This is a genomic window from Arcicella aquatica (assembly GCF_034928825.1).
Classification (GTDB): domain Bacteria; phylum Bacteroidota; class Bacteroidia; order Cytophagales; family Spirosomataceae; genus Arcicella; species Arcicella aquatica.
The window spans coordinates 57,672-115,342 of the sequence record NZ_JAYFUL010000017.1; the positions used below are offsets into that span (position 1 = coordinate 57,672).

The 57,671-nt window shown below is 35.2% G+C and carries 48 protein-coding genes (2 of these 48 cut by a window edge); 21 read left to right on the forward strand and 27 right to left on the reverse strand.

Annotation, left to right across the window (positions count from 1 at the left end; genetic code table 11):
- From VB264_RS11875 to moaA, 4 genes are all read right to left on the reverse strand, one after another.
- Positions 1–312 carry the 5' portion of a DNA-binding transcriptional response regulator gene (locus VB264_RS11875; protein ID WP_323249611.1) on the reverse strand. The gene continues 288 nt to the left of window position 1, outside the view, so 312 of the gene's 600 nt are visible here — the first part of the coding sequence; the start codon lies at positions 310–312; its stop codon lies off the left edge, out of view.
- 4 nt (positions 313–316) lie between these two features.
- The gene (locus VB264_RS11880) at positions 317–2,455 is read right to left on the reverse strand and encodes an ATP-binding protein (RefSeq protein WP_323249612.1); all 2,139 of its coding nucleotides are present in this window, start codon (positions 2,453–2,455) and stop codon (positions 317–319) included.
- Positions 2,403–3,515: a DNA cytosine methyltransferase gene (locus tag VB264_RS11885; RefSeq protein WP_323249614.1), complete on the reverse strand. Its 1,113-nt coding sequence runs from the start codon at positions 3,513–3,515 to the stop codon at positions 2,403–2,405. Before VB264_RS11885 ends, VB264_RS11880 begins: the two co-directional genes overlap by 53 nt.
- A gap of 126 nt (positions 3,516–3,641) precedes the next feature.
- Positions 3,642–4,625: a GTP 3',8-cyclase MoaA gene (gene moaA, locus VB264_RS11890; protein ID WP_323249698.1), complete on the reverse strand. Its 984-nt coding sequence runs from the start codon at positions 4,623–4,625 to the stop codon at positions 3,642–3,644.
- 139 nt (positions 4,626–4,764) lie between these two features.
- Here moaA and VB264_RS11895 point away from each other — a divergent pair, with 139 nt between their 5' ends.
- Positions 4,765–5,007 carry a MoaD/ThiS family protein gene (locus VB264_RS11895; RefSeq protein WP_323249616.1) on the forward strand — a complete coding sequence of 81 codons (243 nt, stop codon included), beginning with the start codon at positions 4,765–4,767 and terminating at the stop codon, positions 5,005–5,007.
- A 52-nt stretch (positions 5,008–5,059) separates the two neighbouring features.
- On the opposite strand, the gene VB264_RS11900 is transcribed toward VB264_RS11895, so the two are convergent.
- Positions 5,060–5,599 (reverse strand): hypothetical protein, encoded by a 540-nt coding sequence (locus VB264_RS11900; protein WP_323249617.1) that lies wholly within the window; start codon positions 5,597–5,599, stop codon positions 5,060–5,062.
- Positions 5,600–6,353: 754 nt separating this feature from the next.
- Between VB264_RS11900 and VB264_RS11905 the strand changes: the two genes are divergently transcribed.
- Positions 6,354–8,738, forward strand: coding sequence for a S9 family peptidase (locus VB264_RS11905; RefSeq protein WP_323249619.1), 2,385 nt, complete (start codon positions 6,354–6,356; stop codon positions 8,736–8,738).
- A gap of 168 nt (positions 8,739–8,906) precedes the next feature.
- Here the strand turns inward: VB264_RS11905 and VB264_RS11910 are convergent, their stop codons facing one another.
- Positions 8,907–9,641 (reverse strand): NUDIX hydrolase, encoded by a 735-nt coding sequence (locus tag VB264_RS11910; protein ID WP_323249621.1) that lies wholly within the window; start codon positions 9,639–9,641, stop codon positions 8,907–8,909.
- Between the two features lie 103 nt (positions 9,642–9,744).
- On the opposite strand from VB264_RS11910, the gene VB264_RS11915 reads away from it, so the two are divergent.
- Both VB264_RS11915 and VB264_RS11920 read left to right on the forward strand, forming a co-directional pair.
- Positions 9,745–11,388, forward strand: coding sequence for a carboxylesterase/lipase family protein (locus tag VB264_RS11915; RefSeq protein WP_323249623.1), 1,644 nt, complete (start codon positions 9,745–9,747; stop codon positions 11,386–11,388).
- 517 nt (positions 11,389–11,905) lie between these two features.
- Positions 11,906–13,798: an amidophosphoribosyltransferase gene (locus VB264_RS11920; RefSeq protein WP_323249625.1), complete on the forward strand. Its 1,893-nt coding sequence runs from the start codon at positions 11,906–11,908 to the stop codon at positions 13,796–13,798.
- A 271-nt stretch (positions 13,799–14,069) separates the two neighbouring features.
- On the opposite strand, the gene recG is transcribed toward VB264_RS11920, so the two are convergent.
- On the reverse strand, positions 14,070–16,166 hold the full coding sequence (gene recG, locus VB264_RS11925) for an ATP-dependent DNA helicase RecG (RefSeq protein WP_323249626.1): 2,097 nt from the start codon (positions 16,164–16,166) through the stop codon (positions 14,070–14,072).
- Positions 16,167–16,549: 383 nt separating this feature from the next.
- Between recG and VB264_RS11930 the strand changes: the two genes are divergently transcribed.
- From VB264_RS11930 to VB264_RS11945, 4 genes are all read left to right on the forward strand, one after another.
- Entirely contained in the window at positions 16,550–18,844 is a 2,295-nt protein-coding gene (locus tag VB264_RS11930; RefSeq protein ID WP_323249628.1) for a gliding motility-associated C-terminal domain-containing protein, read from the forward strand.
- 87 nt (positions 18,845–18,931) lie between these two features.
- Positions 18,932–19,486 carry an NADH-quinone oxidoreductase subunit NuoB gene (gene nuoB, locus VB264_RS11935; RefSeq protein ID WP_323249629.1) on the forward strand — a complete coding sequence of 185 codons (555 nt, stop codon included), beginning with the start codon at positions 18,932–18,934 and terminating at the stop codon, positions 19,484–19,486.
- Positions 19,487–19,491: 5 nt separating this feature from the next.
- The gene (locus tag VB264_RS11940) at positions 19,492–19,980 is read left to right on the forward strand and encodes an NADH-quinone oxidoreductase subunit C (protein ID WP_323249631.1); all 489 of its coding nucleotides are present in this window, start codon (positions 19,492–19,494) and stop codon (positions 19,978–19,980) included.
- A gap of 16 nt (positions 19,981–19,996) precedes the next feature.
- Positions 19,997–20,740 carry a glycosyltransferase family 2 protein gene (locus VB264_RS11945; RefSeq protein WP_323249633.1) on the forward strand — a complete coding sequence of 248 codons (744 nt, stop codon included), beginning with the start codon at positions 19,997–19,999 and terminating at the stop codon, positions 20,738–20,740.
- Here VB264_RS11945 and VB264_RS11950 read toward each other — a convergent pair.
- The 4 genes from VB264_RS11950 to VB264_RS11965 form a co-directional block, all read right to left on the reverse strand.
- Entirely contained in the window at positions 20,712–21,494 is a 783-nt protein-coding gene (locus VB264_RS11950) for a polysaccharide deacetylase family protein (RefSeq protein WP_323249635.1), read from the reverse strand. The two genes, VB264_RS11945 and VB264_RS11950, sit on opposite strands and share 29 nt — an antisense overlap.
- A complete protein-coding gene (locus VB264_RS11955) occupies positions 21,469–22,428 on the reverse strand; it encodes a glycosyltransferase family 2 protein (RefSeq protein WP_323249637.1) in 960 nt (319 codons plus the stop codon). The genes VB264_RS11950 and VB264_RS11955 overlap by 26 nt, the downstream gene beginning before the upstream one ends.
- Positions 22,410–23,594 (reverse strand): glycosyltransferase family 87 protein, encoded by a 1,185-nt coding sequence (locus tag VB264_RS11960; protein WP_323249639.1) that lies wholly within the window; start codon positions 23,592–23,594, stop codon positions 22,410–22,412. Before VB264_RS11960 ends, VB264_RS11955 begins: the two co-directional genes overlap by 19 nt.
- Before the next feature lie 417 nt (positions 23,595–24,011).
- Complete coding sequence (locus tag VB264_RS11965) at positions 24,012–24,173, reverse strand: hypothetical protein (RefSeq protein WP_323249700.1); 162 nt, start codon at positions 24,171–24,173, stop codon at positions 24,012–24,014.
- Between VB264_RS11965 and VB264_RS11970 the strand changes: the two genes are divergently transcribed.
- The 3 genes from VB264_RS11970 to VB264_RS11980 all read left to right on the forward strand — a co-directional run bounded on the left by VB264_RS11970 (position 24,119) and on the right by VB264_RS11980 (position 27,331).
- Positions 24,119–25,954 (forward strand): ABC transporter ATP-binding protein, encoded by a 1,836-nt coding sequence (locus tag VB264_RS11970; protein ID WP_323249641.1) that lies wholly within the window; start codon positions 24,119–24,121, stop codon positions 25,952–25,954. The genes VB264_RS11965 and VB264_RS11970 overlap by 55 nt on opposite strands.
- Before the next feature lie 57 nt (positions 25,955–26,011).
- On the forward strand, positions 26,012–26,215 hold the full coding sequence (locus tag VB264_RS11975; RefSeq protein ID WP_309915465.1) for a cysteine-rich CWC family protein: 204 nt from the start codon (positions 26,012–26,014) through the stop codon (positions 26,213–26,215).
- A 273-nt stretch (positions 26,216–26,488) separates the two neighbouring features.
- Positions 26,489–27,331 carry an endonuclease/exonuclease/phosphatase family protein gene (locus VB264_RS11980; RefSeq protein ID WP_323249643.1) on the forward strand — a complete coding sequence of 281 codons (843 nt, stop codon included), beginning with the start codon at positions 26,489–26,491 and terminating at the stop codon, positions 27,329–27,331.
- 68 nt (positions 27,332–27,399) lie between these two features.
- Here VB264_RS11980 and prmC read toward each other — a convergent pair whose 3' ends face one another.
- Entirely contained in the window at positions 27,400–28,260 is an 861-nt protein-coding gene (prmC, locus tag VB264_RS11985) for a peptide chain release factor N(5)-glutamine methyltransferase (protein WP_323249645.1), read from the reverse strand.
- A gap of 19 nt (positions 28,261–28,279) precedes the next feature.
- Here prmC and ribD point away from each other — a divergent pair, with 19 nt between their 5' ends.
- A complete protein-coding gene (gene ribD / locus VB264_RS11990; protein ID WP_323249647.1) occupies positions 28,280–29,347 on the forward strand; it encodes a bifunctional diaminohydroxyphosphoribosylaminopyrimidine deaminase/5-amino-6-(5-phosphoribosylamino)uracil reductase RibD in 1,068 nt (355 codons plus the stop codon).
- Here ribD and VB264_RS11995 read toward each other — a convergent pair.
- The 11 genes from VB264_RS11995 to VB264_RS12045 all read right to left on the reverse strand — a co-directional run bounded on the left by VB264_RS11995 (position 29,313) and on the right by VB264_RS12045 (position 41,564).
- A complete protein-coding gene (locus VB264_RS11995; RefSeq protein ID WP_323249649.1) occupies positions 29,313–29,684 on the reverse strand; it encodes a DMT family transporter in 372 nt (123 codons plus the stop codon). The two genes, ribD and VB264_RS11995, sit on opposite strands and share 35 nt — an antisense overlap.
- A complete protein-coding gene (locus VB264_RS12000; protein WP_323249651.1) occupies positions 29,685–30,599 on the reverse strand; it encodes a sterol desaturase family protein in 915 nt (304 codons plus the stop codon).
- Between the two features lie 253 nt (positions 30,600–30,852).
- A complete protein-coding gene (locus VB264_RS12005) occupies positions 30,853–31,758 on the reverse strand; it encodes an N-acetylneuraminate synthase family protein (RefSeq protein ID WP_323249653.1) in 906 nt (301 codons plus the stop codon).
- A gap of 140 nt (positions 31,759–31,898) precedes the next feature.
- The gene (locus VB264_RS12010; protein ID WP_323249655.1) at positions 31,899–32,390 is read right to left on the reverse strand and encodes a KdsC family phosphatase; all 492 of its coding nucleotides are present in this window, start codon (positions 32,388–32,390) and stop codon (positions 31,899–31,901) included.
- 123 nt (positions 32,391–32,513) lie between these two features.
- Positions 32,514–33,353 carry an SDR family oxidoreductase gene (locus tag VB264_RS12015; protein WP_323249658.1) on the reverse strand — a complete coding sequence of 280 codons (840 nt, stop codon included), beginning with the start codon at positions 33,351–33,353 and terminating at the stop codon, positions 32,514–32,516.
- 141 nt (positions 33,354–33,494) lie between these two features.
- Complete coding sequence (locus tag VB264_RS12020) at positions 33,495–34,838, reverse strand: aminotransferase class III-fold pyridoxal phosphate-dependent enzyme (protein ID WP_323249660.1); 1,344 nt, start codon at positions 34,836–34,838, stop codon at positions 33,495–33,497.
- Between the two features lie 111 nt (positions 34,839–34,949).
- Positions 34,950–35,864, reverse strand: a complete 915-nt coding sequence (locus VB264_RS12025) for a transketolase family protein (RefSeq protein WP_323249662.1) — start codon at positions 35,862–35,864, stop codon at positions 34,950–34,952.
- Positions 35,865–35,970: 106 nt separating this feature from the next.
- Positions 35,971–36,828, reverse strand: coding sequence for a transketolase (locus tag VB264_RS12030; protein WP_323249665.1), 858 nt, complete (start codon positions 36,826–36,828; stop codon positions 35,971–35,973).
- 21 nt (positions 36,829–36,849) lie between these two features.
- Positions 36,850–37,653: a glycosyltransferase family protein gene (locus tag VB264_RS12035; protein WP_323249667.1), complete on the reverse strand. Its 804-nt coding sequence runs from the start codon at positions 37,651–37,653 to the stop codon at positions 36,850–36,852.
- A 131-nt stretch (positions 37,654–37,784) separates the two neighbouring features.
- Positions 37,785–38,819 carry a hypothetical protein gene (locus VB264_RS12040; protein ID WP_323249669.1) on the reverse strand — a complete coding sequence of 345 codons (1,035 nt, stop codon included), beginning with the start codon at positions 38,817–38,819 and terminating at the stop codon, positions 37,785–37,787.
- A 183-nt stretch (positions 38,820–39,002) separates the two neighbouring features.
- Complete coding sequence (locus VB264_RS12045; RefSeq protein WP_323249671.1) at positions 39,003–41,564, reverse strand: DUF5686 and carboxypeptidase-like regulatory domain-containing protein; 2,562 nt, start codon at positions 41,562–41,564, stop codon at positions 39,003–39,005.
- A 668-nt stretch (positions 41,565–42,232) separates the two neighbouring features.
- Between VB264_RS12045 and VB264_RS12050 the strand changes: the two genes are divergently transcribed.
- Positions 42,233–43,411, forward strand: a complete 1,179-nt coding sequence (locus VB264_RS12050) for an alkaline phosphatase family protein (RefSeq protein ID WP_323249674.1) — start codon at positions 42,233–42,235, stop codon at positions 43,409–43,411.
- Between the two features lie 118 nt (positions 43,412–43,529).
- On the opposite strand, the gene VB264_RS12055 is transcribed toward VB264_RS12050, so the two are convergent.
- The 3 genes from VB264_RS12055 to VB264_RS12065 form a co-directional block, all read right to left on the reverse strand.
- Entirely contained in the window at positions 43,530–43,976 is a 447-nt protein-coding gene (locus VB264_RS12055; RefSeq protein WP_323249675.1) for a hypothetical protein, read from the reverse strand.
- 202 nt (positions 43,977–44,178) lie between these two features.
- Positions 44,179–45,330 carry a TIGR03364 family FAD-dependent oxidoreductase gene (locus VB264_RS12060; RefSeq protein WP_323249676.1) on the reverse strand — a complete coding sequence of 384 codons (1,152 nt, stop codon included), beginning with the start codon at positions 45,328–45,330 and terminating at the stop codon, positions 44,179–44,181.
- An 84-nt stretch (positions 45,331–45,414) separates the two neighbouring features.
- Positions 45,415–46,197 carry an HAD hydrolase-like protein gene (locus VB264_RS12065; protein WP_323249678.1) on the reverse strand — a complete coding sequence of 261 codons (783 nt, stop codon included), beginning with the start codon at positions 46,195–46,197 and terminating at the stop codon, positions 45,415–45,417.
- Between the two features lie 227 nt (positions 46,198–46,424).
- Here VB264_RS12065 and VB264_RS12070 point away from each other — a divergent pair, with 227 nt between their 5' ends.
- From VB264_RS12070 to VB264_RS12100, 7 genes are all read left to right on the forward strand, one after another.
- Positions 46,425–47,711 (forward strand): DUF5690 family protein, encoded by a 1,287-nt coding sequence (locus tag VB264_RS12070; RefSeq protein WP_323249680.1) that lies wholly within the window; start codon positions 46,425–46,427, stop codon positions 47,709–47,711.
- Positions 47,712–47,939: 228 nt separating this feature from the next.
- Positions 47,940–48,437, forward strand: a complete 498-nt coding sequence (locus VB264_RS12075; protein ID WP_323249681.1) for a hypothetical protein — start codon at positions 47,940–47,942, stop codon at positions 48,435–48,437.
- A gap of 102 nt (positions 48,438–48,539) precedes the next feature.
- Positions 48,540–49,082 carry a carboxymuconolactone decarboxylase family protein gene (locus tag VB264_RS12080; protein ID WP_309915534.1) on the forward strand — a complete coding sequence of 181 codons (543 nt, stop codon included), beginning with the start codon at positions 48,540–48,542 and terminating at the stop codon, positions 49,080–49,082.
- Between the two features lie 298 nt (positions 49,083–49,380).
- The gene (locus VB264_RS12085; protein WP_323249685.1) at positions 49,381–52,674 is read left to right on the forward strand and encodes a SusC/RagA family TonB-linked outer membrane protein; all 3,294 of its coding nucleotides are present in this window, start codon (positions 49,381–49,383) and stop codon (positions 52,672–52,674) included.
- A 73-nt stretch (positions 52,675–52,747) separates the two neighbouring features.
- Complete coding sequence (locus VB264_RS12090) at positions 52,748–54,226, forward strand: SusD/RagB family nutrient-binding outer membrane lipoprotein (protein ID WP_323249687.1); 1,479 nt, start codon at positions 52,748–52,750, stop codon at positions 54,224–54,226.
- Positions 54,227–54,462: 236 nt separating this feature from the next.
- Positions 54,463–55,665 carry a hypothetical protein gene (locus VB264_RS12095; RefSeq protein ID WP_323249688.1) on the forward strand — a complete coding sequence of 401 codons (1,203 nt, stop codon included), beginning with the start codon at positions 54,463–54,465 and terminating at the stop codon, positions 55,663–55,665.
- Between the two features lie 48 nt (positions 55,666–55,713).
- On the forward strand, positions 55,714–56,289 hold the full coding sequence (locus tag VB264_RS12100; protein ID WP_323249690.1) for an HD domain-containing protein: 576 nt from the start codon (positions 55,714–55,716) through the stop codon (positions 56,287–56,289).
- Between the two features lie 81 nt (positions 56,290–56,370).
- Here the strand turns inward: VB264_RS12100 and VB264_RS12105 are convergent, their stop codons facing one another.
- The gene (locus VB264_RS12105; protein ID WP_323249693.1) at positions 56,371–56,769 is read right to left on the reverse strand and encodes a DUF3244 domain-containing protein; all 399 of its coding nucleotides are present in this window, start codon (positions 56,767–56,769) and stop codon (positions 56,371–56,373) included.
- Positions 56,770–57,142: 373 nt separating this feature from the next.
- On the opposite strand from VB264_RS12105, the gene VB264_RS12110 reads away from it, so the two are divergent.
- Positions 57,143–57,671: the start of a GH1 family beta-glucosidase gene (locus VB264_RS12110; RefSeq protein WP_323249695.1), read on the forward strand. 863 nt of this gene lie beyond the right edge of the window; the window shows 529 of its 1,392 coding nt (coding positions 1–529); its start codon is at positions 57,143–57,145; its stop codon lies off the right edge, out of view.

A 57,671-nucleotide genomic window follows, 5' to 3' on the forward strand; every position in this document is an offset into this window, starting at 1 on the left:
ATTATTTATGATTTCGACATACTCATTAATTTTATCTGCATTAGCTGTCCATAGAATTACAGGTATTGATTTACTAACTTTTCTTATTTCATCTAAAACGAAACTTCCATTGTGAGTATCGGCAGTAAAACGATAGTCTAATAAAACTATATTCTTTTGATTGAGGTTGTTTTTGACAAATTCGATTCCCTCATCAGGAGTATGAAGTATGTTTACACTGTTATGTATCTGATTTAGTTCAAAAACGAGTGGGTCGTCTTCTAAGTCTAATTCATCATCTATAATGATAATATTAACATTCGATTTATTCATATCTTTAACTGTTTATAAAAGGTAATTCTATGCGTAGTGTCGTACCAGTCGGTTTAAACTCATTTTCTACAACCTCTATGGTCCCTTTCATTGATGTAATCCTTGTTTTTACAATATATAATCCAATTCCCGCTCCTCCTTGTTCTGCTGTTCTTGTAAAATAGATATTAAAAACTCTATGTTTATCAGCCTCAGATATTCCAACCCCATTGTCTGAAAATAAAATTATAAATTTATCATCTTCTATTTTTCCTGTACACTTAATGATTTTATTATTTACACCCTTTAAAGCTTTAATTGAGTTTGAAATAAGATTTTCAAAAATATCTTCAAAAAACTTTTGATTATGTATTATTTTAAATGTTTGGTTTATTTCTAATAATACCTTTATCTGATTATCCTCAAAAATATGTCTGTAAGAGTTTAGGAATAAATTTTCAATTAATTCACGGATATTTATTTCAACAAAATTGGTATTCGACCGAGAGTAACTTAGTAAAAATTCTACAACATTGTCCAATCGAATCATTTCATTGTAAAGTCTTTTTGCACTTTTTACAAATTGTGCATCAAAATTGGGATTAGGAAAGTTTCTTTTAAAAAATTCTGCAGCACGAATTTCTTTACCTAAAGATGTACGAATAACATGAGCTATCTCTAAAGCATATTCTTGTAGTGACATAAGACTTAGATAGAGATTCTTATCTTCGTTTTTCTCTTTTTCTAACTCATTAAAAGCCTTAATTCCTTTGTTAACATCAATAGTTAGTTTTCTTGCTTGGGTCTCTAATAAGGCTAACTGTGGTTTTAAATCTTTAGGAGCTTGTTTCTTTATTTCTCGTACAATGCTTGAGATATTCTTCAAATCACTAAAACTTTCTTTTAATTCTGATTTAGTATTTTCTCTAGCCTCATTTCGTTGACTCTTTAAATACTCTTCCAATTGAATTATTTGGTCAATAACAAACTGCTTTAATTCCTTGTAAGCATTATTATCAACAAAATCTTGACGATTTGTGGCATCTTTTATCTCTGGGTTATCTGAGTCAGTTATTTCCAAAATTCCAACTAAATCGCTTGAACTAACCTTGTCAAAAAAACCTGAATATCTACGTTTGTCTATTCCTAAGATATCTCTCTTCTTGTTATCATTTTTTTCATATTCTGCAAATGGGGTCGTTATAATTCCGTCTCTGTAAATTTTTATTCCATCAATATTTGCTCCTTGATAACTGGAGTTAAAGAGTCCTTTTGCCTTCTGATTAAAGTAATAGAGTTTAAACTTTACAAAACCAAATAAAGGTTTTCCAATCTTTATTTTTTTTAAAATAGAATTCTCATGTTTCAATATTTCTTGTGTTTGATTTTCACTATCAAATACAAGAGTAATTTCCTCGGTTGCAAACTTAATTGCATTATTTACAACAGGTTTTTTATAAAAACCTTCTTCTGGTGCATCAATGTAAATATCAAATGGATATTTAGGTTTGTGCAATGGTGATACTAATTTTGAAAGTTCTTCATATCCTCTGGTTATATCATCCTTTGTCCAAACATCTCTAATATCGGTTATTTCTAATCTTGTGCCTTGTAATTCTTTCTTTTCTGTAGGTTCTGTCCAGAATTTATTAGGAATATCAGTAAATAACTTTTTTTTACTCATTTCATTTTGTCTATCAGCATTCACAGACAAATCCTCGTAGCTTTTCCAATTAAGTTCTAAATATGTATTTATATCAGAGTCTTTTTGCTTGGTTCGCATAATTAATTTAGACCCTAATTTATCAACAGCAAATCTACCTACCCCTTTTTTTCCTACGAGTTTTCTATTAAATGGAGGAGGAGAGGTTCTATTTATTCTTTTACTGCTAGTTCCAATTACCATCCATTTGTCTTTTACCTCAATATAGGACATTCCTAATCCATTATCTCTGATAACAATTTTACTCGTTTGAGATAGCGGATTTATATTGTGAAACTCAACATAAACTTTTGTTGCATTAGCATCATAGCAATTTTTCACCAACTCAAATAAAGCGGTTATTCTGTCTGTAATAAGCTCTCGACCAAGTAATTGAAAAGTTGAAATGTCAAACTTCCAATAAAGAGCTTCGGATTGGTTGCTTAATTCGTCGTTTGGCATTGGTAAAAGAAATTATACTTTTGAAAATACGATATGCTAATAAAGGCGGAACTGCATTTCCTATTTGTTGTTGAATGTGCGATATACTACCTTTAAAAATAAAATCATCAGGAAAACTTTGTAATCTTGCCGCTTCTCGTACAGAAAGCCCTCTATCTTCAAAAGGATGAATTAACATATTTTTTCGATAATTAGAGATAACGACTGAAGGTTGATTTGGGTCAAGTCTTTTGTAAATACCGCTATGAGTATTTTTAACTTCTGAATAATTAGTCATTAATTCAGAAGGTATGGCTTGCCAGTTTTGACCAATTTTAATATGTCTGTATCGTTCTAAAACGTAGTCTTTATTTCGTGATACGTAATTTTGGGTTGCCTCTTGTGAATTTGCTCTTACCTGTTTTGTATAGTCGTTTAGCTTATCAGAATGGTAAGGTAAAGAGTTAAAATAATCCCCATTTTTAAGTTTAGGCAAATCACTTATAGCTTCCCATACAGAAACCTTTTTTTGCAAAGGTTCAGGAAAATGGTAGTCAATACCCATTCTGTTTGCTATTAAGAAAAATCTATTTCTGTTCTGAGGTACACCATAATCTGATGCCCACAATACTTTTTTCTTGGAAACATAACCTAGTTCTTGTAAACGTCTTTCTAGTTCTTGTACAACTTTACCCTTTTCAAAATTTTGAAAACCTTGAACATTTTCAAATACTAACCATTCTGGATTCAATTCTTCAACACTTCTTAGATATTCTCCAAAAAGAGCATTATTAGGATTTTCTTCCGTGCGAGTTTTAGTGTTAGACAATGAAAAGCCCTGACAGGGCGGTCCGCCGAAAAGGATAAAGGGGGTATCTTTCAAAAGATTTTTAAAATTAACCTTTCTAATATCTTCTCTAATTACTTCTGTATTTTTGTGATTACTTTTAAAGGTTTCGGCAGCATGGATATTATTCTCAATGGCAAAAGCAATCTTTATTCCAGCCATTTCAGCACCGATACTCATGCCTCCAACGCCACTAAATATATCAATGCCAATAAGTTTTGTGATTTTTTCCAAGTGTGAGGGCGGTTTTAGTGTAAATTCAATTAATCTGCAAGTTAGATAAAAACTATATTGCTTGTATGTCTTAGAAAAAATATATGAGTGTCAAGTATAGAATCAAACGGAAAAGGATTTTTCGGTTTATCCACCAATAGTAGTCATTGATTCAGTAATGATACTTTTGCGATTGCGTTCGGCCTCAAAACCATCTTTAGGGCGATTGCTAAAAACATGGATAAAAGTATCTTTGAGGTCTGTATCAGAAATGCCATTTCTTAGTAAATCTCTGATATTCAATACACCATCATCGTAAAGGCAAGTTTTCAACTCGCCCGTTGCGGTTAAGCGAATGCGGTTGCAAGTGCCACAAAAGGTACGTGAAAATGCCGCAATAATTCCGATATTACCTTGATGATTCGGAATTTGATAATTGTATGAGGTTGAGTTGGGAGCATCAACCAATTTTTGTAAATCAGGATATTCGCTTCTGATTTCTTCTAAGATACGGGTAGCATTCCAATGAAGTTTTGGATAGTGGGCACCCTCGCCATTAAAAGGCATTTCTTCAATGAAACGAATTGAAACGTTATTATCTTTCGTCAACGCTGTTAGTGGAATAATGTCTTGAGTATTTTGCCCGTCCATTACTACAGCATTTACTTTTACTTCAAAACCAGCGTCTAATAATTGAAAAAGCGTTTCATATACTTTGTCGAATTCATCTCTGCGGGCAATTTCAAAAAAACGTTTTTTATCTAAAGTATCCAAACTCAAATTGATAGAACGAACCCCTATTTCTTTCATTTGGCGAATGTACTGTCCCGTAAGAATACCATTCGTAGTAATATTAAGTTCAGTAATGCCTTCAATTTCAGAAAGCATATACATAAAATCAATCATATTGTGGCGAACAAAAGGCTCGCCCCCTGTGATGCGTACTTTTGAAACGCCTAATTCAGATAACACAGAAACAGTTCGATGCATTTCTTCATAAGTCATCAATTTTGATTTATGAAGATACTTCACACCTACTTCAGGCATGCAATAAAAGCAACGCAAATTACACCGGTCAGTTACGGCCAAACGCAAATACGTAATTGGCCTACCGTGATTATCGTAAATCAAGGTTTGGTTGGGTTGCTTTTTGTTTTGAGTGATCATTCCGTAAATTCGTCTCTTTGTTGAACAAATTTAAGTAAATAACCTTAGCGAATATAAAAACATTCAATTGTTATAGGATAAAAGGTAATATTTAGCCAATAATATGAAGTACAGTATAAATCTTTTTGGTATTACTAAAGAAATAATTGGTAATACATTGATTGAAATAGAAATGGAAGAGTCTATTAAAGTAGCGCAACTACTGGAAAAGCTAAAAGACGATTATCCAAAGCTGAGGGCGATAAAATCGCTATTGGTTGCTGTAAACAGCGAGTATGCAGAGCAGGATTTGATCTTGAATTTCAGAGACGAAATAGCATTGATTCCGCCTGTAAGCGGAGGGTAATAAAACAGCCTTTGATTTTGCAATTATATTGAAAATCAAAGGCTGTTTTAGTTTAAATACCATTAGAAGACTTTATGGTAGCATTCAAATTTTTGATTCTTCTTTCGTAACGATTAATAATTTCACGTTTCTGACTAGCGTGAAGTCTACGCTCTTTCATTATTTTGCTAGATAATAGTTGAATATTTTTATCTTGCTTTTTGATGTAAGTATTTAGGGTACTTACTTGCGTTTCATAGCCTTCAATTTTTTTCTGCGTTTCTACTTTATAAGCCTTAAACTCTTCAACTTTTAAATCTACGTCTTTAAACATATTTACCATTTTTAAAGAATCTTGCTTATAATTGTTTCTGATATTGCCTATTTCAACAAAATAAGAGCGATATCTTTTCTCTTGGGCAAGCAACTCATCAGAAAGTGTTAATGTTCTAGACCGTAAATCTCTTACTTCAACTTGTGAGCGTTTAAAGTTTTCATTTAGTCTGCTTTTTGATCCGTCAAGTTCTTTGTACTTTTTACTACTAACACAAGAAGATTGACTTAAAATAAGGGCAATCATAACTACAGAGGCCGGAATAATACTTGTTTTCATGTGTTTTAAAATTGATGGCGAATTTCAGGTTAAAAACAATTTTTTTAGTTTAAATAGCAATGGTACATAAATGCATCCATTTTTAATATGAATGAAACATGGTAAATGGCTATTCAATTTTTTAAACGAATTTGTTTAGCCTTAAAATGCTTACTTAGACAAATAAACTTTTGTGAAGTTTATTTTGTATTGAAAATTAAATAGATACCGTATTAAATGATACTTAAAATATCTAATCTATGAATAAATCAAAATTAGTATTAAGCAATGGCTAGTAATGAATGGGAAAAAATGATATATGCAAAATAAGGAAAATATAATTTATTCAACAAATATTTTACATAAAAACAATCACTAATCATCAAAAACTGCACTTTTCAAAAAAGTAAAATGTTTAATCGCAGAAGCAAAATATTCATTAAATAGGCGTGTTTATGAATTATCAAATGTTAATTTGATGATTCATGTTTTAAAATTGTTACATATTTACAATACTCCTTCAGAGTATAATCAATGACGAATATGAACATACGACGTATAATTACAACGTATGATGGATGCGGTCATGTCTTTTTTTTTCTAAAAACATACTAATATTATTTATTCATGGAATTTTGATGAAGATGCTATTTTAAAGCATTGTAAGCTTTGATAAAGAAAATAAAATTTTATTTGTACATTCATGGATTAACCTAATAACTAATAAGTGAGTTGTTTTTAATAAACTTTACACTTTTCAACACTTTGTGACGATATGGATATTTGTGAAAATGAGGGCTACAAAATGCCACCAAAAGTTATTGCAGATTTAGTGACTGCAAACGTTACACCCAGTGTAAGTGTTGATTCAAAAGGAGAATGGATGGCGTTGCTTCAACGTTCGGCTCAGCCATCGATAGAACAATTAGCCCAACCTGAACTTAAATTAGCAGGACTAAGAATTAATCCTACCAATAATGGGCCAAGCAGAACAGCTTATTTTGTGAGTATCAAATTAAGGAAAGTGCTAGGGACAGACGAGGTCATGATTAAAGGATTGCCTGAAAAACCATTATTAAGCTATGCAAGCTGGTCGCCAGATGATTCTAAGATAGCTTTTTGTAATTCAACACCTGATAAAATAGAGCTTTGGGTGCTTGATATTTCCACGGCAACGGCTAGAAAAGTCTCTGATTTAGGAATGAATGCTGTCTTTGGGCATCCGTACGTCTGGTTATCTGATGGCAAATCTTTGATTGCCAAAACTGTTGATCCAAATCGTGGAAATCCTCCGCAGAAAAACGCAATACCTACAGGACCTACCATTGTTGAAAATTTAGGGAAGACCAATCCGAGCAGGACCTATCAGGATTTACTTAAAAATGAAAGCGACGAAAAGCTTTTTGAGTTTTACGCTACGTCTGTGATCGTGAAGATAAACCTTGGAGGAGAAACCGAAACAATCATTAAAGCAAACATTATTCGGACGGCCAGTACTTCACCAAACGGGAAATATATTTTGGTGAAAACTATTCATCGACCTTTTTCTTATCTTGTTCCTTACAACCGTTTCCCTCAAAAAATAGAAATTTTTGGGATAGACGGTGTATTGGTAAAAACTTTGGTAGATAACCCGCTGATAGAAAACGTTCCGATTTTATTTGATGCCGTTCAGAAAGAGCCTCGTGGATTCAACTGGCGAGCCGACGTACCAGCTACCATATATTGGATTGAAGCCCAAGATGGTGGCGACCCTAAAAATGAAGTAGCTATTCGGGATAAAGTTTTTGCCTTATCTGCCCCCTTTACGGGGAATTATAGTACAATTGCTGAAACGAATTATCGCTATGCGGGCATTATTTGGGCTAATGAAACATTAGCCTTGATGGAAGAATATTGGCATAAAACCAGAAGAGTAATTACAAAAATTATTGACCCCAGCGGACAACAAGAAGCCCAAATTTTATTCGATCGTTCTTCTGAAGATAAATATAATGAGCCGGGTAATCCATCTACGAAAAAAAACCAGTATGGTAAATTGGTGATGGATGTACAAAAGGACAATACCGTATTTATGACAGGCGACGGAGCATCTGCGGAGGGAGATAGACCTTTTGTGGATATTTTAAACTTGACTACTAAGGAAACGACTCGGTTGTGGCGTTCAGAAGCACCATTTTATGAAAGACCCATTGCTATTCTGGATAATGACAAACAAATTGTGCTGACTGTGCGAGAGTCCAAGCAAGATAATCCCAATTATTTTGTCAGAGATTTGCTTAATAAAAATATCACACAGCTTACTTTTTTCCCGCATCCCTATCCAGCATTAAAAGGAATAGCCAAACAAGTATTAAAATACAAGCGACCAGATGGAGTAGAGCTTACGGCTAATCTTTATTTACCAGCCGATTATCAAAAAGAACAAGGAGCCTTGCCTTGTTTGTTAGAGGCTTACCCCTTAGAATTTAAGGATAAAAGCAATGCTGGGCAAATTTCAGGTTCGCCTTATGAATTTACCTCTATTTATTGGGGTTCACCAATCTTTTGGGTAACCCAAGGCTTTGCTATTTTAGAAGGAGCTTCGATTCCGATTGTGGGTGAAGGAAATGTAGAACCCAACGATACTTATCTGGAACAATTAGTCGCAGGTGCAAAAGCAGCTATTGACGAAGGGGTTAGGTTAGGAGTAGTGGATTCAAATAGGGTAGGTGTAATGGGGCATTCCTATGGGGCTTTCATGGTGGCTAATTTATTATCACATAGTGATTTGTTCAAAGCTGGCATTGCTAGGAGCGGGGCATATAATAGAACATTGACTCCCTTTGGCTTTCAAGGAGAAGAACGTTCGATTTGGCAAACCCCTGAAACCTATCACAAAATGTCGCCATTTAATTATGCCGATAAAATGAAAACGCCTTTGCTATTGATACATGGCGAAGCAGATAACAATATGGGAACTTTCCCGATGCAGTCAGAACGATATTATAATGCCTTGAAAGGACTAGGGGCTACGGTGCGTTATGTTCAATTGCCTTATGAAAGCCACGGATACCAAGCCAAAGAATCTATTTTACACATGCTTTGGGAAATGAATACTTGGTTGACTACTTATGTGAAGGAAGGAATAACTAGCAACTTACTACTTGAAATCAAGTAGTTTATTTGAGTATAAAACTAGTAGCGGTAACCCTTGCGGTTACCGTTTTTTGTTATCGTCCTTTTGTAAACGGTAACCGCAAGGGTTACCGCTACTAGTAATTTCTAATATAATATTAAATAGCAATAAAGTCTGTTTCTTAGTATAGTACTTTTAACGAATAAAACCTTATTTAATAAAACTATATAGAAAAGGAGCTTTGTGAGCCTTGCCTAAAAATTGTTTTTCGTGCCTTTTTAAAATATCCAAACCCAATATTTGTCGTTGGAAAGTAGTTCTACGAATCTTTTCTCCTAAAATCGCTTCATAAACCTGCTGGTATTGTTTCATAGTAAACTTTTCGGGTAATAAATTAGCCCCAACCAATTTTTTATTGATGTTGTCGCGAAGCGTCTGCAAGGCTTTCTGTACCATTTCATCGTGGTCTAGCATCAGAGGAGGCAATTCATTGACGGGATACCATTCGCACCTATCCGATAATGTATCTGGTTGTGGGTTTACTTCATTAAAATTGATTAAGGCATAATATCCCACCGAAATGAAACGCTCTAAAAGCCAATGCTCTTCGCCCGAGTTTAAATGTCCATTATTTAACATTATCTGTTCTATGGTTGCTGGAACAAACCTTTCTAAAGAACCAAAAGTATGAAACTGTTCGAGATAAATATTTTCTAAACCCGTTCTGTCGTGCAAACCTCTTCTTACAGCATCGTTTAAGCTTTCGTGTTCTTTGACAAATCCTCCGGGCAATGCAAACAGTTTGGTATTGTGATACTCTAAAATAAGAATCTTCAAAGTCTCTCCGTCAAACCCAAAAATGACTGAATCGTAGGCAATATGAGGCAAAAAGCCTGATTCTTTTGCGGTGTTTGCATACTTTTTATGAATAGCCCTTTTTGTCATTTTTAAAAAATAATAAGATTTAATTGTATTTTTCTGTAAATCATTTTATTATTGTCACAAAATGAGACAATAAGTTCAATCTTTCGTAAAACTAACAAATAAAATGAAATTTAGCATCAGACTGTTATGCTTACTCTGTGTATTAATGAATCTAAACATTACTGCTCAATCGCTCAAAAACGGATATGTATTGCCAATTCAAGCCAAAACGGTAAATGGCATTGTGGAAGGTGAATTTGATGTTCGTACCAATACCCATAGTTTCAAGGGTATTCCATTTGCTCAGCCTCCTGTTGGTGATTTAAGGTGGAAAGAACCGCAACCTGTAAAAAACTGGACAGGCGTTTTAGAAACCAAACAGTTTGGCTCTAAAGCCGTACAACCAGCTATTTTTGGAGATATGGGTTTTAGAAGTAATGGCATGAGTGAAGATTGTTTATACTTAAACGTGTGGACACCTAAAGTAAGCAGTCAAGAAAAATTGCCAGTGTTAGTGTATTTCTATGGCGGAGGTTTTATTGCAGGCGATGGCTCTGAACCAAGGTATGATGGCGAAAGTATGTCGAAAAAAGGAATCGTTACCGTTACTTTAAATTATAGATTGGGTATTTTTAGCTTTTTTGCTCATCCAGAATTAACAAAAGAGTCTCCTCATAAAGCATCAGGTAATTATGGTTACTTAGACCAAAATGCAGCCTTGAAATGGGTAAAAGCTAATATTGCTAATTTTGGCGGTGACCCTAACAAAATTACGATAGCAGGCGAGTCGGCAGGGTCAGTTTCAGTAAGTGCCCAAGTAATCTCACCTTTATCTAAAGGTCTAATTGCTGGTGCCATTGGCGAAAGCGGTGGATTAGTTTTTCCTACACTTGCAGCTACTACTTTGCAAGATGGTGAAAAAACAGGTGTTGGCTTTGCACAAAAAGCAGGAGCAAATTCTTTGAAAGAATTGCGTGCGATGACTACTTATGAAATTTATCAGAAAATGATGGAATTTGGAGTATGGAATTTTAAATCAACAGTTGATGGATATTTCTTACCAAAAACATTACCTGAGATTTATGCGAGTAAAGAACACGCCAATGTACCTTTATTACTTGGCTGGAATTCGGAAGAAATGAACTATAAGGCTTTAACAAAAGGCAAAGAAGCCACTACAGAAGTTTATACCAATACAGTAAAAGAATTGTACGGAGACAAAGCACAGGAAGTGTTGAAATTATACCCTGTAGGTACAGCCGAAGAAACAGAACAGTCGGCAACGGCATTGGCTGGCGACCGCTTTATTGCTTACTCTACTTGGAAATGGTTTGACGAACACCGCAAAAATAGCACACAGCCAGTATATCGTTATTTTTATGCACATCCTAGACCTGACATGAAAGCGCAAGACCTTGAGGCTGCCTTGGCTGGGGGAGTAGTAAAGAGAGATAAGAATGCACCGAAACCAGCAAAGCCGAAAGGTGCTGTTCACTCAGCAGAGATTGAGTACGCGATGGGCAACTTAGCAGGCAATACTACGTACGATTGGAACGAAGACGATTATAAAGTGTCGCAAACGATGCAAAATTACTTTGCTAACTTTATCAAAACGGGTAACCCGAACGGAGCAGGTTTAGAAAATTGGCCAGTGGCTAAAGACGAGGCTAATCCAGATGTAATGATTATTAAAGTACAATCAAAGGCCATCAAAACGCCAAATGATAATCGTTATTTATTTTTAGACAAAGAGTATCAGAAGAAGTAAATAGTAAAAATTTAAGAGACTGTCTTAATAAGCAATATTATCCATCTAAATGAAATTTGGAAGTATTACTATTAAGACAGTCTTTTTCAATAAAAGTCTAAAGTTTAAAGTCTAGAGTCTAGAGTCCTAAATTCTAGTATCTTTAATCTAGCATCCTTTAGTCCTAAATCTTCAAGTCCTAAATTCTAGTGTCTTTAAGTCTAGTGTCCTAAAGTCCTAAATCCTCCAGTCCTATAGTCTTAACAGATAAACGCTAATATTTTAACTAAATCTAAGAATAGTTACAATTTTGAAAATGATTGTAAAAAATAGTGTTAATGAGTCCTTAAAATTTGCTTTTTTCAAAGTTATATCTGTAATTTTGCTTACAGAAAAATAACCCATCTTTAATTTTTTTTTAATCTGAGATTTATTGCGAATTCTTACCAAAACCATTTGACATTTAATACATTGGTTTAGGGAACTTTATTTTCCAAAAAATAAGTTCTAATAATTCAAAAAAAATATAATTAAAGTCATGTCTGACGCAATTAAACACGAGTGCGGGATAGCGCTAATCCGTCTTCGGAAAGACTATCAGTATTATATCAACAAATACAACACGCCATTGTACGGTTTGAATAAATTGTATTTGATGATGGAAAAACAAGTAAACCGTGGACAAGACGGTGCAGGAGTTGCTAACATCAAGATTGATGTTCCTCCGGGTCACCGTTATATCAGTCGCTATCGTTCTGTAGAACAAAATGCTGTACCTGATATTTTTGGAAAGATTTACAAGAAATTCCGAAAGGCTCTGAAGGACAACAAAGACAAAGCTAAAGATGCTCATTGGATTCAAGAGAATGTGGCTTTTTCAGGCGAGGTATTTTTAGGACACCTTCGTTATGGAACACACGGACAGAACGAAATAGAGAACTGCCATCCGATGCTGAGACAAAGTAACTGGCGAAGCAGAAATTTAGTAATGGCTGGAAACTTTAACATGACAAATGTTGAAGAGTTATTCGATAAACTGGTTTCGTTAGGACAGCATCCAAAAGAAAAAGTAGATACAGTAACGGTAATGGAGAAAATCGGACATTTTTTGGACGAAGAAAACCAACGCCAATTCGAGTATTTTAAAAGTGAATATCATAATCCAGAATTATCGGATGTTATTCAGGATAATATAGATTTACAAAGGGTTCTACAACGTTCTTGTCGTGATTTTGATGGCGGATACGCCATGTGTGGAATGACTGGATACGGTGCAGCTTTTGTAGCCCGTGACCCCGCAGGAATCAGACCAGCATTTTATTATGCCGACGACGAAGTAGTGGTAGTAGCTTCAGAAAAACAAGCGATTAAAACTAGCTTCAATTGTAATTATGACGATATTAAAGAAGTGCAACCAGGACACGCTTTAATTATCAATAAAAATGGAGATTATTCCGAAAAACAATTCATCGATCCCATCGAAAGAAAATCTTGTAGTTTCGAACGCATTTATTTCTCAAGAGCTTCAGATCCAGATATTTATGCAGAACGTAAGCAATTAGGACGTTTAGTGATTCCTCAGGTACTCCAAGAGGTAAACTTCGACCTAAAGAATACGGTATTCTCGTACATTCCTAATACTGCCGAAACAGCCTTTTTGGGAATGATTGAAGGTTTGGAAGACTATCTTGCTAAGGAACGTAAAAAGGCTATCATGGAAGGTGTTTTGTTTGAAAAAGACCTTGAAGATTTGCTCACTTTCCGTCCAAGGGTTGAAAAATTGATTTCTAAAGACGTTAAGCTAAGAACATTCATTACCAACGATGCCGACCGTAATGACATGGTAGCTCATGTATATGATACTACTTTTGAGGTAATCAAGAAAGGCGTTGATAATGTAGTGTTGATTGATGACTCTATTGTTCGTGGAACTACCTTAGAGCGTTCTATCGTGAGGTTGTTAGATAAACTAGGCCCTAAGAAAATCGTTATTGTTTCTTCGGCACCACAAATTCGTTATCCTGATTGCTATGGTATAGATATGTCGCGTATGAAAGAATTTGTAGCTTTCCGTGCGGCTTATCAGTTACTGATTGAAAGAAATATGGACGATGTGCTAGAAGATACACTAGGACGTTGTTTAACAGCAATAGAATTAGGAACTGCTCATAAAGAGAACTTTGTAAAAGCTATTTATGAACCGTTTACAACAGAAGAGATTTCAGATAAAATTGCTGAGTTAGTAAAACCAAAAGACTTGAAAGCTGAATTAGCAATTGTTTATCAAACAGTTGATAGTTTAAACAAGGCTTGTCCGAATGATACAGGAGACTGGTACTTTACAGGTAATTATCCAACACCAGGAGGAAACAAAGTAGTAAATACTGCTTTTGTAAACTTTATGAAGGGTGTTGAGATGAGAGCTTACTAGTAGAGCTGCGATATAAAAATAATAACCATGAGTCATTCCAAATTTCCTTTGATATAATGAGTTATTAGAGTTTTTGAATTTATTACCGTCTTGTCCTTACTTTTCTTTCCTTGATGAAAGAAAAGTAACAAAAGAAAATCAAGAATTCCTAAACTCGCTTCGCTCAAACAGTAGGAATTCGGTGTTCATCAATCATAAAAAAGTGGTCAAAATTAGTTTTTTGACCACTTTTTTATGATTTTAAATTCTGAACAACTCTATTTACTTATCATTAACTAATCCTAGCCCAGTTGCTAGCATTTGCTTTTTGCTGTTCTATTTGTTCTTTAACCATCGCATTTTGGGGTAGGTCTAAGTCATGGTCTTCTTCCAAGATGGCTGTAGCACATTCTCTGGCTACCCTTAATATTTCGCCATCTTTAGCTAGGTCTGCAATGAGTAAATCTATTACGCCGCTTTGTTGCGTCCCTGATAAATCCCCTGGCCCACGTAATTGTAAATCTACATCAGCAATTTCAAAACCATCCGTTGTTCGTACCATGGTTTCTAAACGGATACGGGTGTCTTTAGAAAGCTTTACGTCCGTCATCAAAATACAATAACTTTGTTCTGCTCCACGTCCTACTCGCCCACGCAATTGGTGTAGCTGTGATAGCCCAAAACGTTCGGCACTTTCAATGACCATGATAGAAGCATTCGGCACATTTACGCCAACTTCAATCACGGTAGTTGCTACCATAATTTGCGTTTCTTTTTTGATAAAGCGTTGCATCTCAAAATCTTTATCTGCTGGCTTCATTTTTCCATGAACTATGCTAATATGGTATTCTGGGAAGGCTCTTACTATGCTTTCATAGCCATCAGCCAAGTATTTGTAATCTAATTTTTCAGATTCCTCAATTAATGGATACACCACATATACTTGACGCCCTTTTTTGATTTCATCACGCATAAAACCAAATACATTTAAGCGGTGCGAATCGTAACGATGAACAGTTTTGATAGGCTTTCGACCTTTAGGTAATTCATCAATGATAGAAACATCTAAATCTCCATACAGCGTCATGGCCAAAGTTCGAGGAATAGGAGTGGCCGTCATTACCAGAATATGAGGGTGAATAACTGAGTTTTTCTCCCAAAGTTTGGCTCTTTGTGCTACACCAAAACGATGTTGTTCATCAATAACTACAAAACCTAAGTTTTGAAACTGTACAATATCTTCCAAAATGGCATGTGTTCCCACGAGGATACTCAACGAACCATCCAAAAGCCCTTCATGAATCCCAACCCGCGCTTTTTTACGAACCGACCCTGTCAATTTATCAATTTTAATGCCTAATGAATCTGCAAAATCTTTTAAGCCTTGATAATGCTGGTCTGCTAAAATTTCGGTAGGGGCAATAATACATGCCTGACAGCCATTGCTTATTGCCAAAAGCATACAAATGAAAGCAACAATGGTTTTGCCAGAACCTACATCACCTTGCAAAAGCCTGTTCATTTGTTTGCCCGATTTCATATCTTCAAAAATCTCTTTGATTACCCGTTTCTGGGCATTGGTTAAATCAAAAGGAAGATGATTTTTATAAAATTCTGTTACTAAAGTAGTACTCTTAAAAACTTGTCCTTTATAATCAGTCCTTCTATTCAGCTTTTGTTTGATAAGTCTGAGTTGATTATAGAAAAGTTCTTCAAACTTCAACCTGCGTCTAGCTTGATGCAACCAAGCTTCTGACATCGGCAAATGGATATTATAAACAGCATCTTTCTTTTCTATCAAACGAAATTTTTGTCTGATATTTTCAGGTAGTGTTTCTCGAATTTGTGAATAAGAAATATCTAATAAATTGCGTTGCATCATCGCAATTACTTTAGAATCAATGTAGCGTTTTTTTAGTTTTTCGGTTAAACCATATACTGGCTGAAAATATCCTCCTTTTTCATTGGCTGGGTTAAGCAATTCCATTTCGGGATGTTGCATTTGTGGGCGACCTTGAAAGAAAGCAGGTTTGCCATAAATAACATACTCTGAACTAGGTCTTAACTTTTTTTCTAAAAAACTTACTCCCTGAAACCACGTTAATTCCATCGTACCCGTTCCATCAGAGAATTGGGCAGTAAGACGAGCCTTATGACCTTCGCCCATTTTTTCCATAAAATGTAGCCTTCCTTTTATTTGTGCTACCTCCATTCCCTCATATAAGTCGGCTATTGTATGGAATTTAGTACGGTCTTCATACCTGAAAGGATAGTATTGAATTAAGTCGGCATAGGTGAAAATTTGCAATTCAGTATTGAGTAGTAGTGCTCTTGCAGCACCTACACCCTTGAGAATTTCTATACGGGTATCGAAAAAATTGTTTTGCATAATTTTGCTCTTAATCGCAACGTTATTAGTAAGTTAGTAGTCTTATATTGAATTGCTGCATGAACACATTTGCCTCTTGTTGTTCAAAAGAAATACAATATTTTAGATAGATGATAAACAATTATGTGAAAATACTGATTTTTATATCAAAATATTAATTTTAAGCCTGCTGAATCTCTAAAGAAAATATACTAATTAATACTTCCCCTCTACGCTTTTTGAATAAAAAGATACTCTCCAATCCAAAAACTATGAAGAAAATTTACGTTGCATTTTTTTGCGTTATCTGCTTTTTAAGTAGCTTCCAGCTCCGAGCCAATCACATTCTAGGGGGTAATTTTAGTCTTGTCCGAGGGAATACCCATGGTTCATTTACTTTGACTATGCACCTCTATTTCGACAATGCCGTTAGATCAGCTACTGCACAAGACAATGGTATAAAAGTAGGTATTTTTCGGAAAAGAGATAATTTTTTAATGAGAACACTTACGTTATTCACTGCTGATTTAGCTGGTCGCCCTTTTGTCTATAGTAATGCGGCTTGTGCTACTAATCAGGGATTGAATATTACAGACATCACTTTTTCTGAAAACATAAACTTAAATCCAGATGAGTATAACGATGCACAAGGTTATTATCTTACCTATGACAGATGCTGTAGAAATGCAGCCAATAATATTAGCAATCCAGCAAATACAGGAATGTTATTCTATCTGGAATTTCCAGCATTAAAGATAAATGGTGTTGATTTTGTAAATTCTTCTCCAGAATTCACGACGCCTAATGGTGAATATATTTGTAAAGGTAAGCCATTTAGGTTTGATAATTCTGCTACAGATGCTGATGGAGATCAATTACGCTACTCTTTCGTAACTCCTTATAGGGGGTTCAGCGTAGGGGGGAATAATATAAATAATCCTATCGGGTCTTCATCCATTCCATTGATTAATTGGAACAGTGGTTATAGTGCCACTAACGCTATCCCAGCTGAAAGTCCTGGTATGAAAATCGACAACCAAGGAATAATGACGCTAACCGCTACCGAACTTGGACTTTTTGTATATTCTGTAATGGTAGAGGAAATTCGGAATGGGGTAGTAATTGGTGTTTCCAGAAGAGATTTCCAACTGAAAGTAATAGATTGTTTTGATGCACCAGCCAAGCCAGACATTTTTAAAGACTTATCACCAATTAAAACTCATACAGTTACTATTGATTTTTGTGATTATGGATTTGTAGAAATTGCTACAGAAATCAATACGAGATATAATTATCAATGGCAAAAAAACAATGTTAATCTTGTTAACGAAAATCGTTATAAAATCAGAATTAATGAACCAGGGAAATATACTGTAATAATTGGTTATAATACTGGTTGTAGCGAATCGACAACTTCTGATGAAACAATTGTTAGTCAAGTTGCTGGGGAACAATTTGTGATTAATCCCGATGAAAAAAAGGCTTGTCTTGATGAAATTCCAATTAAATTAAGTATTCAAAAGCAAAATGGTAGTGCGTTTTCGCCGAGTGATTATAGTTATCAGTGGACTCGTAATGGCTTTGACATTCCCAATAATAATAGCCATATATTAGAGGCTACTTTATCTGGAGACTACTTAGGTCGGATGAAACAAATAGGAGGTGTTTGCGAATATGAACCTTCATCGAAAGTAACAATCTATGCGCTGCCAGATGCTTTGATAACAAATACGATTAGTAAAAAAGTGATTTGTGATACAGATACTATTCCGCTTGTAGCCAATTTAGGATACAACCTGAAATACGATTGGTTTAAAGATGATGTATCAATCAAAAAATCAGCTGATAATACCTTAACTGTATTAAAATCTGGGATTTATAAAGTATTAGTGACAGACGACAACGGATGTAAAAAGATGTCAGATACCCTAAAACTTACAGTAAACCCATTAACACCCATCAAATTTGATACAATTTACCCTTTTTGTGGTACTACAAACCTAAAAGTTAACTTATTGAACTATGTTAGCCCTTATGATGCCACTAAAGCTAAATTTATAGGCAGAGGTGTAAATGGTACTACCTTTGAACCATTAATTTATGGATATGCTCCAATTACCTATCAATACACCAATGGTTTTGGCTGTGTATCTAAACTCAATAGAATAACCTTTGTTGATTTAATTCCGAAAGTGCTATTAGGTAACGACCAGATTATTTTCAAAGGCGATACTATTACCTTAAAAAGTATTACGAGCGGAGGTTTTGATAATAATTTGATTTACGAATGGTCTCCAACCAATGGTTTGAACAATCCGAGTATCGCTAGTCCTATTGCTTCACCAAGTATCACTACCGAATACGTTTTAAAAGTAAAATCATCTACAAGTAGTTGTACTAATAGCGATAATATTTTGGTAAAAGTGAAAGCCAAGATTATTGTGCCGACAGGCTTTACACCCAATCAAGACAATGTAAATGATGTTTGGGAATTAGAAGGTATCGAAGAATATCCAAATGCAGAAGTGAAAATTTATAACCGCTGGGGAAACGAAATTTTTAGTACGCTGAGTTATCGCTCTAATCCATTTAATGGGCGAATAGATAATGTTAGCTTACCAGCAGCGACTTATTATTACGTGATAAAAGCCGATGCAGACATCCGTCCCATCACAGGATATTTAACCATTGTTAGATAATTTTAGGGGTGAGAGCAGTAAAATGCTGGAATGAGATTAAATTTGCAGTCGGGGACAACATTTTTAGCCCTAAAAATCTAAATCATTATGCAAGGATTACTCGATCAACAGTTCAATGAAGGTGGCGTTGTCATTACCAAAGTAGATGACCTTATCAACTGGGCACGTTTAAGCTCGCTTTGGCCTATGGGCTTTGGTTTGGCTTGCTGTGCTATTGAAATGATGCAGACGATGGCTTCTGGCTATGATTTAGACCGCTTTGGAGTTTTTCCGAGACCTTCCCCTCGCCAGTCGGATGTAATGATTGTGGCAGGAACAGTTACTTTCAAAATGGCCGACCGTATTCGTCGTCTTTATGAACAAATGCCTGAACCTCGTTATGTAATTTCGATGGGAAGCTGTTCAAATTGCGGAGGACCCTATTGGGAACACGGCTATCATGTAGTGAAAGGGGTAGATAGAATCATCCCAGTAGATGTATATGTGCCAGGCTGTCCGCCTCGCCCCGAGGCTTTGATTGGTGGTTTTTTGAAACTGCAAGAAAAAATCAGAAGTGAAAGTTTAGTAGCTCCGAAGGCATTATTAGACATGGAAGAGGAAGAAGCCAGAAATCAAAAACCAGGATTTGCCATTAATGCCTAAGCAAGATGAACATAGAAAACTTTAAAGATATTCTGATAGAGAAATTTGGAGAAGCCATCATTCTTCAAGCCGACCACCAATGTATTACTGTGCCTACGGAAAACATTGCGGAAGTGTGTCAATTAATGCTTGAACATCAAGATTGCTACTTTGATATGCTATCTTGCCTGACAGGGTTGGATAATGGTGTTGAAAAGGGAACGATGGAGGTAATCTATAATCTGTATTCTATTCCTTACGAACATAAACTGATGTTGAAGATAGTTTTTGCGAGAAATGAAAAAGGAGAAGCTTTGCCAAAAGTGCCTACTGTTAGTAATATTTGGAAAACAGCTGATTGGCATGAAAGAGAAACCTTTGATTTAATGGGAATTGAATTCACAGGGCATCCAGATTTAAGAAGGATTTTATTACCCGAAGATTGGGATGGACATCCACTTCGAAAAGATTATCAGGCCCAAGAATACTATCATGGTATCCAAGTAAAATATTGATTCATTCTCCTATCACATGAAAATAAGTGTTGTACTGATTACTTTTAATTCTGAAAAAACATTGGCTAAAGTATTGGAAACAGTAGTTTGGGCAGATGAAATCGTGATAGTCGATTCGGGCAGTGGTGATAAAACGCTTAAAATAGCCGAGCGATTTAATGCAAAAGTTATCTACAGAAAGTTTGATAACTATGGTGTTCAGAAGAACTTTGCTACCCTGCAAGCTAGCAACGATTGGATACTTTCACTGGATGATGACGAAGAACTAAGCCCTGCTTTACAACAAGAAATACAAAGTATTTCGCTAGGGGAGACGACTTATCAAGCCTATAAAATTCCTCGTTCTTTAATATTTCTAGGGAAGCTATTGCGTTTTAGCGGAGAATATAAAAGGCTCACGCTAAGACTTTTCAACCGAAATTTTGGTAATTGGAACACCGAACACGTACACGAAAGCGTAGAGATTCAAGGAAAGGTAGGCGTATTGAAAAATCACATCCTACACGATAGCTACCGTGATTTGACAGACTACTTCAATAAATTCAATAAATATACTTCACTAGGAGCAAAAACGCTGGCAGAACGTGGCAAAAAAGCCTCTGTTGCCACCATCGTTACTCGTTTTCCTATTACTTTCTTAAAGATTTACCTGCTGAAAGGCTCTTGTTTAGATGGTTACGCGGGTTTTATGTGGGCTTTACTTGCCGCAATGAATCCCGTGATTAAATATGCTAAACTGAAGGAAGCAAAAAATCTTTAGTGGTTTTAAACTCAAAACCTTCTTTTTGTAAAAAAGCCATCAGCTTATCGAATCGCTCCAACATTTTTTTGCCGTTATTTCTATGTAAGTAGAAGGGATATTTTGCGCCATTGGGTAAGGCTGTATAGTCTGTAAATTCCCAAGGGTGAAAATACAAATGCAAGTAGCCGTCGGCTTCCACTACTTTTTTACATAATGAGAAAAAGTATGACAACGGAAAGTTATGAAAGGCTATCCAAAACAAAGGTACTCGCCAAGCAGGTGAAACCGAAGCAGGGAAATGAATCAGGTTGTTCTGAGTAAAAAATGTACGAGAAATATGACGATAGTCGTATCGCCCTGGCAAATAAGTTGGATTGATAGAGGCATTGTATAAATAGCCAGCATCCAACAAATCTGTATCCGAAACAGGCGCCATCCTAGGCATTCTAAACCCAACAATTTCTTGTTGGGTAATGTTTTCCAGAATAACTTTTGACGTACTTAAATCTTCTTTTTTATGGCTAGAATGATAATGATTATGCGAAGCAATCTCATGCTTTTTGCTTAATTCCTTAATCTGTGCTGTTTTTGCCAAAGCATATACACCTGTACAATAAAAGGTGGCAGTAGCTTGATATTTATCTAATACTGAAACAATGGACTGTAAACCTTGATTAGAAGTGGCGATTTGCTCTTCCATAGGCGGAACACCACCATATTCAAAGGGCATATCAAATTCTTCTACATCAAAACTCAACAAGGCTATTTTCATGAATATTCTGTTCTTGAACAATGTACAAAGGTCTTTCTTTATTTTGGATTAAAATCTTGCCAATATAAATTCCTAAAACCCCTAATACGATTAAATTTAATCCTCCAAAAAATGCAACCGTCATTAATAACGATGCCCAGCCATCAACGGCTTTACCAACCGCAAAGCTATACATTACGTAGGGTAAGTACAAAAATGATAAAAGAGCAAAAAAGAAGCCTATGTAAATGGCAGTGTATAATGGCTTAATACTGAACGATGTAATACCTGCTAATGCTAAGCGCAACATTTTTGAAAAAGTATATTTACTTTCTCCAGCAAAACGCTTGTTGGCTTTGTATTTAATCGTTGCTTGGTCAAAGCCAATCCACTGAATCATCCCTCTTAAAAATACATCTTGTTCTTTGGTATTTTTCAAAGTTTCAGTTACCTGTCTGTCAATCAAGCGGAAATCAGCTTGTCCGGGTTCAAGCTTTAAGTCACTTACTTTATTTAGGACTTTATAAAAATTTTTGCTTGATTGCCTTTTGAACCATGATAAATCTTGGTCTTCTTCACGAAGCGTATTGACCATGTTTACATTTTTAGAAAGCCAAATATCAATCAATTCTGGAATCATCTCTGGTGGATGCTGTAAGTCGCTATCCATCATAATAATGGCATCAGCATTGATGCTATCAATACCCGCCTTTAAGGCTATTTGTTGTCCAAAATTTCTTGAAAAAGAAATATATTTTACAGATTCGTCTTTATGCGCTAGTGTTCTAATGACAGCAAGCGTATCGTCTTTACTACCATCATTGACAAAACAAAACTCAAAATTATAAGGTAATTTATCTATTACTTTTTTTACGGCATGGTAAAAAACTAAGAGGTTTTCACCCTCATTGTATGCCGCAGACAGGATACAAATGTTTATTCTTGACTGATCCATAATGATTTAATTTCTGAGGTTTCACTTAAAAAAAGTTGATAAATACAAGCAAACCAAACCAAGCAACACGGCAAGGCTTTAATTGAGTAAACGATAAACTTCATTCGCAACCAAGCTGGCAGAATATCTGTTGCTGAAAGCGAAGTAAAGGCTACAACTGTAAAAAGTAAAATCCAAACCCATCGTTCCACAGGATGTGCCTGTGGAATAAACCAGATTGCCACACCAGCCACCGCAATAATAAAAGTTGGGGATTCGGATGATGATGAAAAAATGACTACAAAAATGGATAAGGAGGCAAGGTATCTTAATTGAAAGAGTAAGTTTTTATATTGTTTAAATCTTAATAGAGGAAGTACTTGTAAAATAAAACCAGGTACAAGAAAGAACAGATTAGAGAGGTTAGGGAAACCGCCTACTCTTCTGACAAAACCCATCAGCGAAACATCTTGCATACTCGTACCAACACCATTTTCAACGCCTTGATTCTGAATGTTTTTATGCACTAGACTGTCGTACCAATCATAATATGATTGTACTACAAATTCAGGTGAACTGATAGCCATGGGTAAAACAAAAAGGATTATTGCCCACATAATAGCATACCCAATGTATTTTAGCTTGCTATCTGAAAATACCCAGAACGCCAATCCTACAATACCGTATAACTTCACAAAAGCACCAAGCATTACAAAAAGTGTTGCCCATATTACTTGGTCTTTTTTTACATAATACCACGAAAGTATTATCAAAGCGACAACACTCGGATTTACTTGTACATTATGCGATGAAGTATTTAAATCAACCAAGCAAATAGCTAATAAAATCCATTGAAATTCAGGTTTTATAGGTAATAAAGCTAAGGCTTTGTAGAGTACAAAAGCATGAAAACACACCCAAAGTGGAGTAGCAATTACATCGGGTATATAAGTAAAAGGCATAATTATCAAACTAAACAAGGGACCATAATGATTAGAATCAAAATATTCTTTTGGATAGAGTTCGTATAAATTAACCTTTTGTACCAAGTGTGTGAACACACCTTTATATATATCATAGTTGTTTATCGAGTGCAAGCGCCATTTCATGAAACCAGCGATTGCAGGCAGTAAAAACCACAAAATTGGAAGTAGCTTTCTTTTGTCTTTCAGAACAGAAAATGTCATTCTATTGTATATGTTTCCTTTGAGCAATTAGTTTTACCCTATTATGTTCAATAATCGTGCTATTTTTAACAAACTTGAAGTTTGTTAGGATAGAAACGACAAAGTGCTATTATTGACGTTAATTGGTTGAATAAGGTTGGATTGGACATAACAAAAATGACAAGACAAATTCTGAGAAGAATTGCGCTGATACACAGGGAGCAAGAAAACCTTTTGCCAGAAAGAGCAGACAGTGTTGAGCACATATTCTACTTGAGAAATCCTTATTCCAATTACAGAAAAAGGGTTTGATAGTTTTAATGATTTAATCATAAAAGCAATTAGTATATATTCTAAAGAGGTTTCAAAGCCTTAGTGGGAGCTTCTAAACAAAATTAATATTTATCTTTCACAATTTAGTGTTTTTTGCCTAATCATTCAAGTACTATATTGCAGATATTTATCAAAGCAGAAATAGTCAATACATTTTACTAAATTTGTAGCAGTTATTTTTGCTTTTACTTTCAAATCTGAAACAATTTTCATTGAAAACTTACTTTCGTATTCTTCAATATGCTGAGTCTCTAAGGGTCTTTGCATTTCCATATTTTTTATTTTCATTATTGGCGAGCTTGTTCGGCATTTTAAACTTTACCTTACTGATTCCTTTGCTTGATGTATTGTTTGATAAAGTACAAACGGTTGATTTAGAGAAGTTTAGCAAAAAGCCTGAGTTCTCGCTTGAATCAGATTACTTCAAAGAAATCTTTAATTATTACTTCTACCAAATCATTGATTTGTATGGTAGAATGGGGGCATTAAAGTTTGCTTGTATCGCTATCGTCGTATCGGTGGTATGTTCAAATATCTTTCGATATTTTTCTCAAAGAATCCTCAAAACAGTAGAGGCACAAACCATTGCTTCTTTGCGTCAGGCTATTTTTGAGAAAACCCTTAACCTACATTTTGGTTTTTTTAACAATGAACGCAAAGGGAATTTAATGGCTCATTTGACTACGGATGTTCAAGAAGTTGAAAACTCTGTTGGTAGAGCTTTTACGGCAAGTTTCAAAGAGGTTTTTACACTCATTATGTACTTTGTTTTCTTGTTTAATATGTCGGTAAAATTGACATTGTTCTCCTTGTTGATTTTGCCTATCTCAGGGGGGGTAATTGCGACTATCAGTAGAAGATTACGACGTGCTGCTCGTGATGTACAAGAACGCCAAAGTGCTATGATTGGTACACTCGACGAAGTATTTGGAGGAATGAGAATCGTAAAAGGATTTAATGCTGAAAAGGTAGTTGCTGAACGTTTTAAAGCAGAGAATTATGGATATAAAGCTGCTGTATTACGCATGGTGTATCGTCAGGAAATGACTTCCCCAGTTTCCGAGGCTTTGGGAGTAACCGTTATTGCTGGGATTTTACTGTACGGAGGTACTTTAGTCATTAATAATGACGAAAGCCTAAGTGCTTCAACGTTTATTTCTTTTATCATTTTGTTTTCACAAGTAATGCGACCTGCTAAGGTAATTGCAGATGCTTTTAGTGGCATACAAAGGGGAATAGCTTCGGCAGAACGAATTCTGAAATTGATTGATACAGTACCTGCTATCCAAGATGCGAAAGATGCTGTTGATATACCTGAGTTTAAAGAAGAAATAGAATTTAAAAATGTAAGCTTTGAATACCAAACTGGGAGAAAAGTATTGGATAATATTTCGTTCAAAATCCAGAAAGGGAAAACAGTTGCTTTGGTCGGTACGTCAGGCGGAGGGAAATCAACCCTAGCCGACCTAGTACCAAGGTTTTATGATCCTACGGAAGGACAAATTTTGATGGATGGCATAGACCTAAAACATATTCGATTAGCATCTTTAAGTAAACAAATCGGCATTGTAACACAAGAATCTATTTTGTTCAATGATAGCGTAGCCAATAATATTACTTTTGGTTCTGTGGCTAGTCAGGCACAGATAGAGGAAGCCGCTAAAATTGCCAATGCTCATCAGTATATCACACAATTGGCTGATGGCTACGAAACCTTTATTGGCGACCGTGGTGGAAGGCTTTCGGGCGGACAACGTCAGCGATTGAGTATTGCTAGAGCAGTGTTGAAAAACCCGCCGATTTTGATTCTTGATGAAGCTACTTCTGCTCTCGATACAGAGTCAGAAAAATTGGTGCAAGAAGCCTTAACGCATTTGATGAAAAATCGTACTACGCTAGTAATTGCTCACAGACTTAGCACGATTCAACATGCAGATGAAATTTTGGTCATTAATCATGGAAAGATTGTAGAAAGAGGAACCCATAGTGAACTTTTAGAAAACGAAAATGGATTTTATAAGAAGTTAAACAGTATGCAGGAAACGTAGATAGCTATTAGCTATAATTCATAAACCTGTGAGGTTAAGGTTCTTAAATAATTTATCATGGAAAAGCACGCTCAAGAAGGTTGCCCGAGATGTGGGAAAGTTTTTATCTGTAAGGTAAATAATATCTTACAGTGCGACTGCATGAAAATCAACCTGAGCAAAACACAAATAGAACACATTTCAGACATTAGTCAGTGGGAGTTTGATGGAGCGTGCTTGTGCAATGAATGTTTAGAAGAACTAAAAGCGGAAGTGTCGTAGTAATAGGCTTTTGGAAGTCAGATTTCAGCTTTCGGGTGATATTAGGCAAGAACACAAAAAATCTTATGTCTTGCATCTTGTTTCTCCAGTCTAGCGTCTTATGTCTTGAATCTTCCGTCTAGTATCTTAAAGTCCTCAAGTCTAATAATCCTCAAGTCCTTCTTCCAAAAAGTCCCCCTCCCCAAATTCCTTTACACAAATTTCATCTACATCAGGTCAGGTCTAACATCGAAAATGAATAGCTTTGCTGAAAAAATCTCAAACAGTCAGTAAATGAAAAAATCTTTCTATTCTCTGCTATTAATACTTTTAATAAGTACTTCTATGAGCAGTTATTCACAACAAAAATTGAATGTAATGACTTTCAATATCCGCATGGAAACTGTGCAGGATGGCGAAAATCAATGGGCTAAGCGTAAGGAAAATCTTAGTAGTATGCTAGATTTTTATGAAGCAGATATTTGTGGAATGCAAGAGGTATTAGTCGGACAGATTAGAGATTTAACCAAATTGCTTCCTAATTATGCCTATGTAGGCGTTGGGCGTGATGATGCTAAAGAAGGAGGAGAGTTTTCGCCCATCTTTTACAGAAAAGATAAGTTTACAATATTAGAAAGCAATACTTTTTGGCTAAGCCAAACGCCTGATGTACCAAGCAAAAGTTGGGATGCAGCGTTGAATCGTATTGTTACTTATGCCAAATTCCGAGACAATAAAACCAAGAAAGTATTCTATTTCTTCAATACTCATTTTGACCATATTGGTCAGGTAGCACGTCGTGAAAGTGCTAAAATGTTGGTCGCTAAAATCAAAGCAGTTGATGCTAAAATTCCTGTGATTCTAACAGGAGATTTCAACAGCACTCCAACAGAAGAGCCAACCGTTATCATCAATGCAGGATTAATTGATACGGAGAAAGTTACTTTAACACCACACTTCGGCCCAATAAGTACTTTTAATGGATTTCAGGCTAAAGAAATAGAAGGAAAATTGATAGACTATATTTTTCTGAATACTGATAAAATCAAAGTGTTGAAACACGGCACACTAAGTAATACTTGGAATGGTCGTTTCGCATCAGACCATCATGCAGTGTTTGCACAACTTGCATTTTAATTGGCTATCAGCTTTCGGTCTTCGGCTTTCGGCGTTTTAGCTGATAATCGAAGACCGAAAGCTGACAGCTACAAGTGCGCCTTCACCATTCTATCTCTTCCAAAAAAATCTTTCACTACCTCAACACTGCTAAACCCTTCGTCCCAGAATAAAGCTGCTGTTTCTAAACCAAATGATTGGTTAATTTCTACGATACAAAATCCATTTACCGATAAATGTTTTTTTGCAAATTTGGCGATAGCTATATAAAAAATCAGGGGATTGTCGTCTTCTACAAAAAGAGCGAGATGTGGCTCATAAGCCAATACATTTTGCTCCATCTCCTGCTTTTCAAAATCGGTAACATAAGGAGGATTAGAAAGAATAATATCGAACATAGGTAGGGATTCATGCTTAGATTCATCCAAAAAGTTTACCTCTTCAAAATCTACTTTTACCTTATTGGTTACTGCATTTTCCTGCGCAATTTGCAGTGCTTTCGTTGATATATCATAAGCTGTTACAGAGGCGTTATCAATACCCCCTCCCACAGAAATAGCAATACAACCCGTACCTGTGCCAATGTCTAATATTTTCGGATTCGATACAATCAACTTGTTTTTTACTAAATCCTGAAAAGTATTTAATGTTAGTTCAACTAATTCTTCTGTTTCTGGTCTGGGGATTAAAGTAGCAGGACTTACTTTGAATCTTCTTCCATAAAACTCCGTTTCGCCAATAATGTACTGAACAGGTTCATGATTTTTGAGTCTGGTGATAATCTCTTGATAATCAAAAACCTCATTCAGTGGATTATCCAGCAAAATATCTGTTTTAGAAATACCTTGAAAGTGTTCTAATACCAAATAAACGATGCTTTTTGCTTCGTTTTCATCATAAACAGCACTAATTTCGGATACTAATTGTTGAAAAAGGGTTTTTGCAGACATAAAATGATCAATAAAATTTATGCAAAGTTACAAAGAAAATTACGCTAATAAGTCTGAAATGTGGATGGCTCGTGCTTTGCAATTAGCTCGTTTAGGCGCAGGTACTGTTTCGCCCAACCCAATGGTAGGCTGTGTCATTGTACATCATGAAAAAATAATAGGCGAAGGCTGGCATAGAAAATATGGAGAAGCCCATGCAGAAGTAAATGCTGTAAATTCGGTAATAGATAAATCTTTGTTGACAGAAGCTGATGTATATGTCACGCTTGAACCCTGTTCACATTTTGGCAAGACACCTCCCTGTGCAGATTTACTGGTAAAGCATGCCGTCAAACGAGTAATCATTTGTAATGTAGATTCAAACCCACTGGTAGGAGGAAAGGGCATTGCCAAGCTACAAGCTGCGGGAATAGCGGTAGAGACGGGTATTTTAGCAGAACAAGGACGAGCATTGAATAAACGGTTTTTCACTTTTATCGAAAAACAACGTCCTTATATTATCCTGAAATGGGCAGAAACTGCGGATGGGTTTATTGCTAAAGAAAATTTTGAAGCTGTTCAAATATCTAATGCACTTTCCAGAAGGGTTGTTCATAAAATGCGTAGTGAAGAAGATGCCATCATGGTCGGCACTAATACGGCTCGGTATGATAACCCTAGTCTGAATACCCGTTTCTGGACTGGTAAAAGTCCTTTAAGAATCGTAATAGATAAAGACCTCGCCTTGGATAAATCCTTGCATATCTTTGATGGCTCACAGCCTACTATTTGCTATAATTTACTAGTAAATAAAGAAGAAAACAATGTTGTTTTTGTAAAAATAGCGGAAGAAAAAGGCTTTTTATCGACAATTATACAAGATTTAGCACAACGAAAAGTACAATCGTTGATTGTGGAAGGAGGTAGTAAATTATTGCAAAGTTTTATTGATGCCAATCTATGGGACGAAGCAATTGTATTACAAAGTAAGAAAATATTAGAGGGAGGTATTGCTGCTCCAAAAATTAAAGGTGTTGCCAGTGTAAGCGAAAAGCTTGGTAGTGATAATATCCTTACACTTTACCACCAACAACCTTTAAGCCAATAATTCCTACCGTAATTAACAAAAGAAAAAAGACTTCAGCCCAATTTAACTTTGCATGAAAGAAGGCTATTTCGGCTATTTTAATAAAAATCAATGTGGCTGCTGTCCATACCGCCATTGCCGTAGCTGTGGGAACAGTTTTAAGCGCAACGGAGAAAAAATAAACATTGGCTAATCCAAAAACGATATAACCCAAGAATGGCATCAGTGTTAGAATCCCTTCTGTAGCGAAATACTTGTTTAAGGGAAGTGCTTTGATATCTTTAAAACTAAATAATTTTAAAGAGAAAGTCCATGCTGCTTCAAACAAAGCAGCAATAATAAGGTATATCCAAGCCATTTAAGTAAGGTCTGAGGGGTGATGATTATTTGAATCTTTATTTTCTTCTATTTCATGTTGTTCTATTCTACGATAATTCATACTCGAGTTTTCAATCAGAAAATAATGTTCAATATCTTCAATCCAATGTGTGATTTTTTTCAAAATGTTAGGGCGAAGGTTATAATACCATGCAAACCATTTAAAGCGTAATAATTTTTTTTCATCAAAACGTTTAACCGAAAAAGCGTGCTGTAAGAAATAGTCTTTCGGATAGTCATAATATAATCCCCAATTTTCCCGCTCATTGCCCGGCTTGTACCCAGGGAAATACACTGTACCAAAAAGATAGTCCCAGAAGGCAAATTTTGTTGCAAAATTAGCATGAAACACTTCTTGATAATTGGAATGATGCCATAAATGTAATTCTGGTGAATTAAAAATATACTTCCATTTACCCATTTTCACGTCAATATTAGCATGAATAAACATGCCAAACATAGCATCTAATAAGGCTTTAATCGGTAGAACGGCAGGGTCTGCTCCTAACACAATGATGGGTAGAAATTCAATGGTTTGATTAATAATAATTTCTACAGCATGTGAACGCGAACCTTCTAAAAAGTCAACTTCTTTTCCAGAATGGTGTGCTTCATGTGTTCTCCAGAAAAATTTATTGGAGTGTTGAAAGCGATGAAACCAATAGATATAAAAATCGTGTGTAATCAGAAAAAAGAGAACTTGTACTGGAACCGACCAATGTTTAACAAATTGGTATTCAGACCAATCGAAACTTGTATTGATTGGCTGAATAATGTAATCGAAAATAAGAATTTTAAGAAAGAAACTCTGAATGATCGTATACCAAACTAAATCCACCCAAAAGCCTTCTCTGAAAAGCTTTAAACCTTTACGATATGGATATAACCTTTCCATCAGAATAATAAAAATTATCCAACATATTAATATTGAAGTGGTTATTGTTAAGAGATTCATATTGGTTGTATGATAATATTACGCGGAAAAGGAATTTCCATTTAATTACTTTACTTGTCTGAATTTTTATAGAAATTAAGAGGTAGAAACTTTACAAAAGCTTCTACCTCTTGAACAAAATCTACTTCCTCTAATCAATATTAGATAATAAAACCGACATTTACTGATAAGCTTAACATTAATTTAATAAACACTAAGCAGAGTATTCTGCTGAAATATGTTTTCTAAGCTTTTTCATCTGAGAAATCTCAGCTTCATATACTTTTTTAACGCCATCACCTACCGAGATTTCTACGTCACGGATGTCTTTTACTAAACGAGATAAGCCCTGAGGTTCTACAGAAGCAGCATGGTCAGAACCCCACATAGCACGGTCTAGTGTAAAATGACGCTCTACAAAAGTAGCACCTAAAGCCACAGCCGCTACAGTAGTAGCCAAGCCTGTTTCATGGCCAGAATAACCAATAGGTGTATCTGGGAACATTTCACCCAACGTTTTAATCATGCTTAAATTCAATTCTTCTGGTTTACATGGATAAGCCGAAGTAGAATGAGCAATCATCAATGGATAGTTTTCATCAAAGTTTTTAATGAAAGCAACTGTCTCAACAATCTCTTTTACGGTTGACATACCCGTTGAAATCATTAATGGGCGACCAGTATGAAGAATTTTTTCGATTAATTCTAAGTCAGTTAGAGAAGCCGAAGCTAATTTGTATAACACTGGGCTAAAGTGCTCTAAGAAATCAACCGACTCAACATCCCAAGGTGATGCAAACCAGTCGATACCTCTTTGTTTAGCGTGCTGGTCAATGGCTGAATATTCTAAATTGCCAAATTCAGTTTTACGTTTGTAGTCGATGTACGACATTTTTCCCCAAGGAGTATCACGCTGAATTTCCCATTGGTCAAGTGGAACACATAATTCAGGTGTTCTTTTTTGAAATTTTACAGCGTCTGCTTTTGCAATTGCCCCTTCGTCAATCAGTTGTTTCGCAACGTCTAAAGAGCCATTGTGATTGATTCCGATTTCGGCAATAATGTAGCATGGCTGACCCTTACCGATAACTTTTCCTGATGATAATGTAACGTTTTTCATTTGTAATGGACGTAAAAACCCCCTGACCCCCGAGGAGGGTTTGTTAGAAAAGTATTGATGTCTTTGGGGATAAGAGATTGTATAAATTATTAGATTTATACAATCTCTGGAAGACATTATTGTTTAATTTTTAAAATCAATTAAGATTGTGCCGCAATAATCAATTCTGCAAACTCTCTGAAACAGCCTTCGCCACCTTTGTTTTCACAGATATAATCGGCTACTTCTTTGGTAAAGCTAATGGCATCATTGGGGCAAGCAGTTAGTCCCACATTTTGCATAATTTCAATATCGTTTACATCGTCACCGATGTAGGCAATGTTGTTTTTGGTAAGATTACGGCTAACCATTATCTGTGTTAGAATAGCCAATTTGTCTTTGATACCTAGGTGCAATTCTGTGATTTTTAGCTTTTCAGCTCTTTTCACCACTGAAGGAGAAACCTCGCCTGTGATAATAGCAGTTTCTACATTGACTGATTTACGAAGTCTTTCTACACCCATTCCATCACGGATATTGAATTTTTTTAATACCTCGCCATTCTCGCCATAATAAACGCCTGCGTCTGTCAGCACACCATCACAATCAGTAATGAGCAATTTTATATGCTTTGCTTTTTCGTGTATATTCATGTTTTATTGAGTGATCTAGTGAATGGTGATTGAGTGATTTTTTAATAATTATTAATTAACTATGTGTTGATTCAACAATTCACAACTAAAAAATCACTAAATCACTCATTCACTCAATCATAATTATATAGCCGTCCAACCACCATCTACTACCAAGTTTGCGCCTGTCATGTATGCAGAGGCATCAGAAGCTAGGTAAATTAAAGCTCCTTGATAGTCGTTTGCAGTAGCCATTCGACCTAATAAAGTTTTGGCTGAATAATTCTTTACAAAATATTCGTCTTGTGCATTTCCTACGCCACCGGGCGAAAGCGTATTTACTCTTACGCCTTTGTTTCCCCAATAAGCCGCTAAATATCTTGTAAAATTGATAATAGCTCCCTTAGTAGTAGGATACGACGGCGATTTGAAAAATAATTGCTCGCCTGCTTCGTTGCGGTAAATGCTTTGATCTGGTCCAACAATTCCGTAAGTAGAAGCGATGTTGATAATACTTCCACTACCTTGTTCAGCCATGACCGAACCAAATATTTGTGAGCATAAAAACACGCCTAAAACATTTACTTCTAACGATTTGCGGAAAGATGCTATCGGGTATTTTTCAAAAGCCGAAAGTTCTGCTGCTAGTTCTGGATTTTCAAACATATCATTGATAGCAGCATTGTTTACCAAAACATCTATCGAACCAAAACGAGCGATGATTGCTTGTTTAGCATTTTCTAAAGAGGCTTCGTCAGTAACATCTATACTTACGCCTATCGCTTTGTCGCCTAAGCTTTCCGCAAATTTTTGTGGGTTAGCTTGTGCGATGTCAGCCACTACTACATTGGCTCCAGCCGCTACTAACGCTTCGCAATGCTTTTTACCGATAAGTCCAGTGCCACCCGTTACGATAGCCGTTTTCCCTTCCAAAGAAAATAATTGAGAGAGGTTCAAATCAGGACTTGTGATTGTATTTTCCATAAATAATTTAACGTATCTAAAATCAAGCAGATTATTTATAACTAGCTTATGTAAAATAAAAATGTGAATGTGTTAAGATATTGTTTATCTATATCTTAAATTATTAGCTCATCACTCACAACTCATTGCTCACAGCTTTACTTAGGCTTTAGCCAAAGCAGGCTTAATATTATAATTGCTAGTTTTTCTGAAAACTGCCTCTAATACTTCACCTTTCAAATATGATTTTACATCATTACTTTCGATAGCTTCTTTCAAAATAGGCATTACCTCGCGATAGGCCGAAAGTGTATAGTTGATGTCTTCATCTGAATGGCTAAAACACATATTATGAAAACCAGCCCATAAAATACCACGCTTAATCATTTCTTGTTGTACCAAGGCTTTTACTTCTAAGCCATTACCAGCTTCGGGTGCAAACGTCACCATCGAACGGCAGTTATAACCAATACACTTAGTAAGGTTTTCTAAGCCAAATTCTTTTGCGATTTCGTTATAACCATCTTTGATAATTTGCCCTTTAGCATCTAAATAAGCAGGTACATTTTTATCCCTGATTTCTTTGATAGTAGCAATACTTGCTGCTAAAGAAAGGGCTTCACCACCAAAAGTTGTATAGCTGAATACATCACTATTGAACAATTCCATTACATCAGCACGACCCGTCAATAATGCAATTGGCATCCCGTTAGCACAAGCTTTTGAATAGACAGCTAAATCAGGTACAACATTGAAGTATTCTTGAGCACCACCCAATGCAATACGAAAGCCCGTCCACATTTCATCAAAAATGAGTAATGTTCCATTTTCACGACAAAGAGTTGCCAATTCCTGTAAGAAATTGTTTTGTGGGGCTTCGAAAATGAAAGGTTCAAGGATAATAGCAGCTACGTCTTCATCCAACGCCTCACGGATTGCTTGAATATTGTTGTATTCAAACGTATAGGTCATGTTTTGAATAGCCTCTGGAATACCCGCATTACGGCTTGTAATACCGATATACCAATCGTGCCAGCCATGATAACCACAACAGAAAATCTTTTCACGACCAGTGAAAGCACGTGCAACACGGATAGCTGCTGAACAAACATCTGCACCAGTTTTTGAAATCTTTACAGCCTCTGCATTAGGAATTACTTCTTGAATCAATTCAGAAAGTTCTACTTCTAAAGGGTGCATCAATGAAAACGTTATTCCATCTTCTAACTGTTGCTTAATGGCTTCATCTACTACAGGATAAGCATAACCTAATGAAAGCGGGCCAATCGCAGCATTAAAGTCGATGTATTCGTTGCCATCAACATCCCAAACGTGCGAACCTTTTCCTTTTTTCAAATACTTAGGAGCTACGCCCTTCGTAAACTGACCTGGTCCCTTGGCAAGAGTTTGCGTAATTGGTTTTTGTACTTTTAAAGCTCTATTATACAAACTATCAGACTCGGTGATAGTTGGATAATTATCGTTAGATTTTATTGAATTTGGCATTTTTTTGGAATTTAGGATCGTTGGACTTTAAGACTTTAGGATGAAAGAATCAAGAGATGATTAAGGTTGAGGAAGCAAGATTCAGAAGAATTTGATTCCTCAACTCAAGGCTCATTGCTCAAGGCTTACAGCTTCCTCATGAGCCAATATTTTTTCAGCCATTTGTTTTCCCGTGAATCCTTCATATGCTAGTACTTCGTTCAAACGTGCTGGTTTAAACCATTTTTCTACTAAAGCAATTGGTAATACATCGGCCGTGATTCTATTTTTCAATAGCGTTTCGGCAACAATGGTGTATAATCCACCTGTTAAGAAGTGGTCTTCGATAGTTACCACTAAATCCGATTGTAGCGCAGCTTTTACAATGGCTTGTTCGTCTACAGGTTTAAGGCTTCTCATGTTTATCAAACCTACAGATTTTCCCTCTTGACGCAAAATCTCTGCTGTAATCATAGCTTGTTCAAACATAAAACCGTAAACCAAGATAGTTACATCTGTTCCTTCTGCAATGATTTCAGCCTTCCCAATTTCAAAATTGGTTTCATGTTGATACTGAGCAGGTCTTGTACAAATACGTACATAAGATGGGTTAGGGCTATTCCAGATTTGAGGCAACATCGTTACTAAATCATTTTCATCAGCAGGAGCAAAAACCTGCATATTCGGAATACCACGCATGATATTAATATCTTCAATGGCTTGGTGCGTAGGACCGTTTCCGTCTGATAAAAAGCCTGGGATAAAACTGCTTAATTTCACAGGCAAATTAGCAATACCTGCATCAGTGCGGATAAACTCAAAAGCACGCATCGACAAAAAAGCCGACAAAGCATGTACCACAGGAATGCGTCCGCGAAGTGCTAAGCCAGCCGCCGCACCAATCATCGTTTGTTCTGTGATACCTGTATCTATAAATCTTTTACCCAAAACAGCTGGTAGATTTTTGACTAATGCACGGTTTTCGGCAGTCATTACTACAAAACGTTCGTCGTTAAGGGCTGTATTTTTTAATAATTCTTCGTACATAATTTTATATATTTATGAGTTTCGAGCGGTGAGCTTTGAGCCTTGAGGATTCTTTTAATATTATCTCTGAAAATCTCAAAGCTGATAGCTCACAGCTGAAAGCTACCTATCTAACTACTAATACTTCAGATTCGATATTAGCTGAATGAACACCATGTAATTCTTCCATCAATTGTGATACCTCATTGGCTGAGAAATTACAGAACCAACGGTCAGCACGAGCTTCTATACTTGGTAATCCTTTTCCACGGACTGTATCAGCAATCACTACATGAAGTTTGCCTTTGCGTTCGTCTAAACTTGAAAAAGCTTCTTCTAAATCCAGAAAATTATGTCCATCTATTCTTACCACATCCGCGCCAAAAGCTTTGAATTTATCAGCCAAAGGCTCTAACGGAATCAAATCTTCTGTAGCAACATTTGCTTGGAACTGGTTACGATCAATCACAAAAACTAGGTTGTCTAATTTGTACGCATTGGCTACTAAAACAGCTTCCCAACAAGACCCTTCGTTTAATTCACCATCGCCCAAAATACAGACGATTCGGTTGTCAGTTCCCCTCATTTTACAATCTAAGGCTACACCAAGCGAAACGGCCGGTAGGTGTCCTAATGAACCTGAATGAAATTCGATACCCGGAATTTTAGTATTAGGGTGCCAGTAAATATTATCTGAAGTAGAAAGATGATTTTGAAGACGCTCGGCTTCTAAAATACCCATTTCAACCAGTGTTCCATACAAAGCAGGAACATCATGACCTTTTGAAAGAAACAAATAGTCACGATTCGGGTCGTCAAGATTTTCTTTGGTGATATTTAAAAAATTGTTGTAGAGGTAAACCATCAAATCGGTAGCCGAAAGGGAAGCTCCTACAAAACAACCGCCATCCGTTGACATTCCGATGATGTGCTCACGGACACGTAATGCGATACTTTTTAATGTTTCTAATTTTTCTTCAGTCATTGTATTTATTTGGAATTTATGCTAAATACTAATTTTGGTTTGCTCAGGCGTGATGGTTTTCAATTCATCTAAATGATTTCTGTACCAGTTTACACCAGCAAAACGTTCGTTTATAGTATATATTTCAGGTTTTTGTTGGAGCAGCCCAAGAATATCATCCAATGAAAACGCAGGATTTTGTGGATATAATTCTTCAAAAACACGCTTGATGAATAGATAGTCTTCGTGGTAGTCTATGGTAAAACGATGAGACATAGAATAGTCTAATCCTGTTTCCCAAGTAACATTTGCTAACCGAAATTTATCTGGATTTTCCCAAAAGTAGGGGGTAGTATGTTCTAATTCTAACGGGCGACTGGCTTCATTCCAAGCTTTGCTCAACGCTTCAAACGTCATAATCTCTACATCGTTGCCATCTGGATAAGTAGCAGGGTGAAGGTTACTTACAAAATCATATTTTCCTTCATTTTCAACGTAAAAATCCAATACTTTATCCACAATCCTTGGGTCGATAAGTGGGCAATCAGAAGGAATTTTCAGCACAATTTTGGCATTAGTCAATACGCCAACCTGATAATGTCTGTCTAATAAATTATTCAGGCTCCCACGGTAACAGATGATGTTTTTTTCTTGACAAAATTGCTCAATCACATCATCTTGTTGGTCTTCAGAGGTAGCAATTACAATAGTAGCCTGATGTTTAATTTGTTGTAAACGTTCTATCATTCTATATAGCAGACTTTCGCCCAAAATGGGTAATAATACCTTTTTGGGTAATCTACTAGACGACATGCGCGCTTGAACAACAATCGTAATTTCTGACATTATTTTAATATATTATTTTGAAACAAAATGTCTGTAAGAAACGGGTAAAAACTAAACCACATCTGCAAAAGAGTAATTTTAAATGTGTTAATCACTCATTCATTCAATCACTCAATTACTTATAATACAGTCTATTCATATACCAATTCGCTAACAGCTTTATAGTCGTACGACTTAACGAAATCTTCTTTCTTTCCTTTAAATGCTAAAAAGTCTCTGCAAACCTGAGCGATATTTTTAGCCGAAGTACCTTTGTTTTGAATAGGCATTTGTCTGATAAGTTCTTCTTTATCAAAGAACGAATGTACTTTTTTGCCAAGTGCCATTCCTACATATACTGCTGATGAATATTGCGTGATAAATTCATCACAGTTCGCAATCATTGGATTGATATTACCAGTAGTATAAATTTTAGTTCCCTCAGGCGTATTCTCTTTGATTTCGTTAGTAGCTCTTTCAACAATTTCATTAGGATGAAGCTTGAATATCATTTGTCTTCCTGCTGCCTTTGCCACACAGTCTTTGATAAAACCGACTCTGTCTTCAGGTCTGAAGCATTCCCGTCCATCAGAAGTAGCCACTAAAACATAATTGTGTAAAGGGAAATCATTTATATGATACTGTTCACAATTATCAAAATTTGGAATACCTGTTACTAAAATCTTGTTGTTGTTTGTGCCAATTTTTGAGAAACGTTCTTTATAGCCTTCGGAAGCTGCACAATAAACATCACAGATATTTGAAGATCCATTTAATGATGTCCCAACAGCTAGATAAGGAGGTAATTTTAATGTTTTTATAAGCTTACTTATTCCAGTATATTCGTCAATCATACCTTCTTGTACCCACAAGGTTTTATTTTGGAGCATTCTATCAGGAATAATCATATCTGAACAATAAACCACTAAATCATATTGATTCTTTCTAGCTTTATAGTCCAATTGGAGATGATGTTCATAACAGTATTTTTCAGAATTTTCTTTGAACTGCCCAGCCAATACAGTTTTATTCAGAAACTCAGTTTTGTCAATAACCCATTGGATAAAGGGTGAATCTGTAAAAATTTGGCTATACCAGCAATCAAATTCAGGAAGTTGATCCGCAATTTGATGCATTTGAGTAGTTTGATTAATTGAACCAGTTATGAATAAAATCTTCTTTTTCATAGACTATCTTTTGATTTATTTAAAGCAAAATTATCAAGCAAGTATTAATTCAATATTATCTCGAAATTAAGTGTTTGTGAGTTTGAACTATATCTGGATGAAATTGATATTAAAGTATTTTAAAAAGGTGTTTTAATATTAATGTTAAGCCTTTTTAGGTATGATATTTTGGTTTACATCAGATTAAAAATCAAACCTCATTCTAAACCTAATTGCTGTTCCCGTACTGACATTTGGATTTTCTAAATAACTTAAACGCTTTACAAAATCTAGTCGAAGTACTTTGAAGATATTCTCAATACCAAAACTCATTTCCATATAGGGTTTATTTTCGAGCGAAAAAGTGGTAGGTTTACCATTTTCATCGACAGGTAATAACATTAATCCATTTTGTGCTGTTGGACGATTTTTATCACTTAACCTCCCCATCAACCCTTTAAAGGTAATCACTTCTCTTAACTTTAATTTTTTTATCAAAGGTAATTTGTTGAAAATAAATCCATTAAAATGGTGATCAACAAAAAGAGCAGCATATTCGTCACTAACAAATTCTAAAAAATTCATCAGGTTGTAGGCCTCTGGTTGATAAGCATAACTTTGGTTAGCTCTATGAATTGTTAATAATGGATAAGGCAATGTATTAAACGTTTTGCCACCTTCTAACGTAAAATCGGTGTAGCCAATAGGAGGTAAATACATTCGTTTATGGGCATAGCCTACTAAACGGTGGAAATTGTATTGCCCATCTAATAAACCTTTTACGCCTAATGTATATCGTATTTGAAAGGTAGGATATTTGTTAATAATCGGGATACGATAATTTTTGCCTTGATAAAATTGTTCGTTAGGTGCATATTTTAGCCCAATCATCAACTCGCTACTAATCACTTCTGGTGTAGGCGTAATATTACCATCTTTGATAGTATTAAAAGTAAGTGCACCAGTAGGCGTTTGTCTGATATTTTTGAAATTGACGTTCACCGTTAACCCTGACCTCGATTCATTTAAATAATCCAGATTGATTACTTTATTATAGGTCATTTTATTATTCTGACCTCTTTTAAAGGAAAGCAAGAAATTATCTTCCTGAACAAACTGTAATTCCTGACCGGGAATTTTTATTTCATCTTGATAAGAAATCCTAAGGTGTTTGATAGGATAGGTATAGGTATTATGGTCTGTCAAGGAGAAAGTGGCAGAAGCAAAATACTTATAACGTTCGTCTCTGAAACCATAGGCAGCATAGCCCTCAAAAGCCATTTTGTCACTAAAAGTAGGTGTTGTTCGCCCGCCTACTCGTAGTCTAAATCCTTCTATCGTATTAAAACTGTAAAATGTATTTACTGGACCAATTTCAAAGCCTCCCATTGGCTTATAACCTTCCAGTAAAAAAGTGGCGGTATTCATGAAACGCTGAAAAGCAGGCACTTTTTTTACACTATCAACCATTGTGTAAATCCCCAATTCTTTTGATGACAGTTCCTGATGTCGGTTTTGTTGCCAAAAGCTATCATCTCTATTGGCGGCATCTTTTAAGATGTCTGTTTTTAGACCTGAAAACTTTTCATCACTGATGGGTTTATTGATAACGTACCTATTATACGACACGCTCCTTTGCCCAAAAAGCCCCATACCATTTTCCTTTTTCAATAGGTTGAACTCAATCGCCAAATCGTCTTTAGTCAGCATCAAGCCTTCGTTTTCAATAAAATCATACTCTTGAGCCACTCTTAAATCTGTCACAAAATTCACGTTAATGTCTTTAGAAAAGCCCATTTGTACCTTTCTAATCGCATAACTAGAGTCCAGTGCTATCAGCATTGTTCCTTGAAAAAGTTGGTCATTAGAATTTCTTGGAGAGAAACCTAAATTGACACACTTGGTTCCTTTAAAGTTGGTGGTGTCAATAATTACATAACGATAAAACTGAGGCGCAACAGGAGCAGTGGGTCCTAAAAACTGTGTGGCTAATAGTAGAATATTGTTATCATACACATTTATGTCTTGGTACAAGGCCTCCAGATATAGTTTTATACCATTGTTATCTACATAGTTCCCCAAGCCCGTCATTTTCTCACCGCTAATTACTTCCTTTTTATTCTCTGGTGATTTTTTGTAGTAAACGTCTGATATAGTTTCTTTTAGGTACATTGGTAAATTTACTTTACCAGTGATTTGTGAAGTGTCGAGGTGATTAAATACAAAGTCGAATTTTTTCAAAGAGCGTTTATTCCTGAATTTTTCAGAAATATTACTAAGGTCAAATTCTAATTTTTCATATTTATTATATTGATAAAAATCTAAGGCTTCTTTCCTGTTTTGGTCTTTGTGTTCTATAACCTTGCGAATCAATACCACAGCAGGATTGTCTTTGTTGCGGTATTTATCTTTTTTGCCTTTTACGGTTACTTCTTGTAAATCCGTATTTTGGGTTTTAAGCTTGAAAGTTACAGTTACAATTTTGCCACCATCTATTTCTCTGACCTCAGGGGTATAACCTACGAAGGCTACTCGAAGAGTAGGTTTTAACACAGGAGTTTCTAGGTAGAAACTCCCATTCATATCTGTCTGAGTACCCTGTTTAGTTCCCATAATACTTACATTTACAAATGGCAACGTTTCTCCAGTTTTAGCATCACTTACTTTTCCTTTAATACGGGTAAGTTGTTGTGCATATATAATTGGTGTAATAGCTACAAAAAGTAGAAGTAAACAGGCTTTGAGTATTTTGTAATAATCACTCATTTTATAAAATTAATTTAAATAAAGCAGTTGAATTATATAGGAATGACCATCAGAAATAGCCACATCTAATAAGGATTAACTTAAGAATATTTTTGAAAAAAAGAAATCAACATTTTTTAATAAACCAACCAAAAGTATGTTGGTGAAAATTTTAAGAAACGGTCTTGGAAAACCGAAAATATCAATAATGGAATAAACTATATTCAAAAAAACTAACGCTACTTCTAAAAGGTTCAATTGTTGGTTAAATAGATTTAAAATACGCATTTTAATCCTAACAAAACTATGAATCAATATAGTTCAACAAACGAAATAAATGATGAACAACAGGTTTTCTAGGATAAATAACAATAATTCTGGTACCAATAAATAATGGTAAACTAAATTGACTATGTAAAAGTAAGGAGGGATAATATAAAAGTCAAGTATGTTTACTATTATTATTTTAGTACTTATATTTTTGGGGAATGTCTTATAACTATCAACTATTAATAGCAAAGGTCTATGGAAGAAATTTAAAAGTAACTAAAGACACATTTTTATTAATATTGGAGCATAAAGTATAATTTATTGTTAATATTTCAATAACTTTTTCACTAATATAAATTGCTACTTTTGATTCCTTTTTAAAGTATTCCCAACAGAAAATAGTTTCAAAAAAACAATAGATGAATATTTTACCCAATGCTTCAACCATGATTAGACTAATGGTGAGCGATTATGTTTTTCAAATAAGAAAAGTGTTAATGTTTTTTCCGAGAATACTGAAAAACGCTTTTGTATTAACTGCATTTGTTACGTTAGCTTTTTCGCAACAGGGTTTCTCACAACATAAAACAGAGAATATTTTTTTGATTACCACAGACGGCTTTCGTTGGGAAGAAGTATTTGGCGGGGTTGATTCCGTATTGTTGAATAATAAGGAATATACTAAAAATAAAGATAGGATAAAAGAAACCTTTTGGTCTGACACAGCCTCTGTGAGTCGCAAGAAAATAATGCCTTTTGTATGGAATACGATGGCTAAGCAAGGGCAATTGTACGGAAACCGCTGGGCTGGCAATAAAGTAAATGTAAAGAATCCTTATTGGTTTTCATATCCGGGCTATAATGAAATTCTGACGGGTTATGCTGATGATAAAGTGAATTCAAATGATAAAATTCTGAACGATAATATTACGGTTTTAGAGTTTCTGAACAATCAACCAAAATATAAAGGCAAAGTTGCTGCGTATTCTACTTGGGATGTTTTTCCTTATATTATTAACGAAAAAAGAAGCGGTATTCCTGTCAATAGCGGTAAAGAATTGGTAGAAGGCAATTTAACAGAAAAGGAAAAAATGTTGAATGAAATTCAAAGTAATTATCCAAGTTTGGCTAGTGACCGCCACGATTTTATTACGTATTATTTAGCTAAGGAATATATCAAAAAGAACAATCCAAATGTCTTCTTTTTGTCCTTTGATGAAACCGACGAATTTGCGCACGAAGCCAAATATGATGAATACCTTTTTGCTGCCAATACTGTTGATAAGTTCGTGGGTGATTTATGGAATTATTGCCAAAGCAACCCAAAGTATAAAGACAAAACCACTATTATTTTAACAACAGATCACGGACGTGGCAATAAAGTTAAAAGTCAGTGGACAAGCCACGGACAAAAAGTGCCAGATTGTTATGAAATTTGGTTTGGCGTTATCGGGCCAGATACTCCAGCCTTAGGAGAAATAAAAACAGAAGGTCAATTTTTCCAAAATCAGATAGCAAAGACATTGGCTAAATTCTTAGGATTTGATTTCCAGAATGGCAAAGAAATCGGAGAGGTAGTTAAACAAACAATGAAATAACACTCTTTTCTTTTATACAAAATCCCCTGATGAACGTCTCAAACGTGTTTATCAGGGGATTGTTTTTTTGGAAGTTGGGTTGGAATGTAAAAATATAACTAACCATAATTGCTTTCAATTATGGTTGATACAACTCGTAGTGTAAAATATAATTACCAAAATTTTCACTAGCTTTTACTTTGGGCGTAGCTACTAATGTTTGTGTTTGACCTGCAATGTAAACAAGTTTAAGCTTTTGTTTATAAGCAATATTGTCTAAAGTCATTGTTACAACCACCTCATCTCTATCACTAGTTTCTTTGATGGCATCAACTACTGTTTGTTCCACCACTACATCATCAATTTCTTTTTTGTAAACAGGTATACGTTTGTTGAAACTATCAAAAGTAATAATCTCTTTATTATCACTAGGCACTTGTTTACCATTAACGTCAGTGTAAATTAGGCGCCAAGACTTTAAAAAGTTTAATTCGGCAGGATAGGTACAACCACATTTGTCACTATCGCATGAGCTAATCGAAAATGTGATAACAAATAGAATGAAGAGTAAAACTGTTTTTTTCATGATGTCGTGAATTTAAGGTTTAATGCTAGTTTTAATAAATATAGAAGTTGTTTAATATTAGCAATATAACGTCTCTGAAGCGATGAAAATTGCCGAGGAAAGTTTGATATTTATCTGATAGTCAAAGATAAATAAAAAAACAAATAAATGTAGGATTGGTTAAACTAGCTATTCCCTAACAGATTTATTTTCACGAATACCCTTACTCAAAAATATCCTCAATTCGTTTACGGCTATAGCCTGCGGCGGTAGTCATCCCTTTGCCACCGATACCTGTTGAAATATAGATTTTATCTTCTATTTGGTATTCATACGAACCACCATCTGCCGTTTGAGAGTAATAGCCTGCCCAATAATTTTGAATTTTCCAGTTAGGCAAAGACATAATTCTTTTAGCTTCTTTCAAAATCAAATCATTTATCGACATATCAATGCCTAATGGCAATTTAGCGTTCTCGTGTACATCAGCATATTCGTGCGAGTCGCCAATGATGACTGAACCATTTAATGCCTGTTTGAAAAGAATATGAATACCCCACTCTTTATAAACTTTTTGCCATTCGGGTGTCTGAATATATTGATATGAATTGCATGATTTAAAGCTATCATAACGACGAATAGAAAGTCCAGACAGAATATTTCCATTCAATTTTAATTCTGGCAAAGGGTAGGTCTGCATCATATTCAGTTTGCAGATTTTCATACCGCTTTCATTGAAAATCTCAGGGAATAAAATTTTGAATTCATGACCATTACAAACAGCTACTTTATCGGCAAATAGCTTTTGATTAATGGCCGTGCTGATTTCACAAATACCATTCTTTATTTCACAACCGATAACGGCCGTATTGTTCATAAATACCAATCCAAAATCTTGGATAAGCATTTTCCTTACTTGATGAACCATCGTCCTAGGCTCTACAGAAACCTCTTCAGGAAAAAACAAACCACCTTTATAATATTCAGAATTCAGGTTAGGAAAGCGTTCATAACAAGATTTTCTAGAAAGTAGCGTAGAAGGATATTCTCTGATTTTAAATAATGCCCTAGCTTCCTCTAAAAGCAACATTTCTTCATCATCAGAAGCAAAATAGTATGAACCATTTTGACGGGCTGTAATATCAAATTTTGCCTGAATGTTCTTGTAAATACCTAACGACTCTCTACCATATTCAAACCAAGTATCTAAGGCTTGTCCAGAAGGCACTACCTGTCCGAAATTTCTAACCGTAGCTTCTATTGGTTCGGAATCTTTGTCTATCATTAATACAGATTTGCCTTGTGCTAAAGCATGATAAGCATGAAAAGTACCTACGTTTCCTGCTCCAATGACTATCAAATCATATTTTTTCATCGAATGGTTCTTAAAAAAGCGTATCTAAAAGCCAATTATATTTAGATAACGTTCTGTTGAATAGTGGTTTTATTGAGAATAGAATTATAGCAAGAAATTAAGTTTCTTTAAGAATGGGAATGGCGTATCGCTCTCCAAGCGCTCATTTTCAATGTTTTCAATAATTTCTTTGATGTCTGAAACTTTGTTCAATAGTCCATCATTTCTGTGGATACTCAATTGTTGACGAGTGTGTGTACCATTGGTTACACCCAACGACATTCTGCATCCAGCCCGTACACCTGATTTTAAATCAGAGGGCGTATCACCAATATTGATGACCCTGTTAGCATCAGATACATTCAATACCTGAATCGCTTTTTGAATCATAAAGGGTTCTGGGCGACCTTTCTGTACTTCATCTGAAGCAATAGAAAGCTGGATTATTGTATTTTCGTTGCCAACGTAATTATTATTCAAACCATCAAGCCAGCCTAATTTTTGTAAGATAATGTTGGTTACTTTTCTATAAAAACCTGTAGTAAGAGCAATTTTTATTTTTTTACTTTTGAGATAATCAAATATTTCCAAGCACCCTTCTGTAGGATAAATATCATTGTTGATATAATGATTCTCTAAAATTTCGCAAAAAGTATGGTATGAATTATTCACAAATTCACGCAGATCAGGATGATTATCACCAATCATTTCCGACCATAATAATTCAAAAACATATTTTTTAGAATACCCCTGTAGTGCCAGAACACGTTCGGGCGATACGGTTAAACCAGTTTGTGTAGCGGCTTCAATAAAGCACATTTCTACCTCATGGCGATCTTGAACGGTTGTTCCCGCCATATCAAAAGTGACTAATTCAATGAGTGACATTTAATGTTGGATTTAGTGACAACCAAAGCTTTAATTATGAAAATTACGATACTATCTGAGTGTCATTTTTAATGAAATCAAAGATAAGTAGTCTCATTTTAACCATACGTTAAATCTTGATTAAGGCTTTGTAAAATGCTGATTTTTAGGTGTTTTTGTTCGTAATGTTGTGATTAAAAAGTCATCTTTTAGCATAAAGTATATACTGAAAGAGATGTTTTTCGTCCATGAACAAACTAGAAAATTTTCTTCAGCGCCAATCTCAAATATTTCTTGCCATCTATTTAGGCATAGCCGCTTTCAGTACTTATTTCTGTATGTATGCTTTCAGAAAACCCTTTACTGCTGGTGATTTTCACGACGTTACTTTGTTAGGAATAGATTATAAAATTGTGTTGGTTATATCGCAAGTGTTGGGATATGCAACTGCCAAAGGTTTGGGTATCAAAATAGTATCAGAAGTGAAGCCCCATCAAAGAGCCAAATACATTGTAGGCATGATTCTATTTGCTGAACTCAACTTGTTGCTGTTTGGATTAGTATCCCCTCCGTACAATTGGGCATTCTTGTATTTCAATGGCTTAGGCTTAGGAATGGTCTATGGCTTAGTGTTTAGTTTTTTAGAAGGCCGACAAATCACTGAGATTTTAGGAGCTGGTTTGGCAGTGAGTTTTATTGTAGCATCTGGTATGGTAAAATCTATCGGGAAGTATTTTATTAATGTGGGTGTGAACGAATATTGGATGCCTTTCTTGACAGGGTTAACGTTTTTTCCACTATTACTGATATCAGTTTATGCCATGTCTATTGCTCCTAAACCAAGTAAAGTAGATGAAAACGAACGGTCGGAACGCTTACCTATGAATACACAAGACAGAAAGAATTTCTTGAAAAAACATGGTTTTGGACTAATAGCTTTAATTACGATATATGTTTTGATGACCATCCTCAGAGACATCAGGGATAACTTTGGCGTAGAAATCTGGCGAGAGATTGGTGTAACGAATGCTTCTATCTTTGCCAAAACAGAATCTTTGATAGGATTAGTAATTTGTGCTTTTACTGCTTTCATGTATTTTGTGAAGAATCATAAACAAGCTTTTTGGTTGAATCATTTGATGATTTTTGCAGGAGTAATCTTGATACTGATTGCTACCTTATCTTTTTTAAATCATACCATCTCACCGTTTTGGTGGTCTGTTTATTTAGGAATAGGCTTATATATGGCTTATGTGCCTTTTAACGGAATGCTTTTCGACCGTCTCTTGGCTGTATTGAAAGAAAAAGCCAATGTAGGATTTTTATTTTACTTAGCCGATTTTAGTGGATATGTAGGCAGTGTGGTGATTTTGATTTACCAAAACTTTGGGACTAAAAATACATCGTGGTTGAACTTATTGACTGATTTATCCTTGTTTTTACCGTTGATTTCAATGGTATTAATTATTATTTCCTTCTTTTATTTTAATCGAAAGTTAACCTCAGATTCTTCTGCTACAGTGCTTAGTATATAAGGAATGGAGCAACTAAAACGACATAATTCAAAAGAATATTTGTAAGCTACCCGTCGCAGTTTAAATATATTATTCACTAAATCACTCATTCACTAAATCGCTCAATTACTTAAACCCAAAAATGCTAACAAATATTAAGATTTTTATATAAATTTGATTGCTCAATAAGGTATCTAAGTTGTGAGAAAAATCATAAGCATATCTTTTCTTTGTCTTTTGCTGTACAATATGTTCAGCACAGGCATTGTATTGCTTTGTTTTGACAAAGAATATGCTTCTGCAACTCCGTATGAGGCAAATGATGAATTTTTAGAATTAAAAGTTCCGATTTCACTACCTTATACCTCCGACTTCCATAATACATCACCCACAGAAGCTTTAATTCAATACAAAGGGGAATTTTATAACGTTATCGAACAACGTTATGAAAATGATACGTTGATTACTAAAATCAAAACCAATCAATCTGCCAGAGAACGATTTGCATCCTTAGCAGATGAAATCAATACGGTGTTGGCTCGTAATCATTCTGACAAACAATCACCGCTCAAAAAAGCGTTAGAGTTATGTAAATCACTATCGGTTACTTATATTCAGAATAACGGAATGAACCTTGCTCAATACCAATATACATTGGATGCAGGTACAATCAACTCTTTTTCTTACGAAGTCCACCTTCCTACGGATTATAGTCAGTCCTTTTTTACCCCTCCCGAATTGTCTTAGTGTTCAATGATTTTTACCATTGTGTCTTTAGATACCTTGGTAATAGTTGCTGTGTATACAGCAACTGATTCTTACTTTCCATCAATCAAAGAAAATCAACTAATGGCACATATAACACTTACCAATCCTAATCTGCCTGGCATGACAGGATTATTAGATTATAGCAAAGTAACGGCAGTACCTTTATTAAACTTGGCAGAAGCGTTATTACGCAGCGACTCAAGTTTGAGTAGCGTAGAATGCGAATTGATAGCAGCTCATGTCTCATATTTAAACGATTGTCATTTTTGTCATTCTTCACATGCTGCAACAGCCGTGGCTCATTTGGGATGTGATGCTAGCTTGATAGACGACATCAAAGATAACTTTGCTTCAACACCCATTTCTCCGAAACTCAGGGCCTTGTTAGATATTGCTACCAAAGTTCAAATAGGAGGGAAGAACGTATTGCCCGAGGATATTGCTAAGGCGCGGGAACATAACGCAACTGACCGTGAAATACATGATACAGTATTAATAGCAGCGGCATTCTGTATGTATAATCGTTATGTAGATGGCTTAGGCACGTGGGCTCCACAACAAAAAGAAGAATATCTTGAAATGGGACAAGAAGTAGCTTTAATGGGTTACGAACGTCAGCATTAGTCTTATATTATAAAAGGATAAAATTTCCGCCTTTCATGGTTTTTCTATTAAAAGACGAAAATTTTATCCTTCATTTCAACAAACGCTTCCATAATATGAGTGACGAAAGGATGCTTGAGTAGGCTCAAACCATCAATTTGTCTCTTTTTTACCTTCCCCTAATATTCCCCTAACAATACTCACGATAATGAGTGTTGATTGCTCTCTATTCTTCATGTATTGATAACGCTACCCTAAAGTTGTAGTTAAAGCAAGGTTTTACTTTTGCGAGGAATTAAAAAACCTTACTCACATCCACATGAAAAACATTTTACGAATTGGATTCAAAAGGAATATTACATTGTCTGCGAACATGATGTTCATGGCTGTAATGTTTCTTTTCTTGTCGTTCGTTACTAATGCCCAAGAACGCACTGTTACGGGTAAAGTGACTGACGCTACAGACAACACTCCTATTGCAGGAGTATCGATAAGAATTAAAGGTTCTGGCAAAGGAACAATGACTAATGCTGATGGCACTTATAAAATTGCTACTGCAGCTTCTGCTACTTTGCAATTTACATTTGTTGGTTATTCAAACCAAGAGGTAGCAGTTGGTGCAAAATCAGTCATTAATGTAAACCTTTTAGCAGATACTAAACAGATTGAAGAGGTTGTAGTAACGGCGCTAGGGATTTCTAAAGAAAAAAGAAGTTTGACGAATGCTATCCAAACTGTACAAGGTGTGGATTTAACGAAAGCACGTGAGCCAAACTCTATCAACTCATTAACTGGTAAAGTAGCAGGTTTGACGGTTGGTCCATCGGCTGAATTATTAGGTCGCCCGAATGTTGTGTTAAGAGGTAACACAGATATTTTGTATGTAGTAGATGGTGTACCTATCAACTCTGATACTTGGAATATATCTGCTGACGATATCGAAACATACTCAGTATTGAAAGGTGCTAACGCTGCCGCTCTTTATGGTTTCAGAGGAAAAAATGGTGCTATTATAATCACTACTAAAAAAGGTACTAAAGATAAACGTGGTTTCTCGGTTGAGTTTAATTCTTCGACTATGATAGAGAGTGGTTTCAACACCATACCAAGAGTACAAGACCTATATGGCCCAGGTGACCACGGGCAATATTCATTCGTAGATGGTAGAGGGGGAGGATCAAACGATGGTGACTATGATATTTGGGGACCAAAATTTGACCCAACTGGTCAGAAAAAAATCGCTCAATACGATTCACCAGTCGATCCAGCTACAGGAAAACGTATTCCTACGGCTTGGACAGCTCGTGGTGCTAATAACTTGACACGTTTTTTACGTGATGCTGTTTTAACAAACAACAATATTTCGGTAGCAAGTAGTAATGATAAAATGGATATTCGTTTTTCATTATCACATAATTATCAAAAAGGTATTGTCCCTAACACACAATTGAATACTGCTAACTTCAATATTTCTACGAAGTATAGATTCTCTAATAAATTAACATTTGACGCTAACCTTAACTACAACCGTCAATCTACACCAAATATTCCAGATGTAAATTATGGACCAAACTCATTGATTTATAACATGGTAATTTGGGGAGGTGCAGACTGGAGCGTTGACGATATGCGCAATTACTGGCAAGCAGGTAAAGAAGGTAGCCAGCAAATTTATGCTGAATATCAGCGTTATAACAACCCTTACTTTGTGGCTTATGAATGGTTGAGAAGTCATTATAAAAATGATATTTACGGATATGCTTCTTTAGACTATAAAATCAATAATTATCTAAGCATTACGGGTCGTACTTCTATTACAACTTATGACATTTTCCGTTCAGAAAAATTCCCTTATTCTGCTACAGTGTATGGTCGTGAAGAAGCAAAAGGAGATTACCGTGAAGACAAACGTACATTGTTTGAAAACAACACAGACGTTTTAATTAAGTTTGATAAGAAAATTGCAAACGATTTTGATGTAAAAGTATGGGGAGGAGGAAACATCCGTACATTCAAATACAATTCAAGTTATGTAACTACCGACTATTTGAATACGCCAGGTGTTTATACTTTTGCTAACTCTTTGAGACCCGTAAAAGCATATAGTTATTTGTCTGACATGGAAGTACAAAGTGCTTATTACTCAGCAGATATTTCATATAAAGGATTAGTTACTTTATCTACAACTGGTCGTTTAGATTATCTTTCTACTTTACCAAAAGGAAATAACAAATTCTTTTATCCATCAGTAGGTTTAAGTACAGTAGTTTCTGACTATGTGAAATTTCCTGAAGTTGTTTCTTTTGTAAAATTACGTACTAGTTATGCTAACGTAAAAGACGGTTTAACCCAGTCAACAATTGGTTCAACACCAGGTGCTAGCTCTCCATTAAGTTACGGTTCAGGATACAATTCTTCTTATGATGGGCCAACTTATGGTAACTCTGTAGGTTATGGAATCAGTCCGTCTTACAATATCCTTCCGGGTGCTACATTCTCTGATAAGTTGAATAATCCATCTTTAAAACCAAATACTTCAGAGCAAATAGAAGCAGGTGTAGAAGTAAGCTTATTGAAAAACAGATTCTCTGCGGATGTTACTTACTTTACTTCAAACGATGGTCCAAGAATTTTTAACCGTGATTTATCACAAACTACAGGTTATACTTCAGCTATCGTGAATGGTATCTTAACAAAGAAAACAGGTTGGGAAGTTACTTTAAAAGGAACACCTTTAAGACGTAACAATTTCTCATGGGATGTAATGTTTAACTGGTCAACATTCAAAGAGACTTTGCAAGAAGTATATAACGAAAACGGTATCAAAATTGATAAATTAGCTTCTGATTATTTTGTAAGTGGAAATGAGAAATCTCAGTTTATCAACATTGGAGACAGAATAGATAAAGTTTTTGTTAAGACTTTCCAAAGAACAGCAGATGGACAAATTATCAATGATGCTGGTGGTCGTCCGATAGTTAATAATGCTGCTGCATTTGTGGGATATGCTAATCCAGATTACGTTTGGGGTATCAACAACAAAGTAAAATATAAAAACTGGTCATTATCTTTCCAATTTGATGGTCGTGTAGGTGGAACAATTGAAGACTATATTCGTAAGCAAACATTCCGTGGAGGTCGTCATATCGAAACTACACAAGGAGCTTATGGAATAGCTCGTGACTTTGATGCACAAGGTATCAAATCTTACATAGGTGAAGGCGTAATGATTACAGAAGGAACACCAACTTATGATTCACATACAGGTTTAATCGAAAATTACTCTCAGCTAAAGTTTGCTCCAAACACTATTAAAACTTATGCTCAAGACTATATCAGTAGATATAACGGAACTGCTGAAGGTAACTTAATGAGTAAGACTTTCTCAAAATTACGTGAGGTAACATTAGGATATTCTTTACCACAGTCTATGTTAAGAAAAACTTTCTTCAAACAAGCTTCAGTATCGTTAGTAGGTCGTAATTTATTCTACTTTATCGATAGCAAACATGATGGCGTTGACTTAGACCAATTCACAGGGTTGAATGCTACATCTGGTTTACAAACACCAACGATGAAGCGTTATGGTATCAATATCAATATTGTATTTTAAATAATCCTCTTGAACAATCCTCTTGCTTTATACTTATCCTAAAAGCAAGAGGATAATACAATCGAAAATTCTCATGAAAAAATATATTTTCTCATTTCTAATCCTTACGCTTTTAGCAAGCTGTAGCGATTACCAATTGTTGGAGAAAAACCCCAACTTACCAACGTCAGTACCTTCTTCTATTATTCTTAGAAGTGTGTTGAACGGAATGAACGAAGGCGCTTGGGATGACAATATGCGTAACAACCAGTTTTACTGTTCAAATTATGCTTATTACGATACTAATGAGTATAACTGGCAAAATGCTTCTTTGCAATTTACTACTTTGAAAAACGTAGTGAAATTAGAAGAAGAAGCCCTGAAAAGTGGAGCAAAAGCATTGAACCCATATTCGGCTTTGGGTAAATTTTTAAGAGCTTACTCTTATACAAATATGACTTTAAGAGTAGGTGATTTACCAGTAAAGGATGCTTTAAAAGGAAGTGAGGTCGATAAACCAAAATATGATACGCAGAAAGATGTATTCATCCAAGTGTTGAAGTGGTTAGAAGACGCTAATACAGACTTAGCTGCTTTGATAGTTGCAGGAGATAGATCTTTAGATGGGGATATTTATTATGCGGGTGATTTAAGAAAATGGCAAAAAGCTGTTAATACTTTTAGATTAAGAGTATTGATTCACCTAAGCAAAAAAGCTGACGATGCAGATTTGAAAGTAAAACAAGATTTCTCGGCTATCATTGCTAACCCTACTAAATACCCTTTGATGACAGATTTATCAGAGTCTTTACAGTATGTTTGGAGTGTAAACAACAAATATCCACGTAACCCTGACAACTTAGGTAATAATGCTACGCGTGAGAATATGGCTAAAACATATATCGACTTGTTGAAAAACAACAATGACCCACGCCTTTTTGTAGTAGCAGAACCAGCATCAGCACAAATAGCTAAGGGCTTGAAAGCAACCGATGTTGAAGCTTATGTAGGGGCAAGTTCTGGGGAGGATTTGGCAGATATGTCATCTAAGGCTGGTCGTGGAGAATATTCATTCCAAAGTCGTGCTCGTTATTATAGCTCTTATACAGGCGAGAATACATTTTTAGTATCTTATCCAGAAATGTGTTTCAACATTGCAGAAGCAATCAATCAAGGTTGGGTTAATGGCAATGCTCAAGATTGGTACGAGCGTGGCGTTAAAGCTTCGATGGCGTTCTACGGTATTACTGATGCTACAGCTTATTTAGCACAAGCTTCGGTAAAATATGCAGGAAACAATGCTACGGGTTTAACCCAAATCTTGAGTCAGAAATATATTGCATTCTTCCAAAACTCTGGTTATGAAGCTTATTTCAACTGGAGAAGAACAGGTGTGCCAACTTTCTTAGTTGGTGCGGGAACCGGAAATGGAACAAAAATTCCTTTGCGTTTTTTATATCCACAGTCTGAACAATCGACAAATACTCAAAACCTTGTAGAAGCCTTAACTCGTCAGTTTGGAGTTGGAATTCAAGGAGAAAATATCAATGCATCGATGTGGCTTATTAAATAATAAAATACACGATTTATCTATTCTGAAGAAGTAGTGTGTCAAATTATAATGATTGATTGATATTTTTAGTTTTACATTATTAATATTAAATGTCAATCAATCACTATAATAAACCTAATTAGGTGAAATTTACTACTCCGTGTGTGCATGTGCACGCATGTTATACAAAAAAACAATTTAATAACATTCATACACATTATCTATAAATATCCTATCAAACATTAATTAAAACTATTATGAAAACTACAAAAATTAAATCTATTCTTACATCTACAGTTCTATGCTTTCTATTTGCAACATTACTGATGAGTTGTAAAGAGACCTTCCTAGAAGAAGGTGTTAATATTAAAAAAACATCAACTAGTAATAATGAAATTACCCTTGAGGGCAACTATTTATCATTTAAGGATAGTGAGGATTTCGTAAATACACTTACATATGTATCAACTAATGGACTAGATAGTAGATTAAATAGTTTGAATAAAAAAGGTTTTAAATCACTAAATTCTATTTACATTGACTTATTAAATGAATATAAATTAACAAAAAAACTTTCATCGGAGTCTGAAATAGAACCAGAAGAGGTTTTTTTTGAAAAGCAATCAAAAAAATATAATAATGCTTTCTTGATAAAGAGAGGAGAGATAATACCAAATACGTTTAATTTAGCCGCACAATTTTTGGTCAATAAGGACAGAATAGTCAAAATTGGAGGATTCATTTATCAATTTGATTATGATACACTAAGAATAATAAAAACAAATTCTTTAAAGAAGGACTTATCTAGTATTTCTAATTATAAAATTTCTAATGAACAAGTAGATGTTAAACCTATTAAAAGGGAAAGCTTAGTTCCTAGTACGGTTATTACAGAACAAGGCAATGATAAGAAAAACTTGTCATTGTTTAAAACAAGTACAACAACCTCTGGAGACATATTATTTGGTAATATAATTGAAACAGGGTTTATGTATATGTATTTTAATTCCACAGTTCGTTGTAGAATAGAAAATTTAACATTAGCTTTTGCTGATTGTGAATACGTAGAAAGTAATGGACACGGACCAGTAGGAAGTGATTATGTATGTTATGGAGGTTACCAATACGTCCAATTATTACAACTATCAATGGCTCATGGATTGAGGCATGAAAATATATGGGGAGTAAATGATTTTGAATCGTACCCATCAGCTATTTTAGAAATGAAGGCTCAGGGATATTTTTCAGATAATATTGTATCCGGAACTATTCCTGTTAATCTTTATTCAGGTTATGCAAATGAGAATATTCAACAGCAAATTAGTAATACTTATATTATTAATGAAAGAAAAAATATTTATAATTTCCCCGTGTTTAGAGGACAGATTATGTTTTCAGCAAAAGTAAGAGACTTAACAGATTCAAACGGAAATCAAAAAAATATCACACTAACTTTTTGATACTAATTTAAGAATACAGTTATAATACAATAACAGGCTTATCAACCTATGACAATCTCTGAATCTATCCTTCGTCAAAGACTTGATTCTATCTTTGGTCTTTATGAAATCAATGGTGCTGACGAATACGTTGGCGAGCCACTGACCATCCTTGAGCATAGCTTTCAATCTGCCATGTTAGCAGAAGAGGAGGGGTATGACGAAGAAGTAGTCTTGGCGGCTTTCTTTCATGACATTGGGCATTTTCTTCCTAATAGAAATGAAATGAATGGTTTAGGAAATATCAGGCATGAAATAGCGGGAGCAAATTTCCTTTACAAAAATGGCTTTTCTAATAGAATAGCATTGCTCGTGAGAAATCACGTAGAAGCCAAAAGGTATCTGACTTTCAAATATCCTGACTATTACCATAAATTATCAGAAGCCAGCAAGAAAACATTGGAGTATCAAGGAGGTGTAATGACTGAAGAGGAAGCAAAAATATTTGAAAAGATGCCTCTTTTTGATTTATACCTCAGAATGAGAGATTGGGATGATAAAGCGAAAGAAGTAGATTTTGAAAAGCCATCTTTAGAGAAATATAAGCAAATGGCTTGGAAACATATTGGTTATCGATTGAATTAGATTTCCATTAATAACACAAAAGGCTGTCAGATTTCTGGCAGCCTTTTGTGTTATTAATGGTGGGTATAGGTGTTTTTGATATTATTCCACTACGATTGTTCTTGTTACCTCTTGTGGTTTAGCAGCGTTAATATTGATTGTACGAGTGATTTTTTCAGTACCATCCGTAATTTCTACAGAATAAGTACCGTCGTTTAATGCTTGTAAATCGAATTTACCATGATACGAACGAGCACTCTTTGCGATTCTTTCATTGTGTATTACTTTACCGTCTTTGTCTTTGATGGTAACAGTAACCGCTTTACCCACCACTTTGTCCAATGTAAGGTGCATATCTAAAGTTCCCACGCTTTGGTACATGCCGATAGCGAAGTTGTTAGTTTTGTTAGCATTTACATTAGTTTCCCCAGCGATAGGGTTAGCAAAAATAGAAGAAGTAGTTAAAGTGGCGATAGCGATAATTTGAGCAAAAGTTTTCATTTTCTGATTTGTTTAGATACGGTTAAAATTATGATTATCTAGAGGTTAAACACCTGTTTGTTAATTGATTATGATGTTCATTTGTTAGATTGTTGATTCAAAATTAGCAGATGGAGTGATAGTTTCAATAGAAAAAGGAATGGTCGGTTGGCGGAATTGATAAACGGTGATTTTGATATGATGAGTATAAAATATAAACAAAGGAAGAATGGTTTTGACTATTCCGTTTGTCTGAGATAGAACCAAATTAATTTTAAGAGATAGAATAATAGAAAATATGTTAGATGAAGCGTAATAAAAGCTTAACCTAAAAATTTAACATAACTTTAACGAATTTTATACTTACTTTTGCATCCCAAAATTTTAAGTGTAAATGCAAGATAATCAATATATTAGTCCGTCAACCATTGTAGTATCTCAGGAAAATGTTTTTTCAAAAGATGCTTTTGGGAAAGATTTTGCTTGGGGTGTAGCGATGGCTTCTTTTCAAAACGAAGGTGCGTGGGATAAGGATGGTAAAGGAGAATCTATCTGGGATAAGTTTTCTCATAAAAAGAATAAAATCAAAGACCATCAGAATGCAAAAGTCGCATGCGATTTCTATCATCGCTTTGAAGAAGATATTTTATTAGCAAAATCTCTCAATTTCAATACATTTCGTTTTTCAATGGCTTGGACACGTATATTGCCTCATGGTATTGGCAAAGTGAATCAGGCTGGTTTAGAGTTCTATCATCAGGTAATAGACTGTTGTCTTGAGAATGGTTTGGAGCCTTATGTTACTTTGTACCACTGGGATTTACCTCAATCTTTAGAAGATAAGGGCGGATGGACAAACAGGGATATTATCGACTGGTTTTCGGATTATTGTGAGGTAGTCACGCGCGAATTTGCTTCAAAGG

Excerpts from the sequence above, each read along its gene's own strand:
- VB264_RS11880 (WP_323249612.1), bottom strand. The coding sequence starts at position 2,455 with ATGCCAAACGACGAATTAAGCAACCAATCCGAAGCTCTTTATTGGAAG.
- VB264_RS11895 (WP_323249616.1), top strand. The coding sequence starts at position 4,765 with ATGAAGTACAGTATAAATCTTTTTGGTATTACTAAAGAAATAATTGGT.
- VB264_RS11900 (WP_323249617.1), bottom strand. The coding sequence starts at position 5,599 with ATGAAAACAAGTATTATTCCGGCCTCTGTAGTTATGATTGCCCTTATT.
- VB264_RS11905 (WP_323249619.1), top strand. The coding sequence starts at position 6,354 with ATGGATATTTGTGAAAATGAGGGCTACAAAATGCCACCAAAAGTTATT.
- VB264_RS11910 (WP_323249621.1), bottom strand. The coding sequence starts at position 9,641 with ATGACAAAAAGGGCTATTCATAAAAAGTATGCAAACACCGCAAAAGAA.
- VB264_RS11915 (WP_323249623.1), top strand. The coding sequence starts at position 9,745 with ATGAAATTTAGCATCAGACTGTTATGCTTACTCTGTGTATTAATGAAT.
- VB264_RS11920 (WP_323249625.1), top strand. The coding sequence starts at position 11,906 with ATGTCTGACGCAATTAAACACGAGTGCGGGATAGCGCTAATCCGTCTT.
- recG (WP_323249626.1), bottom strand. The coding sequence starts at position 16,166 with ATGCAAAACAATTTTTTCGATACCCGTATAGAAATTCTCAAGGGTGTA.
- VB264_RS11930 (WP_323249628.1), top strand. The coding sequence starts at position 16,550 with ATGCACCTCTATTTCGACAATGCCGTTAGATCAGCTACTGCACAAGAC.
- nuoB (WP_323249629.1), top strand. The coding sequence starts at position 18,932 with ATGCAAGGATTACTCGATCAACAGTTCAATGAAGGTGGCGTTGTCATT.
- VB264_RS11940 (WP_323249631.1), top strand. The coding sequence starts at position 19,492 with ATGAACATAGAAAACTTTAAAGATATTCTGATAGAGAAATTTGGAGAA.
- VB264_RS11945 (WP_323249633.1), top strand. The coding sequence starts at position 19,997 with ATGAAAATAAGTGTTGTACTGATTACTTTTAATTCTGAAAAAACATTG.
- VB264_RS11950 (WP_323249635.1), bottom strand. The coding sequence starts at position 21,494 with ATGAAAATAGCCTTGTTGAGTTTTGATGTAGAAGAATTTGATATGCCC.
- VB264_RS11955 (WP_323249637.1), bottom strand. The coding sequence starts at position 22,428 with ATGGATCAGTCAAGAATAAACATTTGTATCCTGTCTGCGGCATACAAT.
- VB264_RS11960 (WP_323249639.1), bottom strand. The coding sequence starts at position 23,594 with ATGACATTTTCTGTTCTGAAAGACAAAAGAAAGCTACTTCCAATTTTG.
- VB264_RS11965 (WP_323249700.1), bottom strand. The coding sequence starts at position 24,173 with ATGCAAAGACCCTTAGAGACTCAGCATATTGAAGAATACGAAAGTAAG.
- VB264_RS11975 (WP_309915465.1), top strand. The coding sequence starts at position 26,012 with ATGGAAAAGCACGCTCAAGAAGGTTGCCCGAGATGTGGGAAAGTTTTT.
- VB264_RS11980 (WP_323249643.1), top strand. The coding sequence starts at position 26,489 with ATGAAAAAATCTTTCTATTCTCTGCTATTAATACTTTTAATAAGTACT.
- prmC (WP_323249645.1), bottom strand. The coding sequence starts at position 28,260 with ATGTCTGCAAAAACCCTTTTTCAACAATTAGTATCCGAAATTAGTGCT.
- ribD (WP_323249647.1), top strand. The coding sequence starts at position 28,280 with ATGCAAAGTTACAAAGAAAATTACGCTAATAAGTCTGAAATGTGGATG.
- VB264_RS11995 (WP_323249649.1), bottom strand. The coding sequence starts at position 29,684 with ATGGCTTGGATATACCTTATTATTGCTGCTTTGTTTGAAGCAGCATGG.
- VB264_RS12000 (WP_323249651.1), bottom strand. The coding sequence starts at position 30,599 with ATGGAAAGGTTATATCCATATCGTAAAGGTTTAAAGCTTTTCAGAGAA.
- VB264_RS12005 (WP_323249653.1), bottom strand. The coding sequence starts at position 31,758 with ATGAAAAACGTTACATTATCATCAGGAAAAGTTATCGGTAAGGGTCAG.
- VB264_RS12010 (WP_323249655.1), bottom strand. The coding sequence starts at position 32,390 with ATGAATATACACGAAAAAGCAAAGCATATAAAATTGCTCATTACTGAT.
- VB264_RS12015 (WP_323249658.1), bottom strand. The coding sequence starts at position 33,353 with ATGGAAAATACAATCACAAGTCCTGATTTGAACCTCTCTCAATTATTT.
- VB264_RS12020 (WP_323249660.1), bottom strand. The coding sequence starts at position 34,838 with ATGCCAAATTCAATAAAATCTAACGATAATTATCCAACTATCACCGAG.
- VB264_RS12025 (WP_323249662.1), bottom strand. The coding sequence starts at position 35,864 with ATGTACGAAGAATTATTAAAAAATACAGCCCTTAACGACGAACGTTTT.
- VB264_RS12030 (WP_323249665.1), bottom strand. The coding sequence starts at position 36,828 with ATGACTGAAGAAAAATTAGAAACATTAAAAAGTATCGCATTACGTGTC.
- VB264_RS12035 (WP_323249667.1), bottom strand. The coding sequence starts at position 37,653 with ATGTCAGAAATTACGATTGTTGTTCAAGCGCGCATGTCGTCTAGTAGA.
- VB264_RS12040 (WP_323249669.1), bottom strand. The coding sequence starts at position 38,819 with ATGAAAAAGAAGATTTTATTCATAACTGGTTCAATTAATCAAACTACT.
- VB264_RS12045 (WP_323249671.1), bottom strand. The coding sequence starts at position 41,564 with ATGAGTGATTATTACAAAATACTCAAAGCCTGTTTACTTCTACTTTTT.
- VB264_RS12050 (WP_323249674.1), top strand. The coding sequence starts at position 42,233 with ATGAATATTTTACCCAATGCTTCAACCATGATTAGACTAATGGTGAGC.
- VB264_RS12055 (WP_323249675.1), bottom strand. The coding sequence starts at position 43,976 with ATGAAAAAAACAGTTTTACTCTTCATTCTATTTGTTATCACATTTTCG.
- VB264_RS12060 (WP_323249676.1), bottom strand. The coding sequence starts at position 45,330 with ATGAAAAAATATGATTTGATAGTCATTGGAGCAGGAAACGTAGGTACT.
- VB264_RS12065 (WP_323249678.1), bottom strand. The coding sequence starts at position 46,197 with ATGTCACTCATTGAATTAGTCACTTTTGATATGGCGGGAACAACCGTT.
- VB264_RS12070 (WP_323249680.1), top strand. The coding sequence starts at position 46,425 with ATGAACAAACTAGAAAATTTTCTTCAGCGCCAATCTCAAATATTTCTT.
- VB264_RS12075 (WP_323249681.1), top strand. The coding sequence starts at position 47,940 with ATGTTCAGCACAGGCATTGTATTGCTTTGTTTTGACAAAGAATATGCT.
- VB264_RS12080 (WP_309915534.1), top strand. The coding sequence starts at position 48,540 with ATGGCACATATAACACTTACCAATCCTAATCTGCCTGGCATGACAGGA.
- VB264_RS12085 (WP_323249685.1), top strand. The coding sequence starts at position 49,381 with ATGAAAAACATTTTACGAATTGGATTCAAAAGGAATATTACATTGTCT.
- VB264_RS12090 (WP_323249687.1), top strand. The coding sequence starts at position 52,748 with ATGAAAAAATATATTTTCTCATTTCTAATCCTTACGCTTTTAGCAAGC.
- VB264_RS12095 (WP_323249688.1), top strand. The coding sequence starts at position 54,463 with ATGAAAACTACAAAAATTAAATCTATTCTTACATCTACAGTTCTATGC.
- VB264_RS12100 (WP_323249690.1), top strand. The coding sequence starts at position 55,714 with ATGACAATCTCTGAATCTATCCTTCGTCAAAGACTTGATTCTATCTTT.
- VB264_RS12105 (WP_323249693.1), bottom strand. The coding sequence starts at position 56,769 with ATGAAAACTTTTGCTCAAATTATCGCTATCGCCACTTTAACTACTTCT.